This window comes from Mycobacterium sp. PS03-16, assembly GCF_004570325.1.
Taxonomy (GTDB): Bacteria; Actinomycetota; Actinomycetes; order Mycobacteriales; family Mycobacteriaceae; genus Mycobacterium.
On sequence record NZ_SPQO01000032.1, the window covers coordinates 1 to 51,974 of the forward strand.

At 70.3% G+C, this 51,974-nt stretch carries 54 protein-coding genes and 1 pseudogene; 29 read left to right on the forward strand and 26 right to left on the reverse strand.

Annotation, left to right across the window (positions count from 1 at the left end; all coding sequences use genetic code 11):
- Positions 1 to 211 (reverse strand): annotated as a pseudogene (locus tag E4P42_RS21365) (hypothetical protein); the annotation flags it as partial.
- Positions 212 to 487: 276 nt separating this feature from the next.
- Here E4P42_RS21365 and E4P42_RS21370 point away from each other — a divergent pair.
- Positions 488 to 1,108 carry a TetR/AcrR family transcriptional regulator gene (locus tag E4P42_RS21370; protein ID WP_135128081.1) on the forward strand — a complete coding sequence of 207 codons (621 nt, stop codon included), beginning with the start codon at positions 488 to 490 and terminating at the stop codon, positions 1,106 to 1,108.
- A gap of 15 nt (positions 1,109 to 1,123) precedes the next feature.
- Positions 1,124 to 1,765 (forward strand): class I SAM-dependent methyltransferase, encoded by a 642-nt coding sequence (locus tag E4P42_RS21375; RefSeq protein ID WP_135128082.1) that lies wholly within the window; start codon positions 1,124 to 1,126, stop codon positions 1,763 to 1,765.
- 1 nt (position 1,766) lies between these two features.
- On the opposite strand, the gene E4P42_RS21380 is transcribed toward E4P42_RS21375, so the two are convergent.
- Together E4P42_RS21380 and E4P42_RS21385 are read right to left on the reverse strand one after the other, a co-directional pair.
- A complete protein-coding gene (locus E4P42_RS21380) occupies positions 1,767 to 2,237 on the reverse strand; it encodes an SRPBCC family protein (RefSeq protein ID WP_135128083.1) in 471 nt (156 codons plus the stop codon).
- Complete coding sequence (locus E4P42_RS21385) at positions 2,234 to 3,070, reverse strand: SDR family NAD(P)-dependent oxidoreductase (protein ID WP_135128084.1); 837 nt, start codon at positions 3,068 to 3,070, stop codon at positions 2,234 to 2,236. Before E4P42_RS21385 ends, E4P42_RS21380 begins: the two co-directional genes overlap by 4 nt.
- A gap of 118 nt (positions 3,071 to 3,188) precedes the next feature.
- On the opposite strand from E4P42_RS21385, the gene E4P42_RS21390 reads away from it, so the two are divergent.
- A complete protein-coding gene (locus tag E4P42_RS21390) occupies positions 3,189 to 3,842 on the forward strand; it encodes an SGNH/GDSL hydrolase family protein (RefSeq protein WP_135128085.1) in 654 nt (217 codons plus the stop codon).
- 6 nt (positions 3,843 to 3,848) lie between these two features.
- Here the strand turns inward: E4P42_RS21390 and E4P42_RS21395 are convergent, their stop codons facing one another.
- From E4P42_RS21395 to E4P42_RS21405, 3 genes are read right to left on the reverse strand one after another with little or no spacing between them, the layout of a single operon-like run.
- Positions 3,849 to 4,310 (reverse strand): DUF5078 domain-containing protein, encoded by a 462-nt coding sequence (locus E4P42_RS21395; RefSeq protein ID WP_135128086.1) that lies wholly within the window; start codon positions 4,308 to 4,310, stop codon positions 3,849 to 3,851.
- A gap of 11 nt (positions 4,311 to 4,321) precedes the next feature.
- Positions 4,322 to 7,225 carry an RND family transporter gene (locus tag E4P42_RS21400; protein WP_135128087.1) on the reverse strand — a complete coding sequence of 968 codons (2,904 nt, stop codon included), beginning with the start codon at positions 7,223 to 7,225 and terminating at the stop codon, positions 4,322 to 4,324.
- Positions 7,222 to 7,650 carry an MmpS family protein gene (locus tag E4P42_RS21405; protein WP_135128088.1) on the reverse strand — a complete coding sequence of 143 codons (429 nt, stop codon included), beginning with the start codon at positions 7,648 to 7,650 and terminating at the stop codon, positions 7,222 to 7,224. Before E4P42_RS21405 ends, E4P42_RS21400 begins: the two co-directional genes overlap by 4 nt.
- Before the next feature lie 364 nt (positions 7,651 to 8,014).
- Between E4P42_RS21405 and E4P42_RS21410 the strand changes: the two genes are divergently transcribed.
- The 3 genes from E4P42_RS21410 to E4P42_RS21420 are packed head-to-tail and all read left to right on the forward strand — an operon-like array spanning position 8,015 to position 9,669.
- Positions 8,015 to 8,350: a DUF732 domain-containing protein gene (locus E4P42_RS21410; RefSeq protein ID WP_135128089.1), complete on the forward strand. Its 336-nt coding sequence runs from the start codon at positions 8,015 to 8,017 to the stop codon at positions 8,348 to 8,350.
- A 5-nt stretch (positions 8,351 to 8,355) separates the two neighbouring features.
- Positions 8,356 to 8,832 carry a hypothetical protein gene (locus tag E4P42_RS21415; RefSeq protein ID WP_135128090.1) on the forward strand — a complete coding sequence of 159 codons (477 nt, stop codon included), beginning with the start codon at positions 8,356 to 8,358 and terminating at the stop codon, positions 8,830 to 8,832.
- A 3-nt stretch (positions 8,833 to 8,835) separates the two neighbouring features.
- Positions 8,836 to 9,669, forward strand: coding sequence for an alpha/beta fold hydrolase (locus tag E4P42_RS21420; protein WP_135128091.1), 834 nt, complete (start codon positions 8,836 to 8,838; stop codon positions 9,667 to 9,669).
- 1 nt (position 9,670) lies between these two features.
- On the opposite strand, the gene E4P42_RS21425 is transcribed toward E4P42_RS21420, so the two are convergent.
- The 4 genes from E4P42_RS21425 to E4P42_RS21440 all read right to left on the reverse strand — a co-directional run bounded on the left by E4P42_RS21425 (position 9,671) and on the right by E4P42_RS21440 (position 12,696).
- Positions 9,671 to 10,402, reverse strand: coding sequence for a ZIP family metal transporter (locus E4P42_RS21425; RefSeq protein WP_135128092.1), 732 nt, complete (start codon positions 10,400 to 10,402; stop codon positions 9,671 to 9,673).
- 18 nt (positions 10,403 to 10,420) lie between these two features.
- Positions 10,421 to 10,681 carry a hypothetical protein gene (locus E4P42_RS21430; protein ID WP_135128093.1) on the reverse strand — a complete coding sequence of 87 codons (261 nt, stop codon included), beginning with the start codon at positions 10,679 to 10,681 and terminating at the stop codon, positions 10,421 to 10,423.
- A gap of 71 nt (positions 10,682 to 10,752) precedes the next feature.
- The gene (locus E4P42_RS21435) at positions 10,753 to 12,165 is read right to left on the reverse strand and encodes an FAD-dependent oxidoreductase (protein WP_135128094.1); all 1,413 of its coding nucleotides are present in this window, start codon (positions 12,163 to 12,165) and stop codon (positions 10,753 to 10,755) included.
- Between the two features lie 132 nt (positions 12,166 to 12,297).
- Positions 12,298 to 12,696: a heme-binding protein gene (locus tag E4P42_RS21440; RefSeq protein WP_135128095.1), complete on the reverse strand. Its 399-nt coding sequence runs from the start codon at positions 12,694 to 12,696 to the stop codon at positions 12,298 to 12,300.
- A gap of 422 nt (positions 12,697 to 13,118) precedes the next feature.
- Between E4P42_RS21440 and E4P42_RS21445 the strand changes: the two genes are divergently transcribed.
- Positions 13,119 to 14,087: a ferritin-like domain-containing protein gene (locus E4P42_RS21445; protein ID WP_167759571.1), complete on the forward strand. Its 969-nt coding sequence runs from the start codon at positions 13,119 to 13,121 to the stop codon at positions 14,085 to 14,087.
- A gap of 60 nt (positions 14,088 to 14,147) precedes the next feature.
- Here the strand turns inward: E4P42_RS21445 and E4P42_RS21450 are convergent, their stop codons facing one another.
- A complete protein-coding gene (locus E4P42_RS21450; RefSeq protein WP_135128096.1) occupies positions 14,148 to 15,488 on the reverse strand; it encodes an APC family permease in 1,341 nt (446 codons plus the stop codon).
- A gap of 62 nt (positions 15,489 to 15,550) precedes the next feature.
- Positions 15,551 to 15,904 carry a VOC family protein gene (locus E4P42_RS21455; RefSeq protein WP_135128097.1) on the reverse strand — a complete coding sequence of 118 codons (354 nt, stop codon included), beginning with the start codon at positions 15,902 to 15,904 and terminating at the stop codon, positions 15,551 to 15,553.
- 139 nt (positions 15,905 to 16,043) lie between these two features.
- On the opposite strand from E4P42_RS21455, the gene lipE reads away from it, so the two are divergent.
- The 3 genes from lipE to E4P42_RS21470 all read left to right on the forward strand — a co-directional run bounded on the left by lipE (position 16,044) and on the right by E4P42_RS21470 (position 18,459).
- Positions 16,044 to 17,303, forward strand: coding sequence for a lipase LipE (gene lipE / locus E4P42_RS21460; protein ID WP_135128098.1), 1,260 nt, complete (start codon positions 16,044 to 16,046; stop codon positions 17,301 to 17,303).
- Positions 17,303 to 17,971 carry a PAS and ANTAR domain-containing protein gene (locus tag E4P42_RS21465; protein ID WP_135128099.1) on the forward strand — a complete coding sequence of 223 codons (669 nt, stop codon included), beginning with the start codon at positions 17,303 to 17,305 and terminating at the stop codon, positions 17,969 to 17,971. Before lipE ends, E4P42_RS21465 begins: the two co-directional genes overlap by 1 nt.
- Before the next feature lie 134 nt (positions 17,972 to 18,105).
- Entirely contained in the window at positions 18,106 to 18,459 is a 354-nt protein-coding gene (locus tag E4P42_RS21470) for an STAS domain-containing protein (RefSeq protein WP_135128100.1), read from the forward strand.
- Here E4P42_RS21470 and E4P42_RS21475 read toward each other — a convergent pair.
- Together E4P42_RS21475 and E4P42_RS21480 are read right to left on the reverse strand one after the other, a co-directional pair.
- Complete coding sequence (locus E4P42_RS21475) at positions 18,416 to 19,567, reverse strand: FAD-dependent oxidoreductase (RefSeq protein WP_135128102.1); 1,152 nt, start codon at positions 19,565 to 19,567, stop codon at positions 18,416 to 18,418. The two genes, E4P42_RS21470 and E4P42_RS21475, sit on opposite strands and share 44 nt — an antisense overlap.
- Entirely contained in the window at positions 19,564 to 20,475 is a 912-nt protein-coding gene (locus tag E4P42_RS21480) for a DUF1295 domain-containing protein (protein WP_135128104.1), read from the reverse strand. The genes E4P42_RS21475 and E4P42_RS21480 overlap by 4 nt, the downstream gene beginning before the upstream one ends.
- A 137-nt stretch (positions 20,476 to 20,612) precedes the next feature.
- On the opposite strand from E4P42_RS21480, the gene E4P42_RS21485 reads away from it, so the two are divergent.
- The 7 genes from E4P42_RS21485 (at position 20,613) to E4P42_RS21520 (ending at position 28,163) form a co-directional block, all read left to right on the forward strand.
- A complete protein-coding gene (locus E4P42_RS21485; protein ID WP_135128105.1) occupies positions 20,613 to 21,803 on the forward strand; it encodes an acyl-CoA dehydrogenase family protein in 1,191 nt (396 codons plus the stop codon).
- A gap of 91 nt (positions 21,804 to 21,894) precedes the next feature.
- Positions 21,895 to 23,043: an acyl-CoA dehydrogenase family protein gene (locus E4P42_RS21495; protein ID WP_135128145.1), complete on the forward strand. Its 1,149-nt coding sequence runs from the start codon at positions 21,895 to 21,897 to the stop codon at positions 23,041 to 23,043.
- 85 nt (positions 23,044 to 23,128) lie between these two features.
- A complete protein-coding gene (locus E4P42_RS21500) occupies positions 23,129 to 24,364 on the forward strand; it encodes a GTP cyclohydrolase II (protein ID WP_135128106.1) in 1,236 nt (411 codons plus the stop codon).
- Complete coding sequence (locus E4P42_RS21505) at positions 24,361 to 25,539, forward strand: URC4/urg3 family protein (protein ID WP_135128108.1); 1,179 nt, start codon at positions 24,361 to 24,363, stop codon at positions 25,537 to 25,539. Before E4P42_RS21500 ends, E4P42_RS21505 begins: the two co-directional genes overlap by 4 nt.
- A gap of 25 nt (positions 25,540 to 25,564) precedes the next feature.
- Positions 25,565 to 26,194, forward strand: a complete 630-nt coding sequence (gene upp, locus E4P42_RS21510) for a uracil phosphoribosyltransferase (RefSeq protein WP_135128110.1) — start codon at positions 25,565 to 25,567, stop codon at positions 26,192 to 26,194.
- A 282-nt stretch (positions 26,195 to 26,476) separates the two neighbouring features.
- Positions 26,477 to 27,421, forward strand: a complete 945-nt coding sequence (locus E4P42_RS21515; protein WP_135128111.1) for an NAD(P)/FAD-dependent oxidoreductase — start codon at positions 26,477 to 26,479, stop codon at positions 27,419 to 27,421.
- A 100-nt stretch (positions 27,422 to 27,521) separates the two neighbouring features.
- Entirely contained in the window at positions 27,522 to 28,163 is a 642-nt protein-coding gene (locus E4P42_RS21520; protein WP_245234160.1) for a hypothetical protein, read from the forward strand.
- Here the strand turns inward: E4P42_RS21520 and E4P42_RS21525 are convergent.
- Together E4P42_RS21525 and E4P42_RS21530 are read right to left on the reverse strand one after the other, a co-directional pair.
- The gene (locus E4P42_RS21525) at positions 28,096 to 28,824 is read right to left on the reverse strand and encodes a DUF4396 domain-containing protein (protein ID WP_245234161.1); all 729 of its coding nucleotides are present in this window, start codon (positions 28,822 to 28,824) and stop codon (positions 28,096 to 28,098) included. The two genes, E4P42_RS21520 and E4P42_RS21525, sit on opposite strands and share 68 nt — an antisense overlap.
- A 91-nt stretch (positions 28,825 to 28,915) precedes the next feature.
- Positions 28,916 to 29,707, reverse strand: coding sequence for an SDR family NAD(P)-dependent oxidoreductase (locus E4P42_RS21530; protein WP_135128114.1), 792 nt, complete (start codon positions 29,705 to 29,707; stop codon positions 28,916 to 28,918).
- A 99-nt stretch (positions 29,708 to 29,806) separates the two neighbouring features.
- On the opposite strand from E4P42_RS21530, the gene E4P42_RS21535 reads away from it, so the two are divergent.
- On the forward strand, positions 29,807 to 30,121 hold the full coding sequence (locus tag E4P42_RS21535; protein WP_135128116.1) for an NIPSNAP family protein: 315 nt from the start codon (positions 29,807 to 29,809) through the stop codon (positions 30,119 to 30,121).
- Between the two features lie 6 nt (positions 30,122 to 30,127).
- The gene (locus E4P42_RS21540; RefSeq protein ID WP_135128117.1) at positions 30,128 to 30,697 is read left to right on the forward strand and encodes a TetR/AcrR family transcriptional regulator; all 570 of its coding nucleotides are present in this window, start codon (positions 30,128 to 30,130) and stop codon (positions 30,695 to 30,697) included.
- 10 nt (positions 30,698 to 30,707) lie between these two features.
- Here E4P42_RS21540 and E4P42_RS21545 read toward each other — a convergent pair whose 3' ends face one another.
- From E4P42_RS21545 to E4P42_RS21560, 4 genes are all read right to left on the reverse strand, one after another.
- The gene (locus tag E4P42_RS21545) at positions 30,708 to 31,442 is read right to left on the reverse strand and encodes a sulfite exporter TauE/SafE family protein (protein WP_135128119.1); all 735 of its coding nucleotides are present in this window, start codon (positions 31,440 to 31,442) and stop codon (positions 30,708 to 30,710) included.
- A gap of 30 nt (positions 31,443 to 31,472) precedes the next feature.
- The gene (gene hrpA, locus E4P42_RS21550; protein ID WP_135128121.1) at positions 31,473 to 35,381 is read right to left on the reverse strand and encodes an ATP-dependent RNA helicase HrpA; all 3,909 of its coding nucleotides are present in this window, start codon (positions 35,379 to 35,381) and stop codon (positions 31,473 to 31,475) included.
- Positions 35,382 to 35,406: 25 nt separating this feature from the next.
- The gene (locus tag E4P42_RS21555) at positions 35,407 to 36,300 is read right to left on the reverse strand and encodes a mycobacterial-type methylenetetrahydrofolate reductase (RefSeq protein ID WP_135128123.1); all 894 of its coding nucleotides are present in this window, start codon (positions 36,298 to 36,300) and stop codon (positions 35,407 to 35,409) included.
- A 146-nt stretch (positions 36,301 to 36,446) separates the two neighbouring features.
- Entirely contained in the window at positions 36,447 to 37,640 is a 1,194-nt protein-coding gene (locus E4P42_RS21560; protein WP_135128125.1) for an aromatic acid exporter family protein, read from the reverse strand.
- 130 nt (positions 37,641 to 37,770) lie between these two features.
- Here E4P42_RS21560 and E4P42_RS21565 point away from each other — a divergent pair, with 130 nt between their 5' ends.
- Both E4P42_RS21565 and E4P42_RS21570 read left to right on the forward strand, forming a co-directional pair.
- Complete coding sequence (locus tag E4P42_RS21565) at positions 37,771 to 38,289, forward strand: hypothetical protein (protein WP_135128126.1); 519 nt, start codon at positions 37,771 to 37,773, stop codon at positions 38,287 to 38,289.
- Between the two features lie 37 nt (positions 38,290 to 38,326).
- Complete coding sequence (locus E4P42_RS21570; protein ID WP_135128127.1) at positions 38,327 to 38,671, forward strand: hypothetical protein; 345 nt, start codon at positions 38,327 to 38,329, stop codon at positions 38,669 to 38,671.
- Here the strand turns inward: E4P42_RS21570 and E4P42_RS21575 are convergent.
- Positions 38,668 to 39,183, reverse strand: a complete 516-nt coding sequence (locus tag E4P42_RS21575) for a MarR family winged helix-turn-helix transcriptional regulator (RefSeq protein WP_135128129.1) — start codon at positions 39,181 to 39,183, stop codon at positions 38,668 to 38,670. The two genes, E4P42_RS21570 and E4P42_RS21575, sit on opposite strands and share 4 nt — an antisense overlap.
- Positions 39,184 to 39,237: 54 nt before the next feature.
- Complete coding sequence (locus E4P42_RS21580) at positions 39,238 to 39,867, reverse strand: pyridoxamine 5'-phosphate oxidase family protein (protein WP_135128130.1); 630 nt, start codon at positions 39,865 to 39,867, stop codon at positions 39,238 to 39,240.
- Positions 39,868 to 39,924: 57 nt separating this feature from the next.
- Between E4P42_RS21580 and E4P42_RS21585 the strand changes: the two genes are divergently transcribed.
- Positions 39,925 to 41,595 carry an FAD-binding dehydrogenase gene (locus E4P42_RS21585; RefSeq protein WP_135128131.1) on the forward strand — a complete coding sequence of 557 codons (1,671 nt, stop codon included), beginning with the start codon at positions 39,925 to 39,927 and terminating at the stop codon, positions 41,593 to 41,595.
- 7 nt (positions 41,596 to 41,602) lie between these two features.
- Here the strand turns inward: E4P42_RS21585 and E4P42_RS21590 are convergent, their stop codons facing one another.
- Positions 41,603 to 42,595 carry a LacI family DNA-binding transcriptional regulator gene (locus E4P42_RS21590; protein ID WP_135128148.1) on the reverse strand — a complete coding sequence of 331 codons (993 nt, stop codon included), beginning with the start codon at positions 42,593 to 42,595 and terminating at the stop codon, positions 41,603 to 41,605.
- A 144-nt stretch (positions 42,596 to 42,739) separates the two neighbouring features.
- On the opposite strand from E4P42_RS21590, the gene E4P42_RS21595 reads away from it, so the two are divergent.
- From E4P42_RS21595 to E4P42_RS21610, 4 genes are read left to right on the forward strand one after another with little or no spacing between them, the layout of a single operon-like run.
- Positions 42,740 to 44,161 (forward strand): sugar porter family MFS transporter, encoded by a 1,422-nt coding sequence (locus tag E4P42_RS21595; RefSeq protein ID WP_135128133.1) that lies wholly within the window; start codon positions 42,740 to 42,742, stop codon positions 44,159 to 44,161.
- A 26-nt stretch (positions 44,162 to 44,187) separates the two neighbouring features.
- Entirely contained in the window at positions 44,188 to 45,090 is a 903-nt protein-coding gene (locus E4P42_RS21600) for a sugar phosphate isomerase/epimerase (protein WP_135128134.1), read from the forward strand.
- A 12-nt stretch (positions 45,091 to 45,102) separates the two neighbouring features.
- Entirely contained in the window at positions 45,103 to 46,125 is a 1,023-nt protein-coding gene (locus tag E4P42_RS21605) for a Gfo/Idh/MocA family protein (protein ID WP_135128135.1), read from the forward strand.
- 1 nt (position 46,126) lies between these two features.
- Positions 46,127 to 47,035, forward strand: coding sequence for a sugar phosphate isomerase/epimerase family protein (locus E4P42_RS21610; RefSeq protein WP_135128136.1), 909 nt, complete (start codon positions 46,127 to 46,129; stop codon positions 47,033 to 47,035).
- Here E4P42_RS21610 and E4P42_RS21615 read toward each other — a convergent pair.
- Entirely contained in the window at positions 46,990 to 48,165 is a 1,176-nt protein-coding gene (locus E4P42_RS21615; RefSeq protein ID WP_135128137.1) for an NAD(P)/FAD-dependent oxidoreductase, read from the reverse strand. The genes E4P42_RS21610 and E4P42_RS21615 overlap by 46 nt on opposite strands.
- A 102-nt stretch (positions 48,166 to 48,267) precedes the next feature.
- On the opposite strand from E4P42_RS21615, the gene E4P42_RS27600 reads away from it, so the two are divergent.
- Positions 48,268 to 48,402, forward strand: coding sequence for a hypothetical protein (locus E4P42_RS27600; RefSeq protein ID WP_256371173.1), 135 nt, complete (start codon positions 48,268 to 48,270; stop codon positions 48,400 to 48,402).
- A gap of 6 nt (positions 48,403 to 48,408) precedes the next feature.
- On the opposite strand, the gene E4P42_RS21620 is transcribed toward E4P42_RS27600, so the two are convergent.
- A complete protein-coding gene (locus E4P42_RS21620) occupies positions 48,409 to 49,140 on the reverse strand; it encodes a hemerythrin domain-containing protein (RefSeq protein WP_135128139.1) in 732 nt (243 codons plus the stop codon).
- 189 nt (positions 49,141 to 49,329) lie between these two features.
- Between E4P42_RS21620 and E4P42_RS21625 the strand changes: the two genes are divergently transcribed.
- On the forward strand, positions 49,330 to 50,241 hold the full coding sequence (locus E4P42_RS21625; protein ID WP_135128140.1) for a manganese catalase family protein: 912 nt from the start codon (positions 49,330 to 49,332) through the stop codon (positions 50,239 to 50,241).
- Positions 50,242 to 50,303: 62 nt separating this feature from the next.
- Positions 50,304 to 51,749, forward strand: coding sequence for a YdiU family protein (locus tag E4P42_RS21630; RefSeq protein ID WP_209305844.1), 1,446 nt, complete (start codon positions 50,304 to 50,306; stop codon positions 51,747 to 51,749).
- Between the two features lie 3 nt (positions 51,750 to 51,752).
- Here the strand turns inward: E4P42_RS21630 and E4P42_RS21635 are convergent.
- Positions 51,753 to 51,974, reverse strand: a 222-nt coding sequence (locus E4P42_RS21635) for a hypothetical protein (protein ID WP_209305842.1), incomplete at its 5' end; no start/stop codon positions are given.

Here is a 51,974-nt window from a genome sequence, read left to right on the forward strand (position 1 = left end):
GCACCGCCGGTTCGGCCGGTGCGGCGACCGGCGGCGGCGCGGCCTGTTCGGCCAGCGCCGCCGCGGCGTGGTGCAGCGACTCCCCCAGATCCGGTGGCGACGCCGCCAGGTCCTGCATCAGCGACAGACACGGCACCCCCGGGCTCGGCTCGGCCTGCACCGGTGCGGCAACAACCGGTGTGGCCGACACCAATCCGGTGGCCGCGGCCACCGCCGCGACCAACGGCCTGGCAAAGCGATACACGTTCCGCGACAAAGCTTCCCCGACTTCTGATCTTGATGACTGAGAATGAACCTAGTCTGCGGGGACGCTGGTTCCGGTGCCGTTACCCAACCGATGCGAACGAGTGCCACCGCGGTGACCGGCATCGGGGACCGTGCGCATCCCGCACCTGCCCCGCAGCCAACTGGGAGCGCGCTACCATTTCCACCGGCGATCACCGCGACGGGGCCGACACCCGCCGCACGCGTGGCGAAAGGAGGGTCGGTGGAGACTCCGCGCAACCGGCGGTCGGACGCCTTCGCCAACGTCTCACGCATCGTCGCCGCCGCCCGTGAGGTGTTCGCCCGCGACGGCGACAACGCCACCCTCAGCCAGGTGGCCGCCGCCGCAGGCGTGGCCAACGCGACGCTGTACCGCCATTTCCCGAACCGGCGGGCACTGGCCGCCGCCGTGTACGAGGACATCGTGGTCAACGAGATCAAACCGGCGATCGTCGCGCTCGGCAAGGACGCGCCGCGAGCGGCGTTCATCGACGCCCTGGCCCACCTCGAGGACGCGATGTTCAAGCAGCGGCCGCTGCTGACGTCGATCGGCGACCTCGCGGAGCTGACCAACCAGCTGATCACCCGCGACCGCGAGCAGTTCCACGACATGATCATGCAGGCCCAGGCCACCGGCGACCTGCGCCCCGACCTGACGCCCGAGGACGTCGCCACGTTCGTGTCGATGGTCACCACGGCATCGGTGGCGATGAACCAGCCGCGGCCGCTGCGCCGGCGCTACCTGAGCCTGATGTTCGACGCGCTCAGCCCGGCCGACGCCGAGCCGTTACCGCCGGTCAGCACCCGTGCGGCCCGGCGCCGGGAGCAGAAACCCGTCAGCTGAGGGCACTATGGGTGGGTGACCACCACCGTCAGGCGCCGCGGACTCAACGGCGCGATCACCCGGTTCTGGAGTTTCGCCGCCCCCGCCTATGACACCGCGGTCCTGCAGCGCTGGGTGTACCGCCCCGCTCAGGACGAGGTGCTCGCCGCGCTGCGCCGTCACGGCGCCCGCCGGATCGCCGACATCGGCTGCGGCACCGGCATTCTGGCCACGCGGGTCCAGCGCGAACTGTCTCCGGCCGAGGTGTACGGCGTCGACATGTCCGAGGGCATGCTGGCCCAGGCCCAGCAGCGCGAGCCCGCGGTGTGGTGGATGCACGGCCCGGCCGAGCAGTTGCCGTTCCCCGACGCGGCACTCGACGCGGTGGTGACCACCTCGGCTTTCCACTTCTTCGACCAACCGGCCGCGCTGCGCGAGTTCCGCCGCGTGCTCGCCCCGGGCGGCCTGGTCGCGGTAGCCACCATCGCGCCGGCCCATCCAGCGGCACTGGACCGGCTCACCGCCGGCCTGGCCAACCCGGCGCACAACCCCTCCGCGCGGGAGATGCGCGCACTGTTCACCGACGCGGGTTTCTCGGTCGAGGACCAACACCCCGTGGCGCGGCCGCGGTGGACGCGGTTCGTCAGTGACCTGGTCACTGTCGGGGTTCGGGACTGAATCAGCCCGCGAACCGGTCGCGCAGACGGCGCAGCGTCTCCTCGATCCCGGTGGCGTTGCGCGCGGCGAATCCGGTGCGCCGGTAGTACCCGACGGCGTCCTTGAGCGGTCCGGTGTCGCGGTAGTCAAACGTCTCGGTGACCCGGGTCCGATTCGGGGAGACCTCCTCGAATTCCCAGCGCCAGTGGTGGCCGAACGGGTGGCGCCATTCGACGAGGCGGTCGGGCCGCAGGGCGGTCACCGTGCTGGTGGTCCGGTAAGGCACCCCGTACATCCGCATCTTCGTCGAGAATCGCGCCCCGGCAACGAGTTCGTTGGGGGCGTCGATGTTGGCGCCGACGGTGCCCGACCCGTCGAACTCGTGGTGGCGGCGTGGGTCGGCGACCAGCGCGAAGACCTCACCGACCGGGGCGTCGACCTCGACCGCCCGGCTCACCTGCCCCGGACCGTTGTCGACCACCGACACCGTCATGACACCGCCTTCTCGTTGACCAGCTCGACACTGCGGTCCCACAGCCGTCCGGCGAGCGCGGCGTTGTCGGCCAGCTTGTGCACCTTGGCCACCTTGTGTTTGTGGTAGTACTCACCGGACTGCCAGTCCACACCCGGCTGGGATGACGCCAGCCACACCAGTTCGTCGGATCCCTGTTCGGTGCCGATCAGGAACACGTGCCGCAGCGGCGTGCGGTACAGCGCCCCGAAGAGCGGATTGTTCACCTCGGCGCTGAAATTCGACGCCACCGGGCCAGGGTGGAACGCCGCGGTCGAGATGCCCGCATCGTGGTAGCGGCGGTGGAGCTCCCTGGTGAACAGCACGTTGGCCAGCTTCGACGTGCCGTAGGCCAGCGAACCGTGTTGACGCTGAACGGCATCGAGGTCGTCGAAATCCGGACGCGACATCCGGTGCGCCATGCTCGAGGTGTTGAGCACCGAGCCCCTGCACTCGATGAGCCGGTCGAGCAGCAGCGTGGTCAGCAGCATTGGCGCCAGATGGTTGACCTGGAAGGTCTTCTCGAACCCGTCGACGGTGGTCTCCCGGGTGTTCATCATCCCCCCGGCGTTGTTGGCCAGGACGTCGATGCGCGGACAGGCCTCCAGCAGCCGCGCGGCCAGCTCACGTACCTGCGCCAGATCCGCGAAGTCCGCGACGTAGGAGTCCACGCCGAGCTCGTCGGCGACGGCGGTGGTCTTACCCGGCGACCGGCCGACCACCACCACGTTCTCCCCGCTGCGGTGCAACCGCCTGGCCGCCGCGGCGCCCACGCCGTCGCTGGCCCCGGTGATGACGATCGTTCTCCCGGCCACAGCCCGCCCCTCTCGTCTCTGCCACGAGCGTAAGGGCCCGACCGATATCCGCCAGACCCACCGCCGTCGGCGTTACGGTCGTGACCGACTCCCCGAAATGACGCGGCGAAAGGACGATATGGCCGACAAGCGGATCCTGTGTTTCGGAGACTCGTTGACGTGGGGGTGGATTCCCGTCGAGGAGGGGGTGCCGACCCAGCGTTACGCACCCGACGTCCGCTGGACCGGTGTGCTCGCCGCCGAACTCGGGCCCGGGCACACCGTGATCGAGGAAGGCCTCAGCGCGCGCACCACGACGGCCGACGATCCCACCGATCCGCGGCTGAACGGGTCGGCCTACCTTCCGGCGTGCCTGGCCAGTCACCTGCCGCTCGACCTCGTGATGATCATGCTCGGCACCAATGACACGAAGGCCAACCTGAACCGCCAACCGCTCGACATCGCCACGGGCATGGGCCTTCTCGTCACCCAGGTGCTGTCCAGCGCGGGTGGGGTCGGCACGGCCTACCCGGCGCCGCGGGTGCTGGTCGTGGCTCCACCGCCGCTGGCACCGATGCCGCACCCGTGGTTCGACCTGGTCTTCGCCGGCGGTGTGCAGAAGTCGGAGGAACTCGCCACCGTCTACTCTGCGTTGGCGTCGTTCATGAAGGTCGACTTCTTCGACGCCGGATCGGTGATCAGCACCGACGGGGTGGACGGCATCCACTTCACCGAACAGAACAACCGCGACCTGGGCGTCGCACTCGCCGCCCAGGTGCGCGGTCTGCTCTGAAAGGCCTCAGCGCTGCCAGACGCTCGGATCGCTCGGCGGGTACTGCATGCAGACGTCGGTGGCGCGGGCGGTGACGCCCTTGTTGTTGAAGAACAACTTCGCCCAGTTGCCCCACCGCTGCGCCATGGGTTCGCCGAAGATGTCGGTCGCGACGCGCTCGGAATAGGCGCGCCGGCCCGTGTAGTCCAGCGTGAAGAACCAGTAGATCTTGTCCTTGGCGCCCTGCTGCACATCCGGCGGCCGGTTGTAGAAGTCGATGATGTACCGCGCGTAGTACACCGGTTCCACGTCCCGCGTCGCGGCCATGTACTGCTCGACCGTGCACGTCGTCTTGAGCATCCGGTTCGGGATCGGGTAGTCGTCAGTGGCGTCGGCGGCCGCCGGAGCGGCCCACAGCGTCGCCGCCAGCGCGCAGGCACCGGCCACCAGACCACCGCGCCGGAGTCGATCACGCGTGTGCTGAGCCATCATTGGTCTCCTCATCGGGACGTCGGCAGGAACTCGGGGGACCTGGGCGGTGGCGGTGACGGCCACGGCGACGGCACCGGGGCGCTGCGCACCCGTTGCGGCCACCAGAACCACTTGCCCATCATCGCGGCGATCGCCGGTGTCATGAACGCGCGGATCACCAGGGTGTCGAACAGCAGACCCAACCCGATCGTGGTGCCCACCTGCGCGATGACCGTCAACTCGCTGACCGCCATCGACATCATGGTGAACGCGAACACCAGGCCGGCCGCGGTGACCACGGACCCGGAACCGCCCATGGCGCGGATGATTCCGGTCCTCAACCCGGCGTGTATCTCCTCCTTGAGGCGGGACACCAGCAGCAGGTTGTAGTCCGCGCCGACCGCCAACAGGATGATGACCGACATCGCCATCACCATCCAGTGCAGTTCGATGCCCAGGATGTGCTGCCAGATCAGCACCGACAGGCCGAACGAGGCGCCCAGCGACAGCACGACCGTACCGACGATCACCGCGGAGGCCACCACGCTTCGGGTGATGATCAGCATGATGATGAAAATCAGTGCGAGCGAAGAGATTGCGGCGATCAACAGGTCGTAGGTGTTGCCGTCGTTCATGTCCTTGAACGTCGCGGCGGTACCGCCGAGGTAGATCTTGGAGCCTTCCAGCGGCGTGCCCTTGATCGCCTCCTTGGCGGCGGTCTCGATCTCGTCGATCTTCGCGATGCCCTCCGGGGTCATCGGATCGCCCTCGTGGGAGATGATGAACCGCACCGCATGTCCGTCCGGCGACAGGAACTGTTCCATACCGCGTTTGAAGTCCTCGTTGTCGAAGATCTCCGGCGGCAGATAGAACGAGTCGTCGTTCATCGATGCGTCGAACGCCTCACCCATGGCCGAGGAGTTCTCCTGCATCGCGGCCATCTGGTCCTGCATACCCTTCTGCGACGCGTACATCGTCAGCATCATGGTGCGCATGGTCTTCATGGTCTCGATCATCTCGGGCATCAGCTGAACCATCTGCGGCATCAGCGTGTCCAGCCGCCGCATGTCGGGCAGGATCGCCTGGATGTCGTCGGTCATCGTGTTGATGCCGTCGAGGGTGTCGAACACCGACCGCAACGCCCAGCAGACCGGGATGTTGTAGCAGTGCGGTTCCCAGTAGAAGTAGTTGCGGATCGGCCGGAAGAAGTCGTCGAAGTTGGCGATGTTGTCGCGCAACTCCTGGACGTCGATGACCATGTCCTCCATCTTGGTCACCATGCTGTGCGTGGTGGCCGCCATCTCGGTGGTCAGCGACTGCATCTTCTCCATCGTGTTGATGGTGTTCTGCATCTCGTCGGCCTGAACCAGCATGTCGGCCATGCGGTCCTGCAGGTACTTCTGATTCAGCTGCTGGGTGGTGCCCTGCATGCTGATCTGGAACGGGATCGAGGTGTGCTCGATCGGCTTACCGTTGGGCCGGGTGATGGCCTGCACGCGCGAGATGCCCTCGACCCGGAAGATCGCCTTGGCGATCTTGTCGATGACGAGGAAGTCCGCCGAGTTCCGCAGATCGTGGTCGCTTTCCACCATCAGCAGTTCGGGGTTCATCCGCGCCGGCGAGAAGTGCCGGTCGGCGGCGGCGTAGCCCTCGTTCGCCGGCAGGTCCTTCGGCAGGTAATTGCGGTCGTTGTAGTTGGTCTGGTAGCCGGGCAGGGTCAGCAGACCGATCAGCGACAGCGCCACGGTGGCCACCAGGATGGGCCCCGGCCAGCGGACGACGGCCGCGCCGATCTTGCGCCAGCCGCGGGTGCGCATCGCACGCTTGGGCTCGAGCAGCCCGAACTTGCTCGCCACGGTCACGATCGCCGAACCGACCGTCAGCGCGGCGACCACCACCACGACCATGCCGATGGCCAGCGGCACACCCAGGGTCTGGAAGTACGGCAGCCGGGTGAAGCTCAGGCAGAACGTCGCACCGGCGATGGTCAGGCCGGACCCGAGCACGACGTGCGCGGTGCCGTGGAACATCGTGTAATACGCGGTTTCCTTGTCCTCACCGATACTTCGGGCCTCTTGATATCGCCCGATGAGGAAGATCGCGTAGTCGGTGGACGCGGCGATCGCCAGGGTCACCAGCAGGTTGGTGGCGAACGTCGACAGGCCGATGATCTCGTAATAGCCGAGGAAGGCGATGACGCCGCGAGCCGCGGTCAGCGACAGCACCACCATGATCAGCACCATGACCACGGTCAGGATCGACCGGTAGACCAGCAGCAGCATGATGATGATGACCGCGAACGTGACGGCCTCGATCAGCCGCAGGCTGCGGTCACCGGCGATGTGCTGGTCGGCGGCCATGGCGGCCGGGCCGGTGACGAACGCCTTGACCCCCGGTGGCGGCGGCAGCGAGTTGACGATCTCCTGCACGGCCTCGACCGATTCGTTGGCCAGCGCCTCGCCCTGGTTACCGGCGAGCTTCACCTGGACGTAGGCGGCCTTGCCGTCGTTGCTCTGCGCACCGGTGGCGGTGAGGGGATCGCTCCAGAAGTCCTGCACCGACTGCACGTGGGTGGTGTCGGCTTCGAGCTTGGCGATCATCTGGTCGTAGAAGGCGTGGGCGTCGTCGCCGAGGGGCTCCTGGCCCTCCAGCACGATCATCACGTTGCTGTCAGAGTCGCCTTCTTGGAACAGCTCGCCGACGCGCTTCATCGAGATCATCGACGGCGCGTCGTCGGGGCTCATCGAGACCGCGCGCATCTCGCCGACCTCTTCGAGCTGGGGCACGATCACGTTCAGCACGGCGATCACCGCCACCCAGGCGATGATGATCGGCACCGAGAAGAGCCGAATGAACCGCGCGACTCCGCGGCGGGGGCGACGGTGGTGCCCCGGCGGCAGCGCGTCGGTCGGGGTGTTGTCGGTGATCGTCATGCGGACTTCACAAAGCAGAAGGTCTGGGCGTTCAAGCCGGTCGAGGTCCTCTCGTCTTTCACTTCGTCGTCGACGGTGATGCGGCAGGTGATCGAGCTGCCGTCACCCTGGGCGACGATGTTGGGCGCCGCCGAGGGCGCCGTGGTCTCGAGGACGAGGGTCCACGGCAGTGCCGCGCCGTCGACCCGCTGCGGTTTGGCGTCGAGGTCGAGGTAGTTGACGTCGGCGTACGACCCGGTGCCGAAGATCTCGTACTTGACCACCTTGGGGTCGAACGGTTCCGGGTCGTCGGCGAAGTTGCGGGGCGTCACGGTGATGCCCTCGGACCCGAAGAAGGTCCGGATCCGGCTCACGGTGAAGCCGGCGACCAGCACCACCACGATGATGATGATCGGAATCCACACTTTTTTGGCAAGCTTCAACATCTAATTCCCCGACACTCGCTGACTTGTCATCACCGGCCGGCCGCTGTGGTGAAGGCGGCGCCATACCCGGTGGGCGTATCTTCTCGCATCGGTGGGCCGAATGCCGAACCAGATTGCTGAGCGGACCGGTCCGACGCGTTCACCACGACGTCAGTGCAGCTCATCGCCGACGGGAACACGTCGAAGCCTCCTCGAAGCTGATAAAAACTTAGCCAGTGTAAGCAGAGACCTTAGATGATTTAAGTGCTTAGCGCAGCATCCTCCGCACCAGCGGAGATGGCCGTCACAGCGTCGGCGTCCAGTGACCTGGGTCACTCCGAGGTCGCGGCTGACGCTTAGCCTGTCTAGAGGTACGATCCCGGCCATGAAGGCAACCAGGCTCCTGGCCGGCGCCGCCGCGGCGGCCGCGGTCGCGCTGGCCACGGCCGCGCCCGCGCAGGCCGATCTCGACACCGACTTCGCCACGGAGCTGCACGGCTACGGCATCTACGGGCAGCGCGACTACAACGCGTGGATCGCCAAGCTGACCTGCAAGCGGCTGAACAACGGCGTGGACGTCGACCTGCTCGACTCGGTCCGCTTCGTCGGCCTCAACATGGCCAAGGACACCACACAGGAACAGTCCTGGCAGTTCCTCGGCAGCGCGCTGAAGTTCTACTGCCCCGACAAGCTGCCGCTGCTGCAGAACGTCGGCCGCTGATCAGCATGAAGACCGCAACGCCCTTCGCCGCCGCCGCGGCCGCGGTGTTCGCCGGCCTCGCGGCCGTCGGTGTGGCGCACGCCCAGCCCGAACCGTCGCCGCCGCCCCCGTCGCCCGCCTCGGATGCTCCTGCGCCCGGCGCCCTCAAGACGACGATCGACGCCAACGGCACCTACAGGGTCGGCGTCGACATCGCTCCCGGCACGTACTCGTCCGGCGGACCGATCGACGACGGCGCCTGCTACTGGAAGCGGGTCGGCGGCGAGAAGACGCTCGACAACGCTCTGACCAAGAAGGCGCAGACGGTGCGCATCGAGCCCACCGACACGACGTTCACCACCAACGACTGTCAGTCGTGGATCCTCGCGGCGTGCGGCACCGCCTGCCCGCCGCCTCCGCCGCCGCCCGGTCCGATGAGCATGCTCGGGCAACTGGGCGCATTCCTCGGCCCGAAGCAGTTCACCGGCCCGCCGACCCCCTGACCGGTGAGCGCCGTCCGACTTCGCGACGGTCGCGACCTGGCGTACGCCGAATACGGTGCGCCGCATGGGTTGCCGGTGCTGTTCCTGCCCGGGGCCGGCTGCGGGCGGCTGATGCGCTTCGGCGACTCCGCGCTGACGGCCCGCGGTATCCGGCTCATCTCGGTGGACCGTCCGGGCCTCGGCGCATCCACCGCCGACCCGGACAAGACCCTGGACAGTGTGGCTGACGATGTGGCGGCCCTGCTCGACGACCTCGCGGGCACGCCGGTACCGGTGGTGGCGAATTCACAGGGGGCGCCGTTCGGGCTGGCGCTGGCCGCGACCGGTCGCGTCGAACGGCTGGTGCTCGCGTCGCCGATCGACGAGGTGGCCCATCCGCCGATCACCGCGCAGCTGCCCACGCCGTTGCGGGAGCTGGTCGCGCGGGTCGCCGCCGACCCGGCGGGGGCGGCCGCGCTGTTCTCCGGCTTCACGGCGGAGGGCTTGTTCGCCCGCATCATGGCCGACTGCCCGCCGGTCGATCGCGCGCTCTATGACGACCCGGCGTTCCGCCGATTGCTGCGTGGTGCGCTCGACGACGGCTTCCGATGGGGCGCAGCAGGCTACGCCCGGGACACCGTGCTGGCGATGAGCCGGTGGCCGGCCGGGCTGTTCGAGGCCGCACAGGTCCCGGTCACCGTGCTGTTCGGTGCCCACGACCGGGTCCACTCCCCCGACCTCGGCCGCACACTGGCCGGCCGGCTCCCCACCGCGCACCTCGAGATCGTCTCGGAGGCAGGCGGATCGCTGCTGTGGTCGCACTCCGGGCGGGTGCTCGACGCCGCCGTCGGCACGTGACTCATGCCGCGAGCATGTAGGACAGGAAGAACCCGCCCGCGGTGGCGAAGGCGTTGAGGGGGCGCCCGTGTTCGAACGCCTCGGGCATCAGCGTGTCGGCGAGCGAGGCCAGCACCGCGCCGCCGGCGAAGGCCAGCGCGAGGGCGAGCACCTCCTCGCTCAGTGCGCCCGCGGTGAGGCGGCCGAGGACGACTGCGGCCGCCAGCAGAACGCCGCACATGATCCACGTGAACATCACAGTGCGCCCGGACATCCCGGACTTCCGCATGGAGACGGCACCGACCAGCGCCTCGGGCAGGTTGGAGAAGAAGATCGCCGCCAGGAGCGACAGCGACGCGCCGCCCACCAGCGACACCCCGAGCGCCAGGTTCTCGGGCACGCCGTCGAGCGTCACCGCAGCCAGCAGCGCCAGTCCGACCCCGCGCCGGGCGCCCGAGGACGCGACCTCACGGGTATCGGGACCGGACTTACCGCTGACGTAGCGGTCGAGCAGCGTGTCGGCGATGACGAATGACGCTGCGCCGGCGAGCAGTCCGAGACCGGCGTGCCAGCCTCCGGCCATGGAGAACGCCTCTTCGAAGAGTTCGAAGGTCAGCGCCGAGATCAGCGCGCCGCTGGCGAAGGCCAGCAGCACCCCGGTGACCTTCTTCGGCGGACTCCACCGGACGCCGACGGAGGAGCCGATGACCAGCGCGCTGGAGGCCGCCAGCCCGAAGTAGACAGCGGTCAGCATGGCCGATGCGCCGAGCGTTTACGAGGCGGCGGGTGCCATCTGCGGCGCGGCTGCCTCCTGGCGCTGGCGTTCGCGGGCCTGCGCGCTGAAGCACACGATGCTGGCCGCGAAGCTGAGGACCGCGATGATGCCGGCGGCGGTGGCCACCAGCGCATCGGACATCCCCACGCTGGCCAGGCAGACCGCGAGCGCGATCACCGCGGTGAAGTTGAGGAACAATCCCGTGGTGGCAATCGCTTCGGTGGTCGCGTCGGCTGGGGCTGACACGCGCTCGCCCATCGGGGTTCTCCTCTTCGTGACTGCAGGTGGTGCTTCAGTGGTGCGGTGTTTCTACCCCGCGTCGCCGCCGGTCAAACGAGCGCCCCGAGTAGCTGGTTGAATCCCTCGGTCATCGACGGGTGGGTGTAGATCTCGTCGCGCAGCGTGCCCGCGGTGATGCCGTGGCGCATCGCCAGCGCCACGGTGTTGATCACCTCGTGCGAGTCGTGGCTGAGCAGCGCGGCACCCAGGATCTGATCGGTGTCGGCGTCGACCACCACCTTCATCAGCCCGCGAGGGTCGGAGACGATGCGGGCGCGTGGCATGGTGGCCAGCTCCGCGACCGGTTTGCTCGCCACCTTCACCCGGCGCCCGGCGGCGCGCGCCTCGCGTTCGGTGATCCCGACCCGCGACAGCGGTGGGGTGATGAACAGCGAGTACGGCACCGCGACGCGGTCGGTGGTGCTGCGGGTGCCTGCGCCGGTGAGTTGGTCGAGCACGATGCGGTAGTCGTCGAGGGAGATGTAGGTGAACTGCGGACCGCCGTTGACGTCGCCCACGGCGAAGATGTGCGGCTGGCTGGTGCGCAGGTGCGGGTCGACGGCGATCGCGCCGCGGTCGGTCAGCACCACGCCGGCCCCGGCGAGCCCGAGGCCCGCGGTGACCGGCCGGCGGCCGAGGGCGGCCAGCACGAGGTCGGCGTCGGCCGTGCCGGGCACCCCGTCGCGTTCGAAGTGCACGGTGGCCGTTCCGTCGGTCCGGTCCTCGACGCGGATCACGGCGGCCGAGGTGTGCACGGTCAGCGTGGCGGCGAGGATGTCGCGGGCGCAGTCGGCGACGTCGTCGTCCTCACCGCCGAGGATGCGGTCGTGGTGTTCGATCACCGTGACCTGCGCCCCGTACTGCGCGTACATCGCGGCGAACTCGAGGCCGACGTAGCCGCCGCCGAGGACCACCAGCCGGCGCGGCAGGTCGGCACTGGCGAGCAGCGAGGTGCTGGTGACGGTCGCCGCGCTGGCACGCAATCCGGGGAGGTCGGGGATCACCGGCTCCGAGCCGGTGCCGATCACGATGTGCGCCGCCGACACCCGGAGCTCGCGCCCGTCGGCGCCGGTGACCATCAGCGTGTGCGGATCGGCGAACCGGGCGCGCCCGGTGAGCACGGTGGCGGTGTCGAGGGTGTCGAGCATGGCCAGATTGGTGGCCCGCAGACCCGCGGTCAGCTCGGCCGTCGCGGTGACCGCCTGCCGGTACTCGGCGTCGTGCGCAGCGCCCGGCGTCAGATGCTCCGAGCGGTACACCATCGACTTCGTCGGGACACAGCCGATGTTGATGCAGGTGCCGCCGTACATCTGCGCCGACTGCTCGATCATCACCACGCGGCGGCCCTGCCGGGCCAGGGTGGCGGCCAGCGTCTTGCCGCCCTTGCCGTAGCCGATGACGGCGAGGTCGGCCTCGAGATCGGCGGCCGACGGGTCGGCGGCGGTCGGTTCGGCCGTGCTCATCGGCGGCTCCTGGATCGGGTCTGGTCGCGGGCGCACCCATGATGGCAGGCCGGGCCGGATTCGGCCGGGCAGCACGGCGGCCCGCCGCCGCAGTCCGGGACTGCGGGGCGGGCCGCCGGGTGTCGGCTGGGCTCAGCCGGCCATGAACTGGTCGTACGCGGACGCCAGATCCGCGGGCAGCACCGACACATTGCACTGACGCTGCGTGTCGCCGATCGGCGCCAGGATGCCGCGCAGCTCGTAGTACTCCTGCGGGTTGGCGGTGAAGTAGCCGCGGATGTTCGCCTCGGCTTCCGGACGCGACTGGTTCATCGCCGCGGTCACCACCTGGTTGGCGCCGGGATGGCCGGCCAGGTACTGGCGCGCCGATCCGGTCACACTGCTGACGGTGTTGGCCACCCCGCTCGCCGAGCAGTCGACGGCGGCCGAGGCCGTCGGCGCCGCAATGGTTGCTGCGGCCACTCCGCCGAACAGGCATCCGGCGACGGCGCCGGCAAAACCCCGGCGAGCAGCTTTACCACTGAATGTCATGATCACTTCCTCTTCGGATTTCTTTCGATCAGAGCGCGCACCATTGCGCGGTCCCCGCCCAAATCGAAAGTACCCGAACGGAAGTGCCGACAATCGGCACTGGGCGGCGGCATCGGTACGTCGCAATACCGTTCGGCTCGGTGTTACAGCCGGGCGACGTGATCTAGGCCTCATTTGCGGCGTGACCCTGCCAGAAAAGCGGTGTTCGGCCTCAGTTTTCTCAGAATTTGCCGTCCGCCCTTAATTGATCGTGATGAAAGGCCGATACCCAATCGTTATCGGCAGTTTTCGTTTTCAAACAAATCGTGAGGCATAGGTCACATCGGGCCGATAAACGATTACCGATCCGAGCCGTCGGCAACCCCAAGAGTGGTGCACCCGAGCGCCGACACACACAGTCAACGCGAATAGGGGCGGAAACATTGGCTAACGACATCAAAGACACCACCAAGCTGCTCGCGCAGCTGCGGGCCGTGCTCGACCTGACCAACACCGAGATCCAGGTCGCCGAGACCCGCGTGGCACAGGCCCGTACCGATGCGGTCCGGCGGGAGCTGCAGCAGAATGCCGAGAACGGCCGTGAGCGTGCCGAAGCCATCGAGCAGGCCATCCGGGATCTGGGCGGTTACCCCGACATCATCGGGCCGTTCCTGGGTCGGGCCGCCGCGGCGGTCAAGGCCCTGACCGAGCAGGCCGAGCCGTTCGACGAGGCCCTGCTGGGCGACCTCGCACTCGAGGACCAGCTGCTCGACCGGTCGCGCTACCTCAAGGCGCTGGCCGTGGCCGCCAAGAATCAGGACGTGCAGGCGCTGGCCGATCGTTTGATCACCGCGCACTCCGCGACCGTCGACTGGCTCACCACGGTGCTGGCCGAGGACGCGCTCGGCGGCCCGGCCGCGCTGCGCCGCACGCCGCTGCAGGCGGCCGCCGGTGCCGCGGTGAAGGTCGTCAACCTGCCGCTCACCTGGACCACCCGCGGTGTCGACCGCACGGTCGAGGCGCTGCGCAGCACGGGACCGGCGTTCAACGACCTGGTCAACCGGGGCGCCCGGGTCAGCGAGATCGCGGGTAAGACGCTCAACGCGTCCCGCGACGCCGCGCTGGCCGCCGCCGAGAAGGTCACCCGCGACGAGGGCGCCGGCGATGCCGCCAAGGCCATCCACAACGCCCGCAGCGGTGCCGGCGTCCTGGACGCCAGCGAGCTGCCGATCGCCAACTACGACGAGCTGACCGTCACTGACGCGGTGGCCGCGGTCAAGGACCTCACCGAGCCGTCCGACATCCGCACCATCGTGGCGTGGGAGGAAGCCCACAAGAACCGCTCGCGGGTCGTGTCCGCCGCGCAGACGCGCCTGGCCGACATCGCCCAGGAGGTCGTCGGCATCAGCTGACCCCTCCCCTGACGAAGACCCCCGCGGCCACGGCCGCGGGGGTCTTTCGCGCTACCCGGATCAGTCCCCGGTGCGGCGCGTCGCCGCGCGGGCCGCCAGGTACAGCACAGCACCCACGGCCAGCATGATGCCGGCGAAGAGCCACACCTGCGCGGTCTGCTGCGTCATCAGCAGGATGCAGGACGTGACTCCGAGGACCGGCACCGCGGTCCACACCCGGAAGTGGTCGTGGTCGACGGTGTCGCGGCGCAGCACCAGCACCGAGACGTTGGTCGAGACGAACACGAACAACAACAGCAGGACCACCGTCTCGGCCAGTGTGGCGAGTTCACCGATCAGCGCGAGCGCCATCGCCACCGCGGTGGTCGCCACGATCGCCACCCACGGGGTCCGCCGGTGCGGGAGCACCCGGCCCAGCACCGCGGGCAGCAGAGCCTGCCGGGCCATCCCGTAGGTCAGCCGGCTGGCCATGATCATGGTCAGCAGCGCACCGTTGGCGACGGCCACCAGCGCGATCGCGCTGAACAGCCAGTTGGGAACGCCGACGCCGGCGGCGGCGACCACGTCGAGCAGCGGGCCCGACGACTCGGCCAGCTCGGAGGGTGACAGCGCGATCGAGCTCGCAATGCCGACCAGCGCATAGACGGCGCCGGCCGTGACCAGCGCCCCGAACAGCGCGCCCGGATACACCCTGCTGGGATTCCGGATCTCCTCGGCCACGTTGGCCGAGGTCTCGAAGCCGACGAACGAGTAGTAGGCGACGATGGCGCCCGCCAGGATCGCCAGCGCGGGCGTGGCGCCGTCGGGGAACTCGGTGATGCGGCCGACGTCCCCGCGCCCGTCGCCGACCATCAGCGCCACCGCGATGATCACGATCAGCAGACCGGTCAGCTCGATGACGGTCATCACCACGTTGCTCTTGAGCGATTCGCTGATCCCGCGGGCGTTGAGACAGGCCACCAGCACCAGGAAGACCAGCGCCGCCGGGACCGCGGGCACGTCGAGGAACGTCGCCAGGTAGTCGCCGGAGAACGCCAGCGCCAGCCCCGCCGCGCTGGTCACCCCTGCCGCCAGCATGCTGAATCCGACCAGGAACGACACGATGGGTTGCCGGTAGGCGCGTTCGGCGAAGACCGCGGCCCCGCCCGCCCGCGGGTACTTGGTGACCAGCTCCGCGTAGGATCCGGCCGTCAGCAGCGCGAGCAGCAGCGCCACGACCAGCGGCGTCCACAGCGCGCCGCCCACGTCACCGGCCAGCACGCCCATCAGCGCGTAGATACCGGCGCCCAGCACGTCGCCGAGGATGAACAGGTAGAGCAGCGGGCCGGTGATCCGGCGCTTGAGTTGCCCGGGTTCCGCGGTCTCGTCCGCCCTGGTCTGTGCTGCCGCGTCGGGTGTCATGAACGCCTCCTGCTCCCGGCCGACGGCCGTCGGGTCAGTGGCATACCCCCGATTCGCCGATCTCAGTACTCGACGCGGAACCCGCCGATGAAGCGGATCGTGTTGCCGTCCGGGTCGGTCACCGTGGCGGTCTGCACCCCTTTGTTCGCATCCTCGACCGGGCCGGTGTCGACGCCGCGACCGCGGACCTCGTCGAGGTGACGTGCCAGATCGTCGACCGCGAAGTTGAGCAGGCCCGATCCCGCGCGGCCGGGGTCGGCGAAGACCTGCACCCAGCCGTCGGGCCGCACCCGCCACTCGACCAGGGTCGGCATCGGGTTGTTGTCGGCGTCGCGGCCGAACAGCGCCGCATACCAGCCTCGGGCGGTGTCGACATCGGACACCGGGACGACGGCCAGCAGATGGTCGATGGCCATGGTCGCTCCTTTCGTCGGTGGGCTCACTGCTTACCGACTCGTGACGGGCTCCGATCTCATCGCCACCCGGCCGGTGCCCGGTGACTACCCTGGTTCGACGAGGTCCTGAGGGAACGCGGAACGGGGCGAGGAAGGACGCATGATCGAGACGCTCGACGGCAGAATCCGCGTTCCCGCCGACCTCGATGCGGTCACCACGGTCGGAGCCGAGGACCATTCCGAGGTGGATCCGGGGTCGGTCGAGCGGATCTGGTCGGCGGCCCGGCACTGGTACTCCGCCGGGATGCATCCCGCCATCCAGGTGTGCCTGCGCCGCGACGGCCGGGTGATCCTCGACCGCGCCATCGGCCACGGGTGGGGTAACGGGCCCGACGATCCGCCCGGCGCGACCCGGGTGCCGGTCACCCCGCAGACCCCGTTCTGCGTGTACAGCGCCGCGAAGGCGATCACCACCACGGTCGTGCACATGCTCGTCGAACGCGGCGAATTCTCCCTCGACGACCGGGTGTGCGAGTACCTGCCCGGCTACACCAGCCACGGCAAGGACCGCACCACCATCCGGCACGTGATGACGCACAGCGCCGGGGTGCCGTTCGCCACCGGACCGCGGCCGGACCTCAAGCGGATGGACGACAGCGAGTACGCCCGCGAGATGCTCGGACAGCTCAAACCCGTCTACCGGCCCGGCCTCGTGCACATCTACCACGGGCTGACCTGGGGCCCACTGGTCCGCGAGATCGTCTCGGCCGCCACCGGTCGCTCCATCCGCGAGATCCTCGCCACCGAGATCCTCGAACCACTCGGCTTCCGGTGGACGAATTACGGTGTGTCCGAACAGGATGTGCCGCTGGTGGCGCCCAGCCACGTCACCGGCAGGCCGCTACCCCCGCCGATAGCGAAGGCGTTCAAGATCGCCGTCGGCGGCACGCCGCAGCGCATCATCCCGTTCTCCAACACCCCGGCGTTCCTCACCAGCGTGATCCCGTCGTCGAGCACCGTGTCGACCGCCCAGGAACTGTCGCGGTTCGCCGAGATCCTCGTTCGCGGCGGCGAACTCGACGGGGTGCGGGTGCTGTCGCCCGAGACGCTTGGGGCCGCCACCCGGGAATGCCGGCGGCTGCGGCCGGATCTCGCCACCGGGCTGATGCCGCTGCGCTGGGGCACCGGGTACATGCTCGGGTCCACCCGGTTCGGCCCGTTCGGCCGCAACGCGCCGGCCGCATTCGGCCACACCGGGCTCACCGACATCGCGATGTGGGCGGACCCCGAACGGGGGCTGGCCGCCGCGGTGGTCAGCAGTGGCAAGCCGGGCCGGCACCGCGAGGCCGGCCGGTACCCCGCACTGCTCGACCGCATCGCTGCCGAACTTCCCCGCCGCGCCGAGAGGAGAATCGCCTGATGTCGCGTCCCATTGCCAGCAGGCGCCGCCAGGACGGCCAGTCGGTGGATCGGCCCTCGCACATCGGCACGTTCAAGTTCTACTTCGTCGGGCAGCGGTGGGAATGGTCGGACGAGGTGGCCCGGATGCACGGCTACGAACCCGGTTCGGTGGTGCCCACCACCGAACTGCTGCTGTCGCACAAACATCCCGACGATCGCCGCCTGGTGCAGGATCTGCTGGACCACGCGCTGCACACCGGCGAGTCGTTCTCCAGCAGGCACCGCTTCATCGACACCCGCGGCGAGGAGCACGACGTGCTGGTGGTGGCGGACCGGATGTTCGACGAGCGGGGCGCGGTGATCGGTTCGGCCGGGTACTACGTGGATCTCACCACCAGCCTGGACGCGGCCAGGCAGGCGGCGCTCGACGAGACGCTGCCCGGGCTGTTCGAATCGCGGGCGGTGATCGAACAGGCCAAGGGCGCGCTGATGGTGATCTACCGCATCAGCGCCGATCAGGCCTTCCGCGTGCTGCAGTGGCGTTCCCAGGAGACCAACACCAAGCTGCGTGACCTCGCCGCCGGGCTGATCGCCGAGTTGGGAGATCTGCCCCCGGCGCCGTCGACCATACAGAGCCAGTTCGACCACCTGCTCCTGACGATTCACGAACGAGTCGGCCATCATTGATGCGCTGATTGGATACCTCAACGTGGGGAGCCCGATTAGGATCACATCGCTGATCTGCATGTGGATCGGCCCGTGCGCCGCCTCGGTAGCCGCGGCGTGGGATCGGGTGGAAGGTACCGGCAGGCTTGGCGGGGATGCAGCCGTTGGAAGTCGAGCGCGATGTGCGCGCTGAGGCCGTTGTGGTGACGGTGCAGGGTGAGGTCGACTCGTTGTCGGTCGAAACGCTCACCACCCACCTGTCGTCGGCGCGGGAGTCCGCCCTCGGTCACCCCGAGCAGCTGGTCATCATCGACCTGTCCGCGGTGAGCTACTTCGGCAGCGCGGCCCTCAACGCCGTGCTGTCCTGCCACGAGGACGGGTCTGCCGAGGGCACCACGGTCCTGCTGGTGGCCGATCAGCCGTACGTGCTGCAGCCGATCGAGATCACCCGACTCGACCGCGTACTCAAGACGTATCCGACCATCGACGCGGCGCTGCAGGACCGCTGACCGGCCGCACTCCCCCGTAGATCGCTCGGCGCACGATCCACGGCTGCAGCACCCGGTCGATCGACCATGCGGGGAAGCGGAATGCGCGGCCGTTCGGCCCGAACACCTCCAGCCCGTCGGGCTGCACACCGAGCACCGAACCCCATCGCCGCGCCGGCGCGCGGTAGGCGCGCAGCGGACGCCCGGCGGCGTCGGCGCGAATGTTGGCGGCGAGCAGTTTGTCGGCGCGGTTACGCGCCGAACTGCGCAGCGGATCCGTCGCGGCCGCATCTCCGATCGCCCAGACATGTTGCTGTCCCACGACCTTCAGGTGCGACGTGACCCGGACGAAGCCGTCGCCGTCGAGCAGCTCGGCGGGCAGCCACCCGGTGTTGGGCCGCACCCGACCGATCGTCCACAGCACCGCGTCGGCGTCGGCGTCGGGCTGGCCGGTGCTCCACCGCACCGGCCCGGCGGTGATGCGGTCACACGCGAAATCGTCGGGCACGACGGCTCGGTGGCCGGGCCGCAGCACCACGCCGAGCGCGTCGAGGCGCCGGGCGATGCGCGTCCACACGCGCGGATGGTGTGTGGTCAGCGGGCACGGGCCGGGAAAGCACAGCGTCACGCGGGTACCCGGCCAGGCCAGCGCGACATTGGCGGCGCTGCTGACCGCGGCGGCGCCACCGCCGACGATCAGGACCGACCGGGCGGCCGCCAGCCGTTCATGGTCGGCGCGCAGCGCGGCGGCGACATCCTCGGCGGACCGGTATCCGGGGGTGCGCCAGAACCCGTTGGTGACGCCGGTGGCGATGACCAGCGCGTCGTACTGTTCGACGAGCGCCGACCCATTCGCGCGCTGCGCGAACACTTTCCGGGCGGCGAGGTCGACGCCGGTCAGCGTCGCATGCTCGGTTCGGACCCGGTCCAGGGCCCGGAACCGGTCGAAGGAGATCCAGTAGTCGCGTGCCCAGGCGTCCGGCCGGGCCAACCGGACGCCGAGTTCCTGCCCGCTCACCAGCCCCGGGCGGGCGGCGATCCCCACCACCTCGGCGTGACGGGCCAGCCGGATCGCGGTCAGCAGCCCGCTGTCACCGAGTCCGGCGACGACGACGCGTGGCGCGCTCACACCCGGGCCCGGCGCGGCGGCCGCGGCACGAACCGCGGCACCCGGTCGATCACCCGCTGGTAGTCCGGGCGGCGCTGCAGGCTGCGGGTCTCCATCATCGGGATGCTGGCGCCGAGGAACATCGCGACCATCGCCGCCACCCCGGCGAACAACCACCACCACTGATCGGGTGCGGCCGCCACGCCGAACAGGGCCAGCGCGAACCAGAATCCGCACTCGCCGAAGTAGTTCGGGTGCCGCGACCAGGCCCACAACCCGCGGTCCATCACCGCACCGGCCCGGTGGTCGGCCACGAAGCGGTGCATCTGGACGTCTGCGACGAGCTCGAGCGTGACCGCCGCCATGCCGACCACGAACGCCACCGCGGCCAGCCAGGTCCAGCCCCGCCCCGGCGTGGTGACCGCGACGTACACCGGCATCATGGCCAGGAACACCTGCAGCGTGGGGATCAGGTGGATGGCGACCAGATCGACCAGGAACTCCGCACGGCCGGCCCGCTCACGGAACATCGGGTAGCGCCAATCCTCGTGGTGCAGACCGGGAAACGCGTACACCCAGTTGCCGGTCAGGCGAACCGCCCAGTACCCGACCACCACCGCGATCAGCGCGCAGCGCAGCAGGTCGGCGTCCGGGGCCTGCGCCCACCAGTAGACGAGGAGCACCGGCGGGACCACGCTCCAATAGGCGTCGTAGAAGCTGGAGTTGCGGTGGGCGCGGCTGAACGCGAACACCACGACGGTGCCGACCACGTCGGCGATCAACGTGTCCAACCACAGCCGGCCGGTGTCCGGACCCCACAGCAGCCACGCCGCGGCGGCGGCCAGCGCCGCCACGTACGCGACGGTGACGATCGCCAGCGAGGCGGCCTTGCTGCGCGCCGTGGTCACCGAGCGGCTCTCACCGTCCATACCGGCCTCCTGTCGGTGGCGCAGGCGGGTGACGGGCGCCACAGCGGACGAAACAGTAACACGTTTCAGTGTGGGCTCCGCCGGCGTCGTCGGCCCTGCTCGATGCGCATGATCAGCCGTTGCCTATGGTGGCTGCCATGAGCACCGTCGCCGATGCCGATCGGGTCGCCGACCTCGCCCGCCGGGTGGTGGCCGAGCACGATCCGAAGACCGTGCCGATCCCCGAGTTCCTGGGCGCGTGTTACGACGCGGGACTGTCCTGGGTGAACTTCCCTGAGGGCCTCGGCGGGCTGGGCCTGTCGCGCGGGTTGCAGGCCGTGGCCGACCGCATCCTGCAGGGTGCCGGCGGACCGGTTCCGCTGGGGCTCAACCCGATGGGCTACGGCATGGCCGCACCCACGGTGCGCGAGCACGCGCAGACCGACGAGCTGAAGCGGTTCTGGCTGCGGCCGCTGGCCACCACCGAGGACATCTGGTGCCAGCTGTTCTCCGAACCCGGCGCGGGTTCGGACCTCGCCGGGCTCGCCACCTCAGCGGTGTTTGACGGTGACGACTGGGTGATCAACGGGCAGAAGGTGTGGACCAGCCTGGCCCACCGCGCCCGCTGGGGTCTGCTGCTGGCCCGGACCAATCCCGATGTGCCCAAGCACAAGGGGCTCACCTACTTCGTGATCGACATGCACGCCGCGGGGGTGCAGACCCGGCCGCTGCGTCAGCTGACCGGTCACGCAGAGTTCAACGAGGTGTACTTCAACGACGCCCGGATTCCCGACGCGCACCGCCTCGGCGCGGTCGACGACGGCTGGCGGGTCGCGATGACCACGCTGATGAACGAGCGCAGCGCACTCGGCGGCAGCGGAAGCCGTCGCGGCGCGGGCACCATCGCCGATGCGGTGGCGCTGTGGGCCTCGCGCCCGGACCGGCAGACCCCGGTGCTGCGCGATCGCCTTTCGGCGCTGTGGTTGCGCGCCGAGGCACAGCGGCTCACCTCGGAGCGCTCGCGGGCCTCGGCGACGGTCGGCGGGCCCGGGCCGGAGGGCTCGATCGGCAAACTCGTCGGCGCCGAACTCAACCAGCAGATCTATCAGTGGTGCATGGACTTCCTCGGCCCCGAAGGGGTGCTCTACCACAGCTATGCGATGGACAGCGCGGACGATTCGGACTGGCGCGGGCCCATCCAGCAGCGCTTCCTGCGCAGCCGTGCCAACACCATCGAGGGCGGCACGTCGGACGTGATGCGCAACATCCTGGGCGAGCGGGTGCTCGGCCTACCGGGTGATCTGCGGGCGGATGCGGGGATGCCGTGGAAGGAGGTGCCGCGTGGCTGAGGAGCTTGCGGATCAGCCCATGAAGGTGGCTGAGGAGCTTGCGGATCAGCCCATGAAGGTGGCTGAGGAGCTTGCGGATCAGCCCATGAAGGTGGCTGACACGTTTGTCTTCACCGAGGAGCAGGGGCAGCTGCGGGATGCGGTGCGGCGCTTCTGCGCCGACCATGTCGACGAGGCGGCCGTGCGCCGCATCATGGAATTCGATCCGCCGGTCGACCGCGCACTGTGGGCGCGCCTCGGCGGGGAACTGGGCGTGCTGGGGCTGTCGGTGCCCGAGGCCGACGGTGGCGTCGGCGGCACCCTGGTCGACCAGGCCGTGGCCGTCGAGGAGTTCGGCGCTGCGCTGGTGTGCGGCCCGCTGTTCGGGACCGTCTACCTTGGGGTCCCCGCGCTGGTCGCGGCGTCGGCCGGGCCGGAGCGCGACCAGCTGCTGGGCGACCTGGTCGAGGGGAGCCGCACCGCGGCGTTCGCCGCCGCGGAGTCCGCCGGTGCGTTCACACCGGACGCGGTACCCGTCACCGCCGAGGGCGACCGGCTGACCGGCACCCTGCCGCGCGTCGTGGACGGCGGCTCCGCCGACGTGCTCCTGGTGGCGGCCCGCCGTTCCGACGGCGTCGGCCTCTATGCGGTCGACGCGGACGGCGCCGGGGTCACCCGCACCCCGCTGGTCACCCTGGACCTGACCCGGCCGCAGGCCGCGGTGACGCTGGCCGACGCACCGGCGACGCTGATCGCCGGACCCGACGAGGCGCCCCGGGTCATCGAGCACGCGCTGCACGTCGGGGCGGCGCTGCTGGCCGTCGAACAGGTCGGCGCCGCAGCGCATCTGCTGGACCTGGCCGTCGACTACGCGAAGTCGCGGGTGCAGTTCGGCCGGCCGATCGGCTCGTTCCAGGCGGTCAAGCACCGGCTGGCCGACATGCTCGTCGACGCCGAGCACGCCCGGTCGACCGCCTACCACGCGGTGTGGGCACTGACCGACGGCTCCGACGACGCCGAGCTGTGCACGGCGATCGCGCAGGCGGTCTGCTCGGCGGCGTTGAGCCGGATCGCCGCGGACACCATCCAGGTGCTCGGCGGCATCGGGTTCACCTGGGAGCACCAGGCGCACCTGTACTTCAAGCGGGCGGTCACCAATGCCGCGCTGCTCGGCAGTGCCGAGGAGCACCGCGCCCGCGTGGCCGACCTGGTGCTCGACACCGCCGCACCCGAACGCGTCCCGCGGGTGGCGGCGGGCTGAACACCCGGCGCGGGCACGCGGCCACCCGGCGCGCACCCCGCGGAATCGCTATGCTGGCGCATTCCCCCTGAAGGGAGGAACGCCGATGGCCGGCCACATCCGGTTGACGTCACACAGCGGGGCACTCGACACCCCCGGAATCCTGTGGGGTGCGCCCACGGCGGCCGAACGCGGCCCGGTGATCGGCACGACCGCCAACCGCGCGCACCGCAACGTGATCGGCACGCACAGCGGGTCCTACAGCGTGTACCGGGCGCTCGCGGTCGCGGCCGGTGCGCTCAAGCGTGAGCACCGCGCCGACCTGACCGACACCGCGCCCACCGATGTCATCGGCCCCTACCCGCAGTGGCGGGAGCCGGACACGATCGTCAGCCTGGATCCGTGGGGCGCGGGCGTCGCCGAATCGTTCACCGCGGAACTGGCCGCCGGACATGACATCCGGCCGACGATCGCGGTCACCAAGGCGCACGTCATCCTGCCCGAGATCGCCGACGCGATCGCCAAGGGCCGGCTGGTGCCCGACGGCCGGATCCTGCTCGACAGCGGCGCGGCGCTGGTCACCAAGGCCGCCGTCGAACCGGTGTGGTGGCTGCCCGGCGTCGCGCAGCGCTTCGGCTGCAGCGAAACGGATCTGCGCCGCGTGCTGTTCGAGGAGACCGGGGGCATGTATCCCGAACTGGTGACCCGCTCGGACCTTGAGGTGTTCCTGCCGCCGATCGGCGGGCAGACCGTGTACATCTTCGGCAGCCCCGGCGATCTGGCGGATCCGTCGGTCGAACTGACCGCCCGGGTGCACGACGAGTGCAACGGCTCGGACGTGTTCGGCTCCGACATCTGCACCTGCCGGCCGTACCTCACCCACGCGATCGAGGAGTGCATCCGCGGCGCCCAGCACGGCGGCGTCGGACTGGTCGCCTACTCCCGCAAGGAGGGCCGGGCGCTCGGTGAGGTGACGAAGTTCCTGGTGTACAACGCGCGCAAGCGGCAGATCGGCGGCGACACCGCCGATCAGTACTTCGCCCGCACCGAATGCGTCGCGGGCGTACAGGACATGCGGTTCCAGGAACTGATGCCCGACGTCCTGCACTGGCTGGGCGTCCGCCGCATCCACCGCCTGGTGTCGATGAGCAACATGAAGTACGACGCCATCACCGGCTCGGGTATCGAGGTCAGCGAACGGGTCAACATCCCCGACGAGCTGATCCCGCCGGACGCCCGCGTGGAGATCGACGCGAAGATGGCGGCCGGGTACTTCACCCCCGGCCCGGTGCCGGACGCGGACGAGTTGAAGAAGGTCAAGGGCCGCGGGCTGCAGCAATGACGCACGCGGACAACGAGGTTGCGGCAGCCGCCCTGCGCAGCACCGCCGCCGTGCGCGAACGGTCCGGTCAGCTGCTGGCGCGTGCGCGGGCCGGCGACTCCCTCTGGTTCGAGGTGCACGCCGACGCGCTGGACGCCGCTGCCGGCGCGGTCGCCGACCTGACCCGCAGCCGCTATCCGGATCTGGCCATCCCGTTCCACAGCCGGTGGCGGCATTTCGAGGCCGGAGGGGTGGACCGGGTGGCCGGCCTGGCTGCCGGTCCGCAGGCGATGATCGACCTGGCCGTGGTCAGCGTGCTGCTCGACGCCGGCGCCGGCGCCGACTGGCAGTACACCGAAGCGGCGTCCGGGCAACGCTTCTGCCGGTCGGAGGGGCTGGCCGTCGCCAGTTGGCATGCGTTCGCCGACGGGGTGTTCTCGTCGGATCCGGCCGATCCGCTGCGGGTCGATGCCGACGGGCTGCGGGCGTTGACCACCGAGCGTCTGGGCGCAGCCTTCCAGGTCGGCGACGGCAATCCGCTGGTGGGCCTCGACGGTCGGGTGGAGTTGCTGCACCGCCTCGGCGACGCGGTGACCGCGGACGTGTTCGGCGGCCGCCCGGGCGGCCTGTTCGATACGCTCACCGACTCGGCGCGGACGGTGCACGCCCACGACATCCTGGCACTGCTGCTCGACACCTTGTCGCCGATCTGGTTGGCGGGCAACGTGGTCGGCGATGTCCCGCTGGGCGACTGCTGGCGCCACCCCGCCGTCACCGGCGATGCGGCGACCGCGGGCTGGGTGCCGTTTCACAAGTTGTCACAGTGGTTGACGTACTCGCTGCTCGAACCGTTCGACTGGGCGGGCGTCCCGGTGACCGGTGTCCACACGCTGACCGGCCTGCCCGAGTACCGCAACGGCGGCCTGCTGCTCGACACGGGCGTGCTCACGCTGCGCGACCCCGGATCCGCCGCCCGCACCTGGCAGGTGGGTGACGAGCTGATCGTCGAGTGGCGCGCGCTGACGGTGGCGCTGCTCGACGAGCTGGCCCCGCGGGTGTGTGCGCGGCTGGGCGCCGACCTGCCGCTGGCCTGCGTCCTGGAGGGCGGCACCTGGGCGGCGGGACGGCTGCTGGCCGGTCAGCGCCGTGGCGGGCTGCCACCGCTGACCATCGCCAGCGACGGCACGGTGTTCTGACGTCCGCGAGACCGAGGAGACAGATATGGGCGAGCTTCATCTCATCGACCACCCCCTGGTCGCGCACAAGCTCACGCTGATGCGCCGCAAAGACGCCTCGACCAGCAGTTTCCGGAGGCTGCTCAACGAGATCTCCGCGCTGATGGCCTACGAGGTGCTGCGCGACATCCCCACCCAGGACGTCGAGGTGGAGACGCCGCTGGAGACCACTGTCGGCAAGGTGATCGACGGGAAGAAGCTGGTGTTCGTCTCGATCCTGCGGGCCGGCACCGGCATCCTCGACGGCATGCTCGCGGTGGTACCGGGCGCCCGGGTGGGCCACATCGGGCTCTACCGGGATCCGAAAACGCTTGTCGCGGTGGAGTACTACTTCAAGATGCCGGCCGACCTCGAGGAGCGCGACGTCGTGGTGGTCGACCCGATGCTGGCCACCGGCAACTCCGCGGTGGCGGCAGTGGACCGGCTCAAGGAGTGCCGGCCCAAGTCGGTGAAGTTCGTGTGCCTGCTGACCTGCCCGGAAGGCATCGCCGCCATGCACGAGGCGCACCCCGACGTGCCGATCTACACCGCGGCCGTGGACCGGCAACTCGACGAGCACGGCTACATCCGGCCGGGTCTCGGCGACGCGGGCGACCGGATCTTCGGCACCAAGTAGCTGCTCAGACGCACACGCCGGAGCGGTCGACGGCGACCTGCCGGAACGCCTGGCAGTCGCAGCGCGCGTACGGGTGGTCCGATGCCTCGTCGACGACGCAGTGGGTACACCCGCGGCACGCTCCCGCGATGCCATGTTCGGGATGCAGGTGGCCGCACTCGCATCGCGCCGACAGTCTTGCCTCCATATCGCGGTCATTCGGAGCGACGCCGCTGCCGGACGGTGTGGATCGCGCCACATCGCGACGTTTGATCACCAGTCCCGACGGGCACGGTTGGGGCCATGACACCCGTGTGGGAATGCGTCGTGGTGGGCGGCGGTGCGGCGGGGTTGAGCGCCGCGCTGGTACTGGGCCGGGCGCGGCGGCGCACCCTGCTGGTCGACGCCGGGCAGCAGAGCAACCGGATGTCGTCGGGCATCGGCGGCCTTCTCGGGTTCGATCAGCGCCCGCCGACGGAGCTCTACGAGGCGGGCCGCCGCGACCTGCAGAAGTACCCGACCGTGGAGGTCCGCGACGGCACCGTCGTACACGGCACCCCGCAGGACGACGGCTTCTTGCTCGAGCTCGACGGCGGTGACCAGGTGACGGCGCGGCGGGTGATGCTGACGACCGGTATGGAGTATTGCCCACCGGATCTGCCGGGCCTGTCACCGCTGTGGGGACACACGGTGTTCCAGTGCCCCTTCTGTCATGGCTGGGAGATGCGCGACAAGCGGCTGGCGTCACTGGCCGCCGGCGACGAAGCGGTCCACGCTGCGCTGATGCTGCGTGGCTGGAGCGACGACGTCGTGCTGCTGACCGACGGCCACCCGCAGCTCACCGGGTCTGACCTCGACCGTCTACGCGCCGCGGACATCACGATCGACGACCGCCGGATCGCCGAGCTGATCGGCGAGGGTGAGCAACTGACCGCGATCGCGTTCGCCGACGGCAGCCGCCTGGAGCGCGACGGGCTGCTGGTGGAGGCACCGCTGCGACAGCGCTCGAAGCTGGCCGAACAGCTCGGGGCCTCGTGCACGCCGGGACCGCTGGCCGCCGACACCATCGGCATCGACGCGCTGCACCGCACGACGGCGCCGACCGTGTTCGCCGCCGGCGACACCTGCACCGAACAGCCGTACGTCGCGGGAGCCATCGCCGCGGGCGCACAAGCCGCGATGATCGTCGCCCAGAGCCTGCTCTCCGAGCAGTTCGGAATGCCCTACCCGCCAGACGAGGACGACTGACGCGGCTGCACCGGCGCCGGGTGACAGCGGCGTCTCGGTCGGGCGGCGATGCGGTGTCGGCCCGCGCGCGAAGCCCGGCGATGCTGCCATCATCGGACGAGTGGCAGGAACGGCGACGACGACCGATATCGGATTGGCGGCCCGCTTCTCGGCGCTGGCGTCCCTCGGCGCCGCCGTGGTGCACGTCGCGGTGGTGCCGGCGCACTGGCGGGAGTGGGTGCCCGCAGGCATGTTCTTCGTCGTCCTCGCGCTGTTCCAGTTGATTTGGGCGCGTGCGGTTCTCACCCGGACGACGGCGCCGGTGCTCATCGCCGGGATCGCACTCAACGCCGGCGCCGTCGCGCTGTGGGCGTCGTCGAGAACGGTGGGCGCGCCGTTCGGCCCGCACGCCGGGCAGGCCGAACTGGTCGCGGCCGCCGACCTGTGCGCGGCACTGCTGCAGATCTATGTCGTCATGGGCGCCGGCTGGGTGTGGCACCGGGGCCGCCGGGGCGGGCCGATCCCGGCGGCCGCGAACGTGGCCCTCTCACTCGGGGCGCTCACCGTCGTCGCCTTGGCGTCGACCGTGGGGGTGGCGTCGGGTCTCCGGCACGGCCACCACGGGCCGGCCGAAGCGCATCACGGTCACCAGCCCATGCCGCCGGCGGTCGCGCCGGGACCCGCCGAGGTCCCGATCATCCCGGCCCCGCCTCCCCCGACGGCGCAGCCGTCACACGACGGCCACGGCGATCACCACCACTAGTGCCCGATGACGCCGGCCTGAGAGTTCCGGTCTCTGAGCCGGTGATCCCGTCGGCCACGGAGACCACCAGACCGCCCAGCATGAACGCGGCGATCGCCGCGACCAGCCCGCCCGTGCTGAGCGCGGGGATGAACCGCCGCGCACCGGTCACCTCACCGCCGCCGTGGTGATACTCGTGGGTCAACGCGTGGCCCTTGCCCCTCGACAGCAGGTAGCGGTTGACCGGGTAGGCGGCGAAGAACGCCGCCGTCAGAGCGATCGCCATCCCGATCCAGAAGATCGGGTTGACCAGGCCGGCGTTCATGGCGCCGGGAATGACCGCCATCACGGCGTTGTCCACGACCTCCATCGTCAGGATCGACAGCGTGTCCGCGGCGAGGACGACGCTCAGCGCGGTGCCCAGTGCGAGCCCGGCCCGCAGCAGCGGCAGCGTCGACAGCGTGTAGCCGAACAGGAACGCCAGCGCGACCGCCAACGCGATGGTCGCGATGTTCCCCAACCCCAACGCGGTGCCGATGATCAGGCCCAGAATCTCGCCGATCGCGCACCCGGTCAGACAGTGCAGGGTCGCACTCAACGCCATGGCGTTGGACGAGCCCATGTCGTGATGGTCGTCGGCGTCGTGGCCGTGCTCGTGGTGTGTCTCTGCCGGCATGCTCATTCTGACTCCTCAACCTGCCGCGCCTCCGGGTCGGATGCCCCGAGCCCGCCGGCACCAAACATACCCCCGGGGGGTATAGTCCGCAAGTGGGTCACGCGACGCTGCGCACCGTCCCCCCGTCGACGCGCAGGTCCGCTCCGCTGATGTATCCCGCGTGCGCACTCGCCAGGAACGTCACGGCGGCGGCGACCTCCTCGGGCCTGCCGAACCGCCCGATGTCATTGGGGAACCACTCGCCGGCCGCGGCCGTCTCGATGTCCTCCCATGCCGGCCCCCAACCGTGCTCGACCGCGACGCGAGTGGCCATCTCGCGCACCGGGTCGGTGAGGATGGCGCCGGGCGCGACGATGTTGGCGGTCACGCCGGTGCCGGCCAGTTCGCGCGCCAACGACACCGTCAGGTTGTGCCGGGCCGCCAGCGTGGCGTTGTAGTGCGGTTGCATGGCGGCCGGCTGGACGGCCAGACCACCGCCGATCTGAATCACCCGGCCCCATCCGCGGTTTCGCATGCCCGGGACAAGATGCGTGATCATCCGGACGCCGGAGATCACGTTCATCGCATAGAGGCGCTCCCAGTGTTGCGCGGTCACCGCCGTCCACGGCAGTCCGTCGTAGAAACCGGCGTTGTTGACCAGGATGTCGACCTCGCCGCAGGCCTGCGCCACTGCGGCGGCCCCGTCGTCGCCGGTGAGGTCGCCGAGCACGGCCACGGCGTCCCCGCCTCGCGACCGGATCCGCTCCACGACCTGCCGCGCGCGTTCGGCGTCCCGGCCGTGCACCACCACAGAAACCCCTTCACCGGCCATCATCTCGGCGATTGCCCGCCCCAGTCCGGCGGTGGAGCCCGTGACCAGTGCCCGCTTCCCCGATATGCCCATGTCCATGACGCGCCTCCTATGTCTACACTCGTATACTTGGCAGACGCCGGCCGGCGCGCGTCTATTCCCGACGGGTGGCGCGACCGACGAAAGGAGGAGCACCCGGTGGAACTGCGGACGTACTCACTGGCGAGCCGGGACGCGCTGCGCCACTACGTCGACGTCTTCTGGCCGCGGCACATCCGGACGCTCGGCAGGTACGGCATCACCGTCCACGGCGTGTGGACCGACACCACCTCCGACGCCAACGACGTCATCGCGCTGATCGGCTATCCGCCGGGCGCCGACCCGTTGCGGCTGGCGCAGCGATACCGGGCGAGCAGCGACTTCGCCCGGGACCACGCGGATTTCGACACCACTCTGATCGTGTCCACCCGCGTCACCGCTCTGCAGCCGATCGCTGCCTCACCCCTGCGGTAAGTCCCGGTGTCCAACCGTCCGCGCAATGCCGCCGCCACCCGCGAGGCCATCCTGCATTCGGCCGTCCGGCACTTTGCGCGCGCCGGATACGACGGCGTCGGTGTCCGGCAGATCGCCCAGGACGCCGGAGTGACCGCCATGCTGGTGAACCGGTACTTCGGTTCGAAAGAGCTCCTGTTCGCCGAAGCCGTCGACGCGGCGTTCGCATCCCCGGTGTTCATCGCGGAGCGGTCGAGCGCGCTCGCCGCCGACACCGCCGCTTCGCTGGTGAGGGGCACCGATCCGTCCGGCGACGCACCGGAGGCCTTCCTGATCCTGCTGCGCTCGGTGTCGGACCCGGCCGCGGTGCCGATCGTGCGCGCGGCGATCGAACGGCACGTCGGCCGCCGGCTGGCCGCACAGCTCGACCGGCCGGATCACGAACTGCGCAGCGAGCTCGTGCTTTCGGTGATCAGCGGCGTCTTGCTGATGCGGCGCGTCGTGGGCACCACGGCCCTCACCGACGTCGCGCCGGACGACCTCGCCGCGCTCCTCCTGCCGGTGTTGACGACCATCATCGACGGCCCAGCCGACTGACCCGGCACTGTCACCTCACCGCCGACCACACCGCCATGGCCCCCGCCACGAAGACCAGCACGAGTACCGCACGCCGGAATGCCCCCTCCGGCACATGCTTACCGAGCACGATGCCCGCGACGTTGCCGACGATCCCCGCCAGCACCAGCAGGAGCAACTGCGGCTGCAACATGGCCGCGACCGCCTGTCCGCCCGCGGCCAGGATGAGGATGGCCGCGCAGTTGACGATGACGAAGTAGGCGGCCAGGTCGGCGATGAACTGCGCGGCCGGCAGGCGCGCCCGAAGCAGCAGCAGGACCGGGGGTGGACCGCTCAACGACGTTGTGGTCCCGAGGAATCCGCCCAGCAGGCCGGTCATCGCGAGCCCGCCGGCTGACGGGTCCGACGGCTCCGTCCCGGCGAACGGCAGGGCCATGGCGACCGCGCACAGCATCACCGCGACCCCCGCCGTGATCTGGAGCTGTTGCTGCGGGAGGGCCGCCAGCATCGCCGCACCGGCCAGCGCGCCGGGGACACTGCATCCGCCGAGGTATCCGACCCGGCGCCAGTCGATCAGCCGCCGCGAGTCGTACGCCGCGTGCAGGCGCGTGATCGCGCCGACCAACAGGTTGACGAACACCACGTAGGGCAGATCGAAACCCGCCATCAACATGAACGGCGTGGCGATCAGCGCGTTGCCGAAGCCGGTGATGCCGCCGATCGCCGCAGCGAGGCCGATCGTCAGCGCGCCCGCGAGCAGCAGCAACGGCCGTCCCCCTTCGCTGCCACCGCCGGCCTACGCCTCCACCGCATCGATCGCCCGGTAGATCCGCTGCTCGCTGACCGGCCGCGCGGTGCCCAGTTGCTGCGCCCACAGGCTCACCCGCAGCTCCTCGATCATCCGGCCGATGTCGCGCACGTCCTCGGCGGCGGCGCGAGCAGGTGAAAGCGATTGCCGCAGTTCGTCATACGCCGCGGTCACGGCGGCCACGCGGGCCATCCGGTCACGGTCGGCGTTCAGCCCCTGCGGTAAGCGCTCCAGCCGCCGCCCCACCGCCATCAGGTACCGCGTCAGATTCGCCAGATGCGCCGCCCCCGTCGCGCAGACGAATCCCGCGGGCAGCAGCGCCGCCACCTGAGCGCGGATGTCGGCGATCGACTCCGCGTGGGCGGGCGGCGGCGTCGCGGGCAGCGCCACCTGCACCTGCTGCGCGGCGGCCAGCACCTTCTCCACCCGCCCGAGGATGTCCAGCGTCGTCGGCACCAGCGAACCGCTCACCCGCTGCACCAGCGCGGTGAACTGCGCACGCGTCCAGACCGGGTCGCGCACCATCGCGTCGACCGCCGCGTCGGCGCAGTCGTCGATCAGCGCGCCCAGCGAGCCGTCCGGATTCGCGCCGAGCGCCAACCGCTGCCGGGTGTCCAGCGCCCGTTCGACGTTCTTGGCCGGCGACGGCGCCGACAACCGCAGCAGCCGCCGCAGCCCAGGGCCCATCGCCGCGCGCTGCTCGGCCGGCGTCGGGAACACCCGCACGTCGACGGCGGCGCCGGTGTCGACGAACGCCGGATAGCCCAGCACGCGGTGCCCGCCCGAGGTGCGCTCCACCGACCGCGGCAGCTCGTCGAGATCATCGGGCCAGCCCCGCAATCCGGTGCGCTCGATCCCGTCGGCGACCGCGCGGGCGACCGCCTGGCGCACCGGCGCGGCCAACTGCTCCTGCAGGGTCCCGAGGTCCTTGCCGCGGGCCACCTCCTTGCCACCGGCCTCGACCGCGAACGTCACCCGCAGGTGCGCCGGGATCTTCTCCAGATCGAAGGCGTCGATCGGCACCGTCACGCCGCTGCGCCGCCACAGTTCGTGCTGCAGACTGTCCAGCAACGGACCCGTGCCGGGGTCCATCGTGCGGAGCACCTCCCGCGCGGTGTCGCGCGCGGGCACGAAGTTGCGGCGCAGATCCTTGGGCAGCGACTTGATCAGCGACGTGACCAGTTCCTCACGCAGCGCCGGGACGTGCCAGGCGAATTCGTCACCGCCGAGGCGGGCCAGCACTTCGACCGGCACGTGCACGGTGATGCCGTCGTCGGCCGCCCCGGGTTCGAAGCGGTAGGTCAGCGGCAGCGACAGATCACCGGCCTGCCAGGCGTCGGGCAGATCGTCGGCGTCCTCGGCGCGCAGCAGATCGTCGCGCGTCATCGTCAGCAGGTCCGGGGTGCGGTGCCGCTGTTTGCGCCACCACGCGTCGAAATGCCGTGCGGAGACGACGTTCTCGGGGATCCGCGAGGCGTAGAACCCGAACACCTCCTCGTCGCCGACCAACAGGTCGCGCCGCCGGGCCCGCTCCTCGACCTCCTCGAGTTCGGCCCGCAGCCGGGCGTTGTCGCGGAAGAAGTGATGCTTGGTCTGCCAGTCCCCCTCGACCAGCGCGTGCCGGATGAACAACTCCCGCGCCAGGTCCGGCTCGATCTGGGCGTAGTTGACCCGCCGGCGCGGCACCAGCGGCAGCCCGTAGAGCGTCACGCGTTCGAACGCCATCACCGCGCCGCGCTGCGCATCCCAGTGGGGCTCGCTGTAGGTGCGGGCCACCAGGTCGCCGGCGACGCGTTCCACCGTGTCGGGGTCGATGCGCGCGCCGATGCGGCCGAACAGCCGGCTGGTCTCCACCAGGTCGGCCACGACGATCCACCGCGGCGGCCGCTTCGTCAGCACCGAGCCGGGCGCCAGCACGAACCGCGAGTTCCGCGCGCCCTGATAGTCGCGGGTGTCGCCGTCGCGCAGCCCGATGTGCGACAGCAGCCCGGCCAGCAGCGCGGCATGCACGCTGGCCGGCGACGCCGGTTCGCTGGATTCCCGGATCCCCAGATCGCCGGCGATGCTGCGCAGCTGCCCGGTGAGGTCCTGCCACTCGCGGATCCGCAGGTAGTGCAGGAACTCGTCGCGACACATCCGCCGAAACGAGCTGCCGGAGCGTTCCTTGCGCTGCTCTCCCAGATACCGCCACAGGTTCAGGTAGGAGACGAAGTCGGAGTGCTCGTCGGCGAACCGGGCGTGCTTCTGCCGGGCGGCGTCCTCCCGCTCGGCGGGCCGCTCGCGCGGGTCCGGGATCGACAGTGCCGCCGCGAGCACCAGCACCTCACGCACGCAGCCCTCGGCGTCGGCGGCCAGGATCATCCGTCCGATCCGGGGGTCGAGCGGCAACCGCGCCAGCCGGCGGCCGACGTCGGTCAGTGCCGCCGACTGGTCGAACGCGCCGAGCTCCTGCAGCAGCGTCACCCCGTCGCGGATGCTGCGCCGATCGGGCGGGTCCAGGAACGGGAAGCTCTCCACGTCACCGAGGCCCAGCGCGGCCATCTGGAGGATCACCGCGGCCAGGTTGGTCCGCAGGATCTCCGGATCGGTGTAGCGGGGCCGCGCCTCGAAGTCCTCCTCGGAGTACAGCCGGATACACACGCCCGGCGCGGTGCGCCCCGACCGGCCGGCCCGCTGCGCCGCGGACGCCTGGGAGATCGGCTCGATCGGCAGCCGCTGCACCTTGGTGCGGCGGCTGTAGCGCGAGATGCGCGCGGTGCCCGGGTCGACGACGTAGCGGATACCGGGCACGGTCAGCGACGTCTCGGCGACGTTGGTGGCCAGCACCACTCGCCGCCCGGAATGACTCGGCTGGAACACCCGCTGCTGGTCGGCGGTCGGCAGCCGGGCGTAGAGCGGCAGCACCTCGGTGTTGGAAAGCTCACCGCGCAACACCTCGGCGGTGTCGCGGATCTCCCGCTCCCCGGACAGGAACACCAGTACGTCGCCGGGTGGTTCGGCCTCCAGTTCGCGGACGGCGTCGACGATCGCGTCGGTCTGGTCGCGCATCTCCACGCGGACGATCTCGTGGTCGGGATCGTCGGGGTCGTCCTGGTCGTCGGCCAGTACCGGCACCTCCAGCGGCCGGTAGCGGATCTCGACGGGATACGTACGCCCCGACACCTCGACGATCGGCGCCGGCGCCCCGACGGTGCCGAAATGCTCAGCAAAGCGCTCCGGCTCGATGGTGGCCGAGGTGACGATCACCTTCAGGTCGGGTCGGCGCGGCAGCAGTTCGCGCAGATAGCCGAGCAGGAAGTCGATGTTGAGGCTGCGTTCGTGGGCCTCGTCCAGGATCAGGGTGTCGTAGCGCAGCAGCCGCCGGTCACGCTGGATCTCGGCGAGCAGGATGCCGTCGGTCATCAGCTTCACCAGGGTGCGGTCCGAGGCCTGGTCGGTGAACCGCACGGTGTAGCCCACGGTCTCCCCCAGCGGGGTGCCCAGCTCGTCGGCGACGCGCTGGGCGACGGTGCGCGCGGCCAGTCGTCGGGGCTGGGTGTGGCCGATGGTGCCGCGGATGCCCCGGCCCAGTTCCAGGCAGATCTTCGGCAGCTGCGTGGTCTTGCCGGACCCCGTCGCGCCGGCGACCACGACCACCTGGTGGGCGCGGATCGCGTCGGCGATGTCGTCGCGTCGCTCGCTGACCGGCAGATCGGGGTAGGTGATTGCGGGCACCGCCGCGGTGCGGGTCGCGATGAGCTGTTCGCCGGTCGCGATCTGCCGCTCGATCTGGGCGAGCTTGTCGGCGGTGAGGCGGCGGTCCTTGAGGCGGCGGCCGAGGCGGGCCGCGTCGCGGTAGGTCAGCCCGTCGAGGCGGTCGCGCAGCGCGCGCAGCTCGTCACGGGAGGGTTCGGACACTCGCGCCAGGATAGGCGTCGAGCGGCTAACCCTGGCCGGGCGTGTAGTACTCGAGCATCGCGGCGAACGTCTCGAACGCCGGCACCGACACCCCGTAGGTGGCCTCGAAGTGCACGCTGAGCGGGAAGCCGAGCTCACCGACGCCGTCGATCACCCGCTTGTACAGGTCGACCATCATGCGCCGCTTGTCGGCGGGCTCGCCGGCCGCGAGCTGTTTGACGAAGTCCTGCTCGGCGGCGACCGCCGCGTTGCCCGGGTCCTGGATCAACCAGTGGATCAGCCCGACGCGGCTCTCCATCTTCGGCACGAACCCGAACGACAGCAGGATCTCGGGCCGGTGCTCGGAGTTCGCGGCGAACTCGGTGAGGAAGTCGACGATCGCATCGGAGTACAGCAGCTGCGTCATGCCGTACGTGGCGCCCTGTTTGCACTTGAACGTGAAGCGGCCCTGCTCCCCGTCGCGGGTGGGAATCAGGATCGCGCCGCGGTTGGGCACCAGGTCCTCGTACAGCGACAGCGCGTCGGTGGGCGCGACGCCGCTGCCCTCGCCGTCGTTCATGGTGCGCGGCACGCCGACGAACGCGATGCCGTCGAACCCGGCCGAGCTCAACGTGGTCAGCCGCTCGCGCAGCGCGTCCTCGTCGAGGAACGCGGTGACCTGCGTGCACAGCCCCCGCATCGCGGGCAGCTCGGGGGTGATGATCGACCAGAAATCCAGGACGTCCATCTTGGGCTTCATCTCGATGGGACGACCGCTGTCCTCCTCGATCATTCCCGGGATCATCACGTGGCCGATGCGGCCCTGCAGACCGGTCTCGGCGGAGCAGCGCAGCACTTTCGCCGCGTCCTCGAGCGCATGCTCGCGGCCGCGGTCGATGTTGGGCGGGACGAGTTCCAGCGCGACGGTGTTGAGGGGCAACGAACTGCTCCTTTGAGACGGCAAAAGTCGATGTGGCCGATCCGGCGCGTGCCTCGGCGCACTCCCCCCGGAAAGCGTCACCATACCGCTCCCAGCGGATCGCGACCTGCGCCGGTCGCCGTGACCACCCCGCCGCGGGCTCGGGTTCACCGGCGCAGTGAGCGGGGCGGGACGGCGGCGGCCACGTCGATGAGCCGGTCCCGCGCCCACTGCAGGTCGTCGCAGAGGCGCTGCGCGTCGGTGTAGAGCCCGCCGTAGACGGCCCAGTCGGTCGGCCCGTCGAGCGGATGTCCCTCGGTGTGGACGCGCAGATCCTCCAGCGCGGTGCGGCACCCCTCGATGGCGTCGCTCAGCCCGTGCCCGCGGTGCAGATCGTCGACGGTGTGGATCTCGGCGAGTTCGTCGACGGCCCGGCGCACCGCGCTGAGCAGCGCGCAATAGCGGAACACGAATTCGCCGTGCGCGACGCGCTGGGCGTCGTCGCGTTCGGTGATCCGCAGCAGTCCGGCCGACGCCGAGCGCAGCTGTTCGGCGATGCGTTCGGCCGCGGTGATGGTGACCCGGTAGCCGTTGAAGGTGCTGCGGTCCCGGGTGCGCAGCCGGCGCGGATTCCACTTCCAGGTCTCGTGCGCGTGGTCGACGGTGCTCCTGGCCTGTGTCGCGAGTTGCTGGGCGGCCTCGGCGCGCTGCCGCCACGAGCGGGCGTCGTCGGCATCGGAGACGCCGTCGCGCAGGCCGGTGGCCATATCGTCGGCCAACCGGGCCACCGCACCGCACAGCGAGTCGACGGCATCGGCCGCGGTGCGGTACCGCAGCGGCGGCGCGATCAGCAGATTGACCGTCAGCGCGACGCCTGCCCCGAGCATCACCATCCCGGCGATCTCGGGCAGCGAGGCCGCCGGCAACCGGCCCGGCGTCGGTATCGCGAACACGCCGTAGGCGAAGATCGCCGCCACCGCGACGTTGACCCCCTGCTCACCGAGCGGTCGCCAGCGCCCGATGACCAGGGCGAGCGCCAGCATCACCGGGAAGATCCACACCGCGGGGCCGAAGGTCAGCACCAGCACGCCGCTGACCAGCACGCCGAGCACCACCGCCCCCGTGTAGCGCAGCGATTTGTCGACCGATTGGGAGATCGTGGCCTGCATCAGCATCACCGCGGAGAACGGGGCGAACGACGCGTGCCCGGCCTGGAAGACCTCCGCGGCCAGCAACCACGCGATGGTCGCCGCGACGATGGTCTTGATCAGCATCATCGCGGTGTCCCGGTCCACGGCCACCGCGGGCAGTGCCTCCCGCGCGCGCCGCCCGGCCGCGGCGATCCAACGTGTACCTCTCATCAGGGACCTGCGGGTACCCCGGTCCCGCCGGTCCGACACACGCCGCGGTCGCGGCACGGATCAACCCGGGTGAATGCGGGAACGTGGGCGGCGGACAGCCCGACCGACCCGAGACCCCGAGGAGATTCTCATGCGATTCCCGGCCAGCCGCGGCACCCGGACGGCCGCCGGCGCCGCCGCGCTGATGACCGCCCTGTCCGCCTGCGGCGGTGAGGACCCGCAACTCGACTCCTCCAACCGCGGTTCGGGGTCGCACACCGAGACCACGACGGTGGAGAACGCGTTCATCGTGCCCGCATTCGTGCCGGGTCAGTGCGCGATCCAGACCAACGCCGGGGCCGATCTGCGCTTCACCGTCACCAACGGCCGCTCGGCGGAGGCCGAGCGGCTGCTCGACGTGTCCACCACGGCCGGCCCCGTGGTCGAGGACGTCGGCACCATCGACATCCCGGCCAGGTCGACCGTCGGCGTCGGTGAGCCGAGCGCCGAGGCGGTCGACGCCGGGGGCAGCACACCCGCGGTTCGGTTGGGGCCGCTCGACCCGCTGGTCAAACCGGGTAAGGCAGTCGACGTGGCATTCAACTTCGAGCAGGCGGGCACCATCGAGCTGCGGGTGCCGATCGAGGCATGCCCGGTACAGGCACGGTGACCGGTATCAACCGGGCCGGCGCGGGGAACGTGGCCGCATGTTGACGAAAGTGACTGCGGCCGCCGCGCTGGTGGCCATCCTGGTCGGGGTCGCCGGCCTGCTCACTCCGGTGCGGGTGTCGCTGGGGGCGACGACGGTGAGTTGCGGAACCGCCGTCGCCCCCGACCTCGACGAGGCGCGCACGCACGACGACGGCACCACCGCGAACATCCCCGTCGGGGACGTCGTGCTGGTCGACGCGTCCTTCACCGAGTTGTGCCGGAGGGATCTGGCCGATCGCCGGATCTGGACGTCCACGGTGGCGATCGCCGGGGTCCTCGCGCTGGTGTCGGCGGTGGCGATCGGCCGGCGCAGGACCCGCGCGACGGTGCCCCGGGTCTAGGGCGTTCTCGGCCAGATCAGCGTGAACACCGCCGCGTCGTCGTAGGACTCCCCCGCTGCGGTGGCGAAGGCGCCCAGCACCTCGGCGAGCGCATCGCGTTCGGCCGGGCTCATGTCGCGCAGGATGCGTTCGATCGCGGTGCGCCGCCGCCGGGTCACCTTGTCGACCAGCCGACGGCCTGACGGGGTCAGCGTCAGCGTGACGTGGCGCCGGTCCACCTCGGATTCGCGGCGGTTGAGCAGACCGGCCTTCAGCAGGCGGTCACAGGTCCGGCTGGCGTTCGACGGGTTGACGTCCAGCCCGGCCGCGACGGCCGCCAGGTTGAGCGGGCCGCGGGTGTAGATCATCATCAGCACCCGAAACTGCGGCACCGTGACGACGTCCTCCAGCCCCGCCAGGGACGCGGCCGCGATCCCGACCAACGCCCGCGAGGCGCGCAGCACCGCATCCACCTGGCCGGCCGACGGCTTGTCGTCGGCGGCCGGGATCCGGGAGCGCCGTGGCGAAGTCATGCGGGCCATCTTGGTGGGCGGACGACACGGCCGCAAGGAGCGGAGCCGTCGGCCTCAGCCGGTCTGGTCGATCAGCCGTCGCACCGACGCCGGCAGCGGATGCGGCGAATCGGATTGCGGTGCGCCGTAACCGGTTCGCACCGGCACCACCCCGGTCCAGCCGGCGCCCGGGCTCGCCGGCCCGCGGCGCGCCTTGGCCACCCACGAGCCGTCGGTGATCGGCAGCTCGAGCAGCAGCGTCGAGGCGAGCTCCTTGGCCGAATGCGGTGGGCACTCGGCGGCGCGTCCGGGCAGCAACGTGTCGGTGAACCGGTCGAGCAGTGCAGGCAGCTCGTCGCGCGCCACCGCCCGGCACACCCCGCGGACCACGGCCGAGCGGTAGTTCGCGGAGTGGTCGAACTGCCGCTCGGCGACGACGAGCCCGTCGTACAGGTAGGCGCTCACACAGACCTTGGCGCCTCCGGCGATCCGGCGCAGCGCACCGGCGCCGGTCGAACCGTGCAGCAGCAGCCGGTCGCCGTCGCGGGCCACCAGCATGGGCACCGCCCACGGTTCGTCGCCGAGCACGGTGGAGACCGTGGCCACGGGCGCGTGGTCGAACACCTCGTGCAGTACGGCCAGATCGCCGGCGCGGTCGGGCTTGCGCGTCAGCCGGTCCAACGGTGAAGGGGTCACGGATGTCATTCATCCAGCCCGGCGTAGCGGCGGCAAGCGATTTGCCGCTTCGCTACGTTGGCTTCCATGGACGCTGACGTCATCGTCGTGGGCGCCGGCCTGGCCGGTCTGGTCGCGACCCACGAACTGACCCGTCGGGGTAAACGTGTGGCGCTGGTCGATCAGGAGAACGCGGCGAACCTGGGCGGGCAGGCGTACTGGTCGTTCGGCGGCATCTTCCTGGTCGACAGTCCCGAACAGCGGCGCATGCGGATCAGGGACTCCTTCGAGCTGGCCTGGAACGACTGGCAGGGCAGCGCCGCGTTCGACCGCCTCGACGACGAGGACGTGTGGGCGGTCAAATGGGCCCGCGCCTACGTCGAGTGGGCGGCCGGGGAGAAGCGCGACTACCTCGCCGCACAGGGCATCTCGTTCCTGCCGACCGTGGGGTGGGCCGAACGCGGCGACCTGCGGGCCACCGGACACGGCAACTCGGTGCCCCGCTTTCACGTCGCGTGGGGCACCGGCACGGGCATCGTCGGGCCGTTCACCGATTCCGCGCTGGCCGCCGCGAACCGGGGCCTGGTGACCTTCCGCCACCGCCACCGCGTCGACGAACTCGTCTACACCGACGGCGCGGTCACCGGCGTGCGGGGCACCGTGCTGGCGCCCGACGGCGCGAAGCGCGGCGCGCCGTCGAACCGCGACATCGTCGGTGACTTCGAGTTGACGGCGCAGGCCGTGGTGGTGACCACCGGTGGCATCGGGGCCAACCACGAGATCGTGCGGCGCTTCTGGCCGGCGCGTCTGGGGACCGCCCCGTCATCGATGATCACCGGCGTACCCGCCCACGTGGACGGCCGAATGCTCGACATCGCCGCGGATTCCGGTGTGCGCCTGGTGAACCGGGACCGCATGTGGCACTACACCGAGGGCGTCGTCAACTGGGCTCCGATCTGGCCGAATCACGCGATCCGCATCCTGCCCGGACCGTCGTCGATGTGGTTCGACGCGCTGGGCCGGCGGCTGCCCGCGCCGTACCTGCCCGGTTACGACACCCTCGGCACGCTGCGCTACCTGCGCACCACCCCGGACATCGCCGAGTTCGACCACTCGTGGTTCATCCTCACCCAGCGGATCATCGAGAAGGAGTTCGCGCTGTCGGGGTCCGAGCAGAACCCCGACATCACGGCCAAGGACCGCAAGGCGTTCCTGCGCGAGCGGCTGCTCAGCAAGGGCGCGCCCGGACCCGTGGAGGCGTTCAAACAGCACGGGGTGGACTTCGTCGTCGCCGACCGGCTCGAGGACCTCGTCGCGAAGATGAACGCGCTGACCGACCAGCCGCTGCTCGACGCGGCGGCCATCCGCCGCCAGATCGAGGCCCGGGACCTGCAGGTGGCCCATCCGTTCAGCAAGGACGCTCAGATCCAGGGCATCCACAATTCCCGCAGCTCGCTGGGTGACCGGATCGGACGCACCACCGCGCCGCACCGCATCCTCGACCCGGCCGCCGGGCCGCTGATCGGCGTCAAACTGCACATCCTGACCCGCAAGACGCTCGGCGGAATCCAGACCGACCTGGCCTCGCGGGCCATCGGCCTCGACGGCCGGCCGATCGACGGCCTGTACGCCGCCGGTGAGGTGGCCGGGTTCGGCGGCGGCGGGGTGCACGGTTACAACGCGCTGGAGGGCACGTTCCTCGGCGGGTGCATCTTCTCCGGCCGCGCCGCCGGCCGGGCGCTCGCCGACCGGGTCTGACCGCCGCTCAGCCCGCGGGCGGCGCGGTGGTCCCGCGAATCACCAGTTTGGGTTCGAGCACCACGTCCTCGGGTCCGGTGCGGGTCTGCTCGAGCATGTCGACCGCCAGTCGCACCGCGTGTTCGGCCTGGTCGGTGGCGTCCTGGTGGACGGTGGTGAGGTCGATGCGCGGGTTGTCGGCCAGCCGGGTGTCGTCGAATCCGATCAGCGACAGCCGGCCCGGGACGTCCACGCCCGCCCGGGTGAACCCGTCGAGCAGGCCGAGGGCGCAGCGGTCGTTGGACGCCAGGACCGCACTCGGCAGGGACGGTTCGGCGAGCATGGTCGCCGCCGCGGCCGCCCCGGCCGCTTCCGTGTGGGCGCCGGGCACCACGCGGGCGTGCCCGCCGAGCCCGTGCTGACGCATCGCGGCGCGGTAGGCGCTGCGCCGGTCGGCGGATCCCGGGCCGGTACCGCCGTCGACGTGGTGGATGTCGCGGTGCCCCAGCTCGACCAGGTAGTCCACCGCCTGCCGGATGCCCTTGGCGTCGTGGGTGCGGACGGTCGCGAGGTTCACCCCGGCCTCGACGGCCGGCAGCCGGCGGCCCACCACCACGACGGGCACGCGCGCGGCCAGCGTGCGCAGGTAATCGGGTCCGGCGTCGGGACCGAGCAGGATGAGGCTGCCGCACCGGTGGCTGAGCAGTGCGTCGATCGGTACCGATTCGTCGCGGTCGGCGAGGTTGGCCGTCAACAGCACCTCATAGCCGCGGCGCTCGGCGGCCGGATAGATGCCGGTGACGAGTTCGGCCTGGAACAACTGCCGGACGTCGGTCAGCACCCCCAGCGTCCGGCTCCGGCCCAGGGCCAGGAGGCGGGCGGCGGAGTCCGGCCGGTAGCCGAGCTCGGCGGCCGCGGCCAGCACGCGCTCCCGGGTGGCGGGACTGGCACCGGGTTTGCCGTCGAGCACGAACGACACCAGCGTGCGCGACACCCCGGCCGCCGCCGCCACGTCCGCCATGGTCGGCCGCCCCGACCGCGAGCTCTGTGATGCCACCGGCTCCCCTTCCGCGATGTGACCGTTGACACGTTCGGTCGCCTCACCATACTATCGCTAACGCGCGTTACTAACGCGCGTTAGTCCACCGCTCGAAATGAGGTCACCATGGCGTCCACCGAGACCGCCCCGAGCTCCGGCCGATTCCTCACCAAACTGACCGTGATCGCCACCCTCGGCGGCCTGCTGTTCGGTTACGACACCGGCGTCATCTCCGGTGCGCTGCTGTACATGAAGGACGATCTGGCGTTGTCGCCGTTCGGCGAGGCCACCGTGGTCAGTTCCCTGCTGTTCCCCGGCGCCGCGTTCGGGGCACTGTTCGGCGGGCGCGTCGCCGACCGCATCGGCCGCAAGAGGGCCCTGCTGGTCTGCGCCGGCCTGTTCCTCGTCGGGGCCATCGGGTGCGCGCTGGCGCCCAACGTGCAGATCATGGTGGCCGCACGCATCATCCTCGGCCTGGGCGTCGGCGCCGCCGCGGTGACGTGCCCGCTCTACCTGGCCGAGATGGCCCCCGCCGAACGCCGTGGCCGGATGGTCACCATCAACGAGTTGATGATCGTCACCGGTCAGATGCTGGCCTTCGCGACGAACGCCCTGCTCGACCATCTGGTCCAGGACCCGCACGTCTGGCGCACCATGCTCGGCGTCGCGGCGGTGCCCGCCGTCGCGCTGCTGATCGGCATGCTGGCACTGCCCGACTCCCCCCGCTGGTACGGCCTCAAGGGCCGCCTGCCCGAGGCGCGAAAGGTGCTGGGACTCAGTCGCACTCCGCAGGAGGCCGACGCCGAGTACCGGCTGATCGAAGAGCACACCGACCACATGCTCAAGGCCCACCTGCTCAAGACCGCCAGCACACCGTTCACCGTCATCCGCGACGTCCCGTGGATCCGCCGGGTCGTGCTCGTGGGTTGCGGTCTCGCGATCATCCAGCAGGCCACCGGGATCAACACCGTCAACTACTACGCGCCCACGATCCTCGAGCAGAGCGGCCTCGGGGTCAGCGCGGCGCTCGTCGCCACGATCGCCGTCGGGGTGACGTCGGTGGTCACCACGATCATCGGGATCATTCTGCTCGGGTACATCGGCAGGCGCACCATGCTGATGATCGGTTTCGCCGGCGTCGCGGTGTCCCAGGCCGCGCTCGCCGCGACGTTCCTGCTGCCCGAATCCACGACGCGCAGTTACGTGATCCTCGCGTGCATGGTGGCGTTCGTCGGGTTCGTGCAGATGTTCATCGGCACCTGCGTGTGGCTCCTGCTCTCGGAGATCTTCCCGCTGAGCATCCGCGGATTCGCCATGGGCATCGCGGTGTTCGTGCTGTGGTGCACCAACGCGATCATCTCGTTCGCGTTCCCGCTACTGAACACCGCGCTCGGCTCCACCGGCACGTTCGCGCTGTTCGTCGCGATCAACATCGTCTCCTGGATCTTCGTCCGCCGCTACGTGCCCGAGACCAAGGGCACCACGCTCGAGGAACTCGAGGAGCGGTTCGAAGCCCACGACGGCGCCCGGCTGGCCACCGCCTCCTGACCATCCATCGACGAAAGGACCCGCCCGTGACCACCATCCGCGTCGGATCGGCACCCGACTCCTGGGGTGTCTGGTTCCCCGACGACCCGCAGCAGACCCCGTACACCCGTTTCCTCGACGAGGTCGCCGCCGCCGGGTACGAGTGGATCGAACTCGGACCGTACGGCTACCTGCCCACCGACCCGCAGCGCCTCACCGACGAACTCGCCGCGCGCAACCTGCGGCTCTCGGCCGGCACCGTGTTCGAGCACCTGCACCGCGAGGACGCCTGGTCCGATGTCTGGAGCCAAGTCGAAGATGTCGCCAAACTCACCGCCGCCGTGGGGGGTTCGCACGTGGTGGTGATTCCGGAGATGTGGCGCGACCCCGCCACCGGGGAGGTGCTCGAGGACCGCGAACTCACCGACGACCAGTGGCGCAAGAAGACCCGCGGCATGAACGACCTCGGCCGGGCCATGTACGAGCAGTACGGGGTGCGCGCGCAGTACCACCCGCACGCCGACAGTCACGTCGACACCGAGGCCCACGTGTACCGCTTCCTCGAGGGCACCGACGGCGACGTCGTCAACCTGTGCCTGGACACCGGTCACATCAGCTACTGCGGCGGCGACAACCTCGCGATCATCGAACGCCATCCCGACCGCATCGGCTACCTGCACCTCAAGCAGGTCGACCCGCAGGTGGTCGCCAAGGTCGAGGCCGAGGATCTGCCGTTCGGTGAGGCCGTCCGCCTGGGCGCGATGATCGAACCGCCGCTGGGGGTTCCGGACATGCCGCCGCTGCTGGCCGCCGTCGAGCGGCTCGGCATCGACGTGTTCGCCATCGTCGAGCAGGACATGTACCCCTGCGACCCCGACCATCCGCTGCCCATCGCCCAGCGCACCCGCCGATACCTCGGATCGTGCGGCGTGCCGTCCGTCACGTTCTAGGAGCCGACCGCCATGACAGACCTCCGCATCGCCGTCCTCGGGGTCGGCATGATGGGCGCCGACCATGTCGAGCGCATCACCCGCCGCATCGCCGGCGCCCGCGTCAGCGTCGTCAACGACTACGTCGTCGAACGCGCCCAGGCCGTGGCCGATACGGTTGCGGGCGCCCGCGTGGCCGTCGACCCGCTCGACGCGATCGCCGCCGACGACGTCGACGCGGTGCTGCTCGCCACCCCGGGACCCGTGCACGAGAAGCAGCTGCTGGCCTGCCTCGAGCACCGCAAGCCGGTGCTGTGCGAGAAGCCGCTGACCACCGACGTCGACACCGCGCTGGACATCGTGCGCCGCGAAGCCGACCTGGGCATCCGCCTGATCCAGGTCGGCTTCATGCGCCGCTTCGATCCCGAATACGCCTCGCTCAAGGCGCTGATCGACTCCGGTGAGCTGGGCCGAGCGCTGGTGCTGCACTGCGTGCACCGCAACCCCGCGGTGCCGCCGACCTTCACCTCCGAGATGATCGTCAAGGACTCGCTGGTGCACGAGGTCGACGTCACCCGGTTCCTGTTGGGTGAGGAGATCACCGCGGTGCGGATACTGCGTCCGGGCGCGAATCCGTCTGCGCCGCAAGGGCTGCAGGATCCGCAGATCGCGATCTTCGAGACCTCCGGCGGCCGCCACGTCGATGCCGAACTGTTCGTCACCACCGGCGTCGCCTACGAGGTTCGCACCGAGGTGGTCGGCGAACACGGCAGCGCCACCATCGGATTGGACGTCGGCCTGGTCCGCAAGACGGCCGACGGACGCTGGGGCGGGGCCATCACCCCCGGCTTCCGCGAGCGGTTCGGCACCGCCTACGACATCGAGGTGCAGCGCTGGGTCGACGCGGTGCGCGCCGGCGCCACCACCGGCGACTACACCGACGGCCCCACCGCGTGGGACGGCTACGCCGCCGCGGCGGTGTGCGAGGCCGGGGTGCAGGCGCTGCACAGCGGTGAACGGGTCGCGGTGACGCTGGCCGAGCGGGCAGGGGCCTGACATGAAGATCGCGCTGGACCCCACCCCGTTCCACCACGACCACGACCTGCTCGACTTCCCGCGCCTGGTGGCCGATCTGGGCTACGAGTTCCTGCAGCTGACTCCGCACCGCGACTTCATCCCGTTCTTCAACCACCCCCGCGCCGACGACGCGCTGGTGACGAAGTTCCGCACGGCATGCGCCGACGCGGGCGTCGGCATCGCCTCGGTGCTGCCGGTGCTGCGCTGGTCGGGGCCCGACGAGGACGCCCGGGAGGCGGCGGTGCGCAACTGGAAGCGGGTCATCCAGATCACCGTCGACCTCGGCGTCAACGTCATCAACACCGAGTTCTCCGGCCGGCCCGAGAAGCCGGAGGAGTCCGAGCGGGCGTTCTTCCGTTCCATGGAGGAGCTGCTGCCGATCTTCGAACGCGAAGGCATCGATGTGCGCATCGACCCGCACCCCGACGACTTCGTGGAGGACGGGCTCGAGGCGCTGCGCATCATCCGCGGGCTGAACTCACCGAACGTCGGGATGGTGTACGTGGCGTGCCACACCTACCACATGACCGGCACGACGGGTGTCACGATGACCGACATCATGCGCGCCGCCGGGGACAAGCTGCGCCTGGTGCACGTCGCCGACACCATGGACCACCACCGCAGCCACGGCCTGCGCTACATCACCAACCCGCCGGGCAACCCGGTGCGGGTGCACCAGCACCTCAAGATCGGTGACGGTGACCTCGATTGGGACGAGTTCTTCGGCCGCCTGGCCGAACTCGGCTTCTACGACCGGCCCGACACGGTGATGGTGTCGTCGGTGTTCGCCGAGAACGAGACCGCCGAGGAGGTGTCGCGCTACCAGCTCAAGACCATGCGGGACTACGTCGGCCGGTACACCGAGGCCGGTCGACCCGCGTCGAGGTAGCCGGCGATGTCGGCGGCCACCGGCCCGGCCTGACGACGGAACGAGTTCAACGGTCCGATGAGTGGTTCGTCGTACCCGACGAACCACAGACCCGCTGCGGCACTGGGCAATCCATTGACGACGGGCTTGGCGTCCTCATCGAGCACGTCGAGGTGCCCGACCATCGACTCCAGGCCGTGCCGGTATCCGGTCGCGGCGATCACCACCTCCGGGGTGATGCGGGTGCCGTCGGCGAGGATCACGCTGTCGGCGACGAACGACTCGACGGCCGAGACGATCTCGATGGTGCCGTCCTTGACACGCGGCACCAGCTCGTCGCCCAGCGTCGGGATGCTGGCGTCGTCGAGCAGCGCGCGGTAGATGCCGTGCTCGGGTTCCGGGAGGCCGAACGAGGTGAGGTCGCCGAAGCGCAGGCGGCGGAAGGCGGCGGCCGCGTGGTCGAGGATCGCGACGGGCAGTCGGCTGAAGGCGGGACTGAACGCGTCGATGGGCACACCGGCGGCCGACCGCGGCACCAGATGCGGTGGGGTGCGGACCGCCATCCGCACCCGGCGCGCCACCCGGTCGCTGAGTTGCAGCGCGATGTCGGTTGCGGAGTTTCCTGCGCCGACCACCAGGACGTCCCGACCGGCGAACGGCCAGGCGTTGCGGTAGTCCGCGGAGTGCAACAGCCGTCCGGTGAACCCCTCCATGCCGGGCCACGGCGGCACCGCCGGGGTGTGATAGTTGCCCGTCGCGATCACCACGGCGTCCGCGGTGTAGGTGTCGCCGTCGGTGGTCAACAGCCACCCGGCATCGGACCGGTCGATGCGGTCGACGTCGACACCCAGCGCCAGCCGCAGCTGTTGGCGCCGAACGTAATCGTCGAAGTAGTCGACCATGTCGTCGCGCCGGGGCCAACGCCCGTACCGCCGCGGAATCCGCTGGCCGGGCAGATGGGACCAGAAACCGCAGGTGTTGAGCCGGAACCCCTCGTAGCGGTCCCGCCACGTCTGCGCCGGCGCCGGCGCACGGTCGAGCACCAGCGCGTCGATGCTGCGGCGGCGCCGGAGCTGCCGCGCGACGCCCAGCCCGCACGGCCCGGCGCCCACGACGATTACGCGCTCGTGGCGCGGTGCGGAAGCAGACACCGTCGGCGGGTTCCCTCAGCCGCGCCCGGTTATGCCCCGGTTTCCGCGACGGCGCTTCGGGTAGTCCTTGCCGCGACGATCACCCGCGACCAGGAGGACCGCATGAGCTCACCGGAACCGACGCCCGACGACACCGCCCAGGACACCGGAGTGCCGTCGGCGAGCCCCGGTTACTCGACCCCGCCGCCGGAGGGTGTGCGCGACGCCGAGGATCAGGGCGCGGCGGACGGGGACTAGCCGCGCTCAGCCCTGCTCTTCCGGCCGCCTGGGCGAGTTGGTGCTGGGGTCCTCGCCGCGCGTCAGCGGCGGGATGTGTTCGATGGCACCGGCCACCCGGGCGAGCCCGGTGCTGACACCCGTGAACACGCCTCGGGCCCGGCCCGTCGTGCGCCGCGCCACGCGATCGAGCTGATCGCGGCTGCGGTCGAGGACCGTCAGCGGCGCCGCGGCCACCACGTTGCCCGGCGGCCGGCGGGCCACCACCGGATGCGGCCGGGTCGGGGCGGTCCGGCGGACCGCCTCCCACGCCCAGCCCAGCTGCACCAGGGTGCGCCGGTCGGCGACGTCCTGCAGCAGGGGTAGCAGCCGGTCCTCTTCATCGCGGACATCCTCGCGCAGAAGGCTTTTGATCCGCCCCCACAATTCCTGGTGGCGTGGGTCCGCGGGCGGCAGCTTCTCCAGTTCGGTGAACAGTTCGTTGATCTCCTGGTGCTCCTGCTCGATCTCGAGGGTGAGCGCCTCGCCCCGGGGCACCAGCTTGCGGATGGCCGGCCACAACACCGACTCCTCGGCGAAGGCGTGCGGGAACACCAGCCGGCACAGGTCGGTGAGGTAGCCGCGCCGTTCGTCGCCCGAGGACGCGTCGATCCGGTGCAGCAGCCGGTCCAACTCGATGTGGTCGCGCTTCTGGCGCGTGAGCACGCTGTGCGGTCCGCCCAGTTGCTCGAGGTTCTGATCGGCCAGTGATGCGGTCATGGAGGCTCCTTCCGTGGCGACGCTGTGCCCACTGCCGCCCCGACCAAACGTGACGGCAGAACCGAAAATCAGATCGGGACGGACTGTTTGCCCTGCCTTACCTCGGGTATCGCGGGCTTGCCGTAGAGAAACCTGCGGCGGTCGGGAGGCCGCCCCGCGCGGTCAATTGCAACCAGTTGTGGAGTGCCGATGTTTCGCCATACCGATTACATGCAGTTCGATGTCAAACCAGAAAAGCCGGACCCGGTCTACGCCCGCAAACTCCAGGAGCTGCTCGGCGGCGCCTTCGGCGAGATGACCGTGACGATGCAGTACCTCATGCAGGGCTGGAACTGCCGCATGAAAGGCAAGTACAAGGACCTGATCATGGACGTGGCGACCGAGGAGATCGGCCACGTCGAGATGATCGCCACCATGTGCGCGCGCCTGCTGGAGAGCGCGCCGGCCACCGACGCGACCGAGAATGCGCTGGGTGATCCCGTGGTCGCCGCCGTGATGGGCGGCATGGACCCGCAGCAGGCCATCATCTCCGGTGGCGCGCCGACGCTCTCGGACAGCCAGGGCTCGCCGTGGAACGGCAAATACGTTGTGGCGTCGGGCAATCTGCTCGCCGACTTCTATGCCAACGTGGCCGCCGAGGCGCAGGGCCGTGTGCAGACCGCCCGCCTCTGGCACATGACCGACGATCCGGGCGTCAAGGCGATGCTGAAGTTCAACCTGGCCCGCGACACCTACCACCAGAACATGTGGCTGGCCGCCATCGAGGAACTGCAGGCCGACGGGCTGGAGGGCGTCGTGGCACCGAACGATCTGTTCGACGAGGAGTACACCGAGCACGCCAGCACGCTGTGGCACCTGTCCGACGGTGCGGACTCCGACAAGGGTCGCTGGGTGAACGGCCCACTGCCCGACGGCAGGCACACCGGCAAGTTCCTCGCCGATCCGCAGCCGCTGGGCGACCGGCAGTCCGGACCGCCGCCGGACCCCAAGCTCTACGTCACCTACGACGGAGCGATGGGCGAGCCGCGCACGCCCTCCCTCGGCACCGAGAAGGGGCTGATGGGCAAGCTCAAGGACGCGGTCGACCCCGACAAGACCTAGACAAGACCTAGACAAGACCTAGGGAACCACGCCGTAGTCTGGATGAGGTGAGTGTCGCGTCGGTGAAAAGCCTTGTCCTCGATGATCGGTTCGCGCGGGAGCTGCCGGAGATGGCGGTCCGCTGGCGCGCCGAGGAGGCCCCGGAGCCGCGGCTGCTCGTGCTCAACGAGCCGCTCGCCGGCGACCTGGGCCTCGACACCGACTGGCTGCGCACCCCCGAGGGGGTGCGCCTGCTGGTCGGCAACTCGGTGCCCAGCGGCGCCACTCCCGTGGCGCAGGCCTACTCCGGCCATCAGTTCGGCGGCTTCGCCCCGCGCCTCGGCGACGGGCGGGCCCTGCTGCTCGGCGAACTCGTCGACACCACCGGCCGCACCCGCGACCTGCATCTGAAGGGGTCCGGGCACACCCCGTTCGCGCGGGCCGGTGACGGGCTCGCCGCCGTCGGCCCGATGCTGCGCGAGTACATCGTCAGCGAGGCGATGCACGCGCTGGGCATCCCGACCACGCGGTCGCTGGCCGTGGTGGCCACCGGTCGGCCGGTGATCCGGGAGACCAAGCTCGACGGGGCGGTGCTGACCCGGGTGGCCAGCAGCCACCTACGGGTCGGCAGCTTTCAATATGCCGCGGCCACGGGCGATTCCGCGTTGCTGCGCCGGCTCGCCGACCACGCCATCAGCCGGCACCACCCGCAGGCCGCCGACGCCGAGAACCCCTACCGGGCCCTGTTCGAGGCGGTTCTCGACGCGCAGGCGCGGCTCGTCGCACAGTGGATGCTGGTCGGCTTCGTGCACGGGGTGATGAACACCGACAACATGACGATCTCCGGCGAGACCATCGACTACGGGCCGTGCGCGTTCATGGAGGTCTACGACCCCGACACGGTGTTCAGCTCGATCGACTTCTGGGGCCGTTACGCCTACGGCCAACAGCCGGCGGCCGCACTGTGGAATCTCGCGCGCTTCGCCGAGACGCTGCTGCCGCTGTTCTGCGAGAACCTCGACGACGCGGTCGACTTCGCGCAGGAGACGCTGCGCGGCTTCCAGGCGCGCTACGAAGCGTTCTGGGTGGCCGGGATGACCGCCAAGCTGGGGCTGGCGGGACCGGCCGACGCCGACGTCATCGCGTTGTTCGACGAGATGCCGGAGTTGTTGCAGCAGAGCCATATCGACTACACCACGTTCTTCCGCGCGCTCGCGCGCGCCGCACGCGGCGACGCGGAGCCGGCCCGGGGGCTGTTCCTGGACCTGGCCCGGTTCGACGCCTGGCTCGCGCGCTGGCGCGCGTTGGCACCGGACGGCGATGCGATGGACCGGGTCAACCCCGTCTACATACCGCGCAACCATCTGGTGGAGGAGGCGCTCACCGCCGCGACCGGCGGCGACCTCGAATCGCTCGGCCGGCTGCTCAGCGCGGTGACCGGGCCGTTCGACGAACGGCCCGGTCTGGAGCGCTACGCCGAACCCGCTCCGGAGGAGTTCGGCAAGTACCGCACGTTCTGCGGTACCTGAGCGTCAGGGCGCGGGGACCGACCCGCAGCCGACGCCGGGGATACAGCCGGTCGCGCCGCCGGGTCCGGCCACGCCGCCGGGGCCACCCGGAATAGCTCCCGCGGCACCCGCGGGACCGGCCACCCCACCCGGGCCACCCGGGATCGTCCCCGCCGCACCGGCGGGTCCGGCCGCACCGCCGGGACCACCCGGGATAGCGCCCGCGGCGCCCTGCGGGCCGGCCAC

Excerpts from the sequence above, each read along its gene's own strand:
- E4P42_RS21380 (WP_135128083.1), bottom strand. The coding sequence starts at position 2,237 with ATGACGGTGTCGGTGGTCGACAACGGTCCGGGGCAGGTGAGCCGGGCG.
- E4P42_RS21390 (WP_135128085.1), top strand. The coding sequence starts at position 3,189 with ATGGCCGACAAGCGGATCCTGTGTTTCGGAGACTCGTTGACGTGGGGG.
- E4P42_RS21395 (WP_135128086.1), bottom strand. The coding sequence starts at position 4,310 with ATGGCTCAGCACACGCGTGATCGACTCCGGCGCGGTGGTCTGGTGGCC.
- E4P42_RS21400 (WP_135128087.1), bottom strand. The coding sequence starts at position 7,225 with ATGACGATCACCGACAACACCCCGACCGACGCGCTGCCGCCGGGGCAC.
- E4P42_RS21405 (WP_135128088.1), bottom strand. The coding sequence starts at position 7,650 with ATGTTGAAGCTTGCCAAAAAAGTGTGGATTCCGATCATCATCATCGTG.
- E4P42_RS21410 (WP_135128089.1), top strand. The coding sequence starts at position 8,015 with ATGAAGGCAACCAGGCTCCTGGCCGGCGCCGCCGCGGCGGCCGCGGTC.
- E4P42_RS21415 (WP_135128090.1), top strand. The coding sequence starts at position 8,356 with ATGAAGACCGCAACGCCCTTCGCCGCCGCCGCGGCCGCGGTGTTCGCC.
- E4P42_RS21425 (WP_135128092.1), bottom strand. The coding sequence starts at position 10,402 with ATGCTGACCGCTGTCTACTTCGGGCTGGCGGCCTCCAGCGCGCTGGTC.
- E4P42_RS21430 (WP_135128093.1), bottom strand. The coding sequence starts at position 10,681 with ATGGGCGAGCGCGTGTCAGCCCCAGCCGACGCGACCACCGAAGCGATT.
- E4P42_RS21435 (WP_135128094.1), bottom strand. The coding sequence starts at position 12,165 with ATGAGCACGGCCGAACCGACCGCCGCCGACCCGTCGGCCGCCGATCTC.
- E4P42_RS21440 (WP_135128095.1), bottom strand. The coding sequence starts at position 12,696 with ATGACATTCAGTGGTAAAGCTGCTCGCCGGGGTTTTGCCGGCGCCGTC.
- E4P42_RS21450 (WP_135128096.1), bottom strand. The coding sequence starts at position 15,488 with ATGACACCCGACGCGGCAGCACAGACCAGGGCGGACGAGACCGCGGAA.
- E4P42_RS21455 (WP_135128097.1), bottom strand. The coding sequence starts at position 15,904 with ATGGCCATCGACCATCTGCTGGCCGTCGTCCCGGTGTCCGATGTCGAC.
- lipE (WP_135128098.1), top strand. The coding sequence starts at position 16,044 with ATGATCGAGACGCTCGACGGCAGAATCCGCGTTCCCGCCGACCTCGAT.
- E4P42_RS21465 (WP_135128099.1), top strand. The coding sequence starts at position 17,303 with ATGTCGCGTCCCATTGCCAGCAGGCGCCGCCAGGACGGCCAGTCGGTG.
- E4P42_RS21470 (WP_135128100.1), top strand. The coding sequence starts at position 18,106 with ATGCAGCCGTTGGAAGTCGAGCGCGATGTGCGCGCTGAGGCCGTTGTG.
- E4P42_RS21480 (WP_135128104.1), bottom strand. The coding sequence starts at position 20,475 with ATGGACGGTGAGAGCCGCTCGGTGACCACGGCGCGCAGCAAGGCCGCC.
- E4P42_RS21485 (WP_135128105.1), top strand. The coding sequence starts at position 20,613 with ATGAGCACCGTCGCCGATGCCGATCGGGTCGCCGACCTCGCCCGCCGG.
- E4P42_RS21500 (WP_135128106.1), top strand. The coding sequence starts at position 23,129 with ATGGCCGGCCACATCCGGTTGACGTCACACAGCGGGGCACTCGACACC.
- E4P42_RS21505 (WP_135128108.1), top strand. The coding sequence starts at position 24,361 with ATGACGCACGCGGACAACGAGGTTGCGGCAGCCGCCCTGCGCAGCACC.
- upp (WP_135128110.1), top strand. The coding sequence starts at position 25,565 with ATGGGCGAGCTTCATCTCATCGACCACCCCCTGGTCGCGCACAAGCTC.
- E4P42_RS21515 (WP_135128111.1), top strand. The coding sequence starts at position 26,477 with ATGACACCCGTGTGGGAATGCGTCGTGGTGGGCGGCGGTGCGGCGGGG.
- E4P42_RS21525 (WP_245234161.1), bottom strand. The coding sequence starts at position 28,824 with ATGAGCATGCCGGCAGAGACACACCACGAGCACGGCCACGACGCCGAC.
- E4P42_RS21530 (WP_135128114.1), bottom strand. The coding sequence starts at position 29,707 with ATGGACATGGGCATATCGGGGAAGCGGGCACTGGTCACGGGCTCCACC.
- E4P42_RS21560 (WP_135128125.1), bottom strand. The coding sequence starts at position 37,640 with ATGAGAGGTACACGTTGGATCGCCGCGGCCGGGCGGCGCGCGCGGGAG.
- E4P42_RS21565 (WP_135128126.1), top strand. The coding sequence starts at position 37,771 with ATGCGATTCCCGGCCAGCCGCGGCACCCGGACGGCCGCCGGCGCCGCC.
- E4P42_RS21570 (WP_135128127.1), top strand. The coding sequence starts at position 38,327 with ATGTTGACGAAAGTGACTGCGGCCGCCGCGCTGGTGGCCATCCTGGTC.
- E4P42_RS21575 (WP_135128129.1), bottom strand. The coding sequence starts at position 39,183 with ATGACTTCGCCACGGCGCTCCCGGATCCCGGCCGCCGACGACAAGCCG.
- E4P42_RS21580 (WP_135128130.1), bottom strand. The coding sequence starts at position 39,867 with ATGACATCCGTGACCCCTTCACCGTTGGACCGGCTGACGCGCAAGCCC.
- E4P42_RS21585 (WP_135128131.1), top strand. The coding sequence starts at position 39,925 with ATGGACGCTGACGTCATCGTCGTGGGCGCCGGCCTGGCCGGTCTGGTC.
- E4P42_RS21590 (WP_135128148.1), bottom strand. The coding sequence starts at position 42,595 with ATGGCGGACGTGGCGGCGGCGGCCGGGGTGTCGCGCACGCTGGTGTCG.
- E4P42_RS21595 (WP_135128133.1), top strand. The coding sequence starts at position 42,740 with ATGGCGTCCACCGAGACCGCCCCGAGCTCCGGCCGATTCCTCACCAAA.
- E4P42_RS21605 (WP_135128135.1), top strand. The coding sequence starts at position 45,103 with ATGACAGACCTCCGCATCGCCGTCCTCGGGGTCGGCATGATGGGCGCC.
- E4P42_RS21610 (WP_135128136.1), top strand. The coding sequence starts at position 46,127 with ATGAAGATCGCGCTGGACCCCACCCCGTTCCACCACGACCACGACCTG.
- E4P42_RS27600 (WP_256371173.1), top strand. The coding sequence starts at position 48,268 with ATGAGCTCACCGGAACCGACGCCCGACGACACCGCCCAGGACACCGGA.
- E4P42_RS21620 (WP_135128139.1), bottom strand. The coding sequence starts at position 49,140 with ATGACCGCATCACTGGCCGATCAGAACCTCGAGCAACTGGGCGGACCG.
- E4P42_RS21625 (WP_135128140.1), top strand. The coding sequence starts at position 49,330 with ATGTTTCGCCATACCGATTACATGCAGTTCGATGTCAAACCAGAAAAG.